General features: G+C 39.0%; 46 protein-coding genes (1 of these 46 cut by a window edge). 11 read left to right on the top strand and 35 right to left on the bottom strand.

What is annotated here, in order from left to right; genetic code table 11:
• The 8 genes from ligA to ffh all read right to left on the bottom strand — a co-directional run.
• Positions 1 to 1,956, bottom strand: partial view of an NAD-dependent DNA ligase LigA gene (ligA, locus tag WSC_RS0110545; RefSeq protein ID WP_016955888.1) — the 5' portion only. The gene continues 78 nt to the left of window position 1, outside the view; the window shows 1,956 of its 2,034 coding nt (coding positions 1-1,956); the start codon lies at positions 1,954 to 1,956; the stop codon falls past the left edge of the window.
• Between the two features lie 306 nt (positions 1,957 to 2,262).
• Complete coding sequence (fadD, locus tag WSC_RS0110535) at positions 2,263 to 3,924, bottom strand: long-chain-fatty-acid--CoA ligase FadD (protein ID WP_016955886.1); 1,662 nt, start codon at positions 3,922 to 3,924, stop codon at positions 2,263 to 2,265.
• Between the two features lie 111 nt (positions 3,925 to 4,035).
• Positions 4,036 to 4,650 (bottom strand): DNA-J related domain-containing protein, encoded by a 615-nt coding sequence (locus WSC_RS0110530; protein WP_016955885.1) that lies wholly within the window; start codon positions 4,648 to 4,650, stop codon positions 4,036 to 4,038.
• 83 nt (positions 4,651 to 4,733) lie between these two features.
• Positions 4,734 to 5,087, bottom strand: coding sequence for a 50S ribosomal protein L19 (gene rplS, locus WSC_RS0110525; protein WP_016955884.1), 354 nt, complete (start codon positions 5,085 to 5,087; stop codon positions 4,734 to 4,736).
• Between the two features lie 28 nt (positions 5,088 to 5,115).
• Complete coding sequence (gene trmD / locus WSC_RS0110520) at positions 5,116 to 5,826, bottom strand: tRNA (guanosine(37)-N1)-methyltransferase TrmD (protein ID WP_040394310.1); 711 nt, start codon at positions 5,824 to 5,826, stop codon at positions 5,116 to 5,118.
• A 47-nt stretch (positions 5,827 to 5,873) separates the two neighbouring features.
• Positions 5,874 to 6,404, bottom strand: a complete 531-nt coding sequence (gene rimM, locus WSC_RS0110515) for a ribosome maturation factor RimM (RefSeq protein ID WP_016955882.1) — start codon at positions 6,402 to 6,404, stop codon at positions 5,874 to 5,876.
• Between the two features lie 26 nt (positions 6,405 to 6,430).
• Entirely contained in the window at positions 6,431 to 6,679 is a 249-nt protein-coding gene (rpsP, locus tag WSC_RS0110510) for a 30S ribosomal protein S16 (protein WP_016955881.1), read from the bottom strand.
• Between the two features lie 178 nt (positions 6,680 to 6,857).
• Positions 6,858 to 8,252 (bottom strand): signal recognition particle protein, encoded by a 1,395-nt coding sequence (gene ffh, locus WSC_RS0110505; RefSeq protein WP_016955880.1) that lies wholly within the window; start codon positions 8,250 to 8,252, stop codon positions 6,858 to 6,860.
• A 166-nt stretch (positions 8,253 to 8,418) separates the two neighbouring features.
• On the opposite strand from ffh, the gene WSC_RS0110500 reads away from it, so the two are divergent.
• Together WSC_RS0110500 and WSC_RS0110495 are read left to right on the top strand one after the other, a co-directional pair.
• Entirely contained in the window at positions 8,419 to 9,213 is a 795-nt protein-coding gene (locus WSC_RS0110500) for a cytochrome C assembly family protein (protein ID WP_016955879.1), read from the top strand.
• Positions 9,214 to 9,278: 65 nt separating this feature from the next.
• Positions 9,279 to 10,565, top strand: coding sequence for an HlyC/CorC family transporter (locus WSC_RS0110495; RefSeq protein WP_026016792.1), 1,287 nt, complete (start codon positions 9,279 to 9,281; stop codon positions 10,563 to 10,565).
• A gap of 73 nt (positions 10,566 to 10,638) precedes the next feature.
• On the opposite strand, the gene csrA is transcribed toward WSC_RS0110495, so the two are convergent.
• The 25 genes from csrA to rpsB all read right to left on the bottom strand — a co-directional run bounded on the left by csrA (position 10,639) and on the right by rpsB (position 44,054).
• On the bottom strand, positions 10,639 to 10,833 hold the full coding sequence (gene csrA, locus WSC_RS0110490; RefSeq protein WP_016955877.1) for a carbon storage regulator CsrA: 195 nt from the start codon (positions 10,831 to 10,833) through the stop codon (positions 10,639 to 10,641).
• A 148-nt stretch (positions 10,834 to 10,981) separates the two neighbouring features.
• Positions 10,982 to 13,579, bottom strand: coding sequence for an alanine--tRNA ligase (alaS, locus tag WSC_RS0110485; protein ID WP_016955876.1), 2,598 nt, complete (start codon positions 13,577 to 13,579; stop codon positions 10,982 to 10,984).
• A gap of 110 nt (positions 13,580 to 13,689) precedes the next feature.
• Positions 13,690 to 14,163 (bottom strand): regulatory protein RecX, encoded by a 474-nt coding sequence (locus WSC_RS0110480; protein WP_016955875.1) that lies wholly within the window; start codon positions 14,161 to 14,163, stop codon positions 13,690 to 13,692.
• The gene (gene recD, locus WSC_RS0110475) at positions 14,156 to 16,081 is read right to left on the bottom strand and encodes an exodeoxyribonuclease V subunit alpha (protein WP_016955874.1); all 1,926 of its coding nucleotides are present in this window, start codon (positions 16,079 to 16,081) and stop codon (positions 14,156 to 14,158) included. The genes WSC_RS0110480 and recD overlap by 8 nt, the downstream gene beginning before the upstream one ends.
• Positions 16,059 to 19,808, bottom strand: a complete 3,750-nt coding sequence (gene recB, locus WSC_RS22480; RefSeq protein WP_016955873.1) for an exodeoxyribonuclease V subunit beta — start codon at positions 19,806 to 19,808, stop codon at positions 16,059 to 16,061. The genes recD and recB overlap by 23 nt, the downstream gene beginning before the upstream one ends.
• Positions 19,805 to 23,290 (bottom strand): exodeoxyribonuclease V subunit gamma, encoded by a 3,486-nt coding sequence (gene recC / locus WSC_RS22475; RefSeq protein WP_157447257.1) that lies wholly within the window; start codon positions 23,288 to 23,290, stop codon positions 19,805 to 19,807. The genes recB and recC overlap by 4 nt, the downstream gene beginning before the upstream one ends.
• Positions 23,291 to 23,321: 31 nt before the next feature.
• The gene (locus WSC_RS24125; protein ID WP_016955871.1) at positions 23,322 to 23,714 is read right to left on the bottom strand and encodes an energy transducer TonB; all 393 of its coding nucleotides are present in this window, start codon (positions 23,712 to 23,714) and stop codon (positions 23,322 to 23,324) included.
• 34 nt (positions 23,715 to 23,748) lie between these two features.
• On the bottom strand, positions 23,749 to 25,092 hold the full coding sequence (tilS, locus tag WSC_RS22465; RefSeq protein WP_016955870.1) for a tRNA lysidine(34) synthetase TilS: 1,344 nt from the start codon (positions 25,090 to 25,092) through the stop codon (positions 23,749 to 23,751).
• 8 nt (positions 25,093 to 25,100) lie between these two features.
• Entirely contained in the window at positions 25,101 to 26,060 is a 960-nt protein-coding gene (accA, locus tag WSC_RS0110450; RefSeq protein ID WP_016955869.1) for an acetyl-CoA carboxylase carboxyl transferase subunit alpha, read from the bottom strand.
• Positions 26,061 to 26,138: 78 nt separating this feature from the next.
• Entirely contained in the window at positions 26,139 to 29,618 is a 3,480-nt protein-coding gene (dnaE, locus tag WSC_RS0110445) for a DNA polymerase III subunit alpha (protein ID WP_016955868.1), read from the bottom strand.
• Positions 29,611 to 30,225, bottom strand: coding sequence for a ribonuclease HII (gene rnhB / locus WSC_RS0110440; RefSeq protein WP_016955867.1), 615 nt, complete (start codon positions 30,223 to 30,225; stop codon positions 29,611 to 29,613). Before rnhB ends, dnaE begins: the two co-directional genes overlap by 8 nt.
• Positions 30,215 to 31,369 (bottom strand): lipid-A-disaccharide synthase, encoded by a 1,155-nt coding sequence (lpxB, locus tag WSC_RS0110435; protein ID WP_016955866.1) that lies wholly within the window; start codon positions 31,367 to 31,369, stop codon positions 30,215 to 30,217. Before lpxB ends, rnhB begins: the two co-directional genes overlap by 11 nt.
• Positions 31,370 to 31,371: 2 nt before the next feature.
• Positions 31,372 to 32,142, bottom strand: a complete 771-nt coding sequence (gene lpxA / locus WSC_RS0110430) for an acyl-ACP--UDP-N-acetylglucosamine O-acyltransferase (protein ID WP_016955865.1) — start codon at positions 32,140 to 32,142, stop codon at positions 31,372 to 31,374.
• Between the two features lie 2 nt (positions 32,143 to 32,144).
• Positions 32,145 to 32,612 carry a 3-hydroxyacyl-ACP dehydratase FabZ gene (gene fabZ / locus WSC_RS0110425; RefSeq protein WP_016955864.1) on the bottom strand — a complete coding sequence of 156 codons (468 nt, stop codon included), beginning with the start codon at positions 32,610 to 32,612 and terminating at the stop codon, positions 32,145 to 32,147.
• 71 nt (positions 32,613 to 32,683) lie between these two features.
• Positions 32,684 to 33,718 (bottom strand): UDP-3-O-(3-hydroxymyristoyl)glucosamine N-acyltransferase, encoded by a 1,035-nt coding sequence (gene lpxD / locus WSC_RS0110420; protein ID WP_016955863.1) that lies wholly within the window; start codon positions 33,716 to 33,718, stop codon positions 32,684 to 32,686.
• Entirely contained in the window at positions 33,718 to 34,236 is a 519-nt protein-coding gene (locus tag WSC_RS0110415) for an OmpH/Skp family outer membrane protein (RefSeq protein WP_016955862.1), read from the bottom strand. Before WSC_RS0110415 ends, lpxD begins: the two co-directional genes overlap by 1 nt.
• A gap of 20 nt (positions 34,237 to 34,256) precedes the next feature.
• The gene (gene bamA, locus WSC_RS0110410) at positions 34,257 to 36,767 is read right to left on the bottom strand and encodes an outer membrane protein assembly factor BamA (protein ID WP_016955861.1); all 2,511 of its coding nucleotides are present in this window, start codon (positions 36,765 to 36,767) and stop codon (positions 34,257 to 34,259) included.
• Positions 36,768 to 36,786: 19 nt separating this feature from the next.
• Positions 36,787 to 38,136 (bottom strand): sigma E protease regulator RseP, encoded by a 1,350-nt coding sequence (rseP, locus tag WSC_RS0110405; protein WP_016955860.1) that lies wholly within the window; start codon positions 38,134 to 38,136, stop codon positions 36,787 to 36,789.
• 3 nt (positions 38,137 to 38,139) lie between these two features.
• Positions 38,140 to 39,330, bottom strand: coding sequence for a 1-deoxy-D-xylulose-5-phosphate reductoisomerase (gene ispC, locus WSC_RS0110400; RefSeq protein WP_016955859.1), 1,191 nt, complete (start codon positions 39,328 to 39,330; stop codon positions 38,140 to 38,142).
• Positions 39,331 to 40,227: a phosphatidate cytidylyltransferase gene (locus WSC_RS0110395; protein WP_016955858.1), complete on the bottom strand. Its 897-nt coding sequence runs from the start codon at positions 40,225 to 40,227 to the stop codon at positions 39,331 to 39,333.
• Complete coding sequence (uppS, locus tag WSC_RS0110390; protein WP_016955857.1) at positions 40,214 to 40,957, bottom strand: polyprenyl diphosphate synthase; 744 nt, start codon at positions 40,955 to 40,957, stop codon at positions 40,214 to 40,216. Before uppS ends, WSC_RS0110395 begins: the two co-directional genes overlap by 14 nt.
• A 37-nt stretch (positions 40,958 to 40,994) precedes the next feature.
• Positions 40,995 to 41,552: a ribosome recycling factor gene (gene frr / locus WSC_RS0110385; protein ID WP_016955856.1), complete on the bottom strand. Its 558-nt coding sequence runs from the start codon at positions 41,550 to 41,552 to the stop codon at positions 40,995 to 40,997.
• Positions 41,553 to 41,579: 27 nt separating this feature from the next.
• Positions 41,580 to 42,329 carry a UMP kinase gene (gene pyrH, locus WSC_RS0110380; RefSeq protein ID WP_026016790.1) on the bottom strand — a complete coding sequence of 250 codons (750 nt, stop codon included), beginning with the start codon at positions 42,327 to 42,329 and terminating at the stop codon, positions 41,580 to 41,582.
• A gap of 51 nt (positions 42,330 to 42,380) precedes the next feature.
• On the bottom strand, positions 42,381 to 43,232 hold the full coding sequence (gene tsf, locus WSC_RS0110375; RefSeq protein WP_016955854.1) for a translation elongation factor Ts: 852 nt from the start codon (positions 43,230 to 43,232) through the stop codon (positions 42,381 to 42,383).
• Between the two features lie 93 nt (positions 43,233 to 43,325).
• Positions 43,326 to 44,054 carry a 30S ribosomal protein S2 gene (gene rpsB, locus WSC_RS0110370; protein ID WP_016955853.1) on the bottom strand — a complete coding sequence of 243 codons (729 nt, stop codon included), beginning with the start codon at positions 44,052 to 44,054 and terminating at the stop codon, positions 43,326 to 43,328.
• A 311-nt stretch (positions 44,055 to 44,365) separates the two neighbouring features.
• On the opposite strand from rpsB, the gene map reads away from it, so the two are divergent.
• From map to WSC_RS22460, 9 genes are all read left to right on the top strand, one after another.
• A complete protein-coding gene (map, locus tag WSC_RS0110365) occupies positions 44,366 to 45,184 on the top strand; it encodes a type I methionyl aminopeptidase (protein WP_016955852.1) in 819 nt (272 codons plus the stop codon).
• A gap of 12 nt (positions 45,185 to 45,196) precedes the next feature.
• Entirely contained in the window at positions 45,197 to 47,830 is a 2,634-nt protein-coding gene (gene glnD / locus WSC_RS0110360) for a [protein-PII] uridylyltransferase (RefSeq protein ID WP_016955851.1), read from the top strand.
• A 3-nt stretch (positions 47,831 to 47,833) separates the two neighbouring features.
• Complete coding sequence (gene dapD / locus WSC_RS0110355; RefSeq protein WP_016955850.1) at positions 47,834 to 48,661, top strand: 2,3,4,5-tetrahydropyridine-2,6-dicarboxylate N-succinyltransferase; 828 nt, start codon at positions 47,834 to 47,836, stop codon at positions 48,659 to 48,661.
• 238 nt (positions 48,662 to 48,899) lie between these two features.
• The gene (locus tag WSC_RS0110350; protein WP_026016789.1) at positions 48,900 to 49,577 is read left to right on the top strand and encodes an RDD family protein; all 678 of its coding nucleotides are present in this window, start codon (positions 48,900 to 48,902) and stop codon (positions 49,575 to 49,577) included.
• Positions 49,574 to 50,515 carry a stage II sporulation protein M gene (locus WSC_RS0110345; RefSeq protein ID WP_016955848.1) on the top strand — a complete coding sequence of 314 codons (942 nt, stop codon included), beginning with the start codon at positions 49,574 to 49,576 and terminating at the stop codon, positions 50,513 to 50,515. Before WSC_RS0110350 ends, WSC_RS0110345 begins: the two co-directional genes overlap by 4 nt.
• Positions 50,505 to 52,058: a hypothetical protein gene (locus WSC_RS0110340; RefSeq protein ID WP_016955847.1), complete on the top strand. Its 1,554-nt coding sequence runs from the start codon at positions 50,505 to 50,507 to the stop codon at positions 52,056 to 52,058. The genes WSC_RS0110345 and WSC_RS0110340 overlap by 11 nt, the downstream gene beginning before the upstream one ends.
• The gene (locus WSC_RS0110335; protein WP_016955846.1) at positions 52,048 to 53,259 is read left to right on the top strand and encodes a hypothetical protein; all 1,212 of its coding nucleotides are present in this window, start codon (positions 52,048 to 52,050) and stop codon (positions 53,257 to 53,259) included. Before WSC_RS0110340 ends, WSC_RS0110335 begins: the two co-directional genes overlap by 11 nt.
• Positions 53,256 to 54,236 carry an AAA family ATPase gene (locus WSC_RS0110330; protein ID WP_016955845.1) on the top strand — a complete coding sequence of 327 codons (981 nt, stop codon included), beginning with the start codon at positions 53,256 to 53,258 and terminating at the stop codon, positions 54,234 to 54,236. The genes WSC_RS0110335 and WSC_RS0110330 overlap by 4 nt, the downstream gene beginning before the upstream one ends.
• Positions 54,236 to 55,567 carry a DUF58 domain-containing protein gene (locus WSC_RS22460; RefSeq protein ID WP_016955844.1) on the top strand — a complete coding sequence of 444 codons (1,332 nt, stop codon included), beginning with the start codon at positions 54,236 to 54,238 and terminating at the stop codon, positions 55,565 to 55,567. Before WSC_RS0110330 ends, WSC_RS22460 begins: the two co-directional genes overlap by 1 nt.
• Before the next feature lie 56 nt (positions 55,568 to 55,623).
• On the opposite strand, the gene WSC_RS0110320 is transcribed toward WSC_RS22460, so the two are convergent.
• Positions 55,624 to 56,136, bottom strand: coding sequence for a DUF4234 domain-containing protein (locus WSC_RS0110320; protein WP_016955843.1), 513 nt, complete (start codon positions 56,134 to 56,136; stop codon positions 55,624 to 55,626).
• Positions 56,137 to 56,524: 388 nt separating this feature from the next.
• Positions 56,525 to 57,601 carry an aldose epimerase family protein gene (locus tag WSC_RS0110315; RefSeq protein WP_016955842.1) on the bottom strand — a complete coding sequence of 359 codons (1,077 nt, stop codon included), beginning with the start codon at positions 57,599 to 57,601 and terminating at the stop codon, positions 56,525 to 56,527.
• Positions 57,602 to 57,671: the final 70 nt, after the last annotated feature.

Here is a 57,671-nt window from a genome sequence, read left to right as displayed (position 1 = left end):
CCCAGCACTTTCACCTGCAACTAAATAATCGGTTTTGGCAGATACACTACCAGTTACTTTAGCCCCCAAAGCTTGCAACTGCGCTTTTGCATCATTACGCCCCATAGTAGTTAATGTACCTGTTAACACAAAAGTTAACCCCGCGAGTGATTGTTCTGCTTGCGAGACTTCCTCAATATCAGGCCAACTTACCCCTAGATTTTGTAAAGCTTCAATTACGGTTAAGTTATGTGGTTCTTTAAAAAAGCTTTCAATGTGTGATGCAACCACTTCACCTATATCATTTACGTCAATTAACTGCTCTTTAGTAGCGTTAATAACGGCAGGTAAAGTTTTAAAATGATTCGCTAGATTATTCGCTGTAGCTTCACCTACTTCACGAATGCCTAACGAATACAAAAATTTAGCTAGGCTTGTTTGTTTGGCTTTTTCAATTGAGTTAACCAGATTTTGCGCTGATTTCTCACCCATACGCTCCATCTTTTCAATTTGTTCAACCGTGAGCTCAAATAAATCAGCAGGTGTTTTTACCCACTTTAAGTCCACTAAAGCTTCAACAATTTTATCGCCTAAACCATCAACATCTAGAGCTTTGCGTGAAGCAAAATGTTTGAGTGATTCTTTAAGTTGCGCCGGACAAATTAACCCACCCGAGCAGCGAGCGACCGCTTCGGATTCAACTTTCTCTACAATTGAATCACACACAGGACAGTTTGTTGGGAATTCAATTGCACGAGCATCTGCTGGACGTTTTTCTAATAGCACAGAAGTAATTTGTGGAATAACATCTCCAGCTCGGCGTATCACAACAGTATCACCAACTTGTACACCTAATCTGTCTATTTCATCTTTATTGTGTAACGTAGCATTAGAAACTGTTACGCCACCGACGAACACAGGCTCTAACCTAGCAACAGGTGTAATCGCCCCTGTGCGACCCACTTGAAACTCAACATCTAACAATTTGGTCAATTCTTCTTGTGCAGGGAATTTGTGTGCTATCGCCCATCTTGGCGCCCTAGCAACAAAACCTAAAGTTTCTTGTAAATCTAAGTCATCAACTTTATAAACTACACCATCAATTTCGTATTTAAGGGCGTTGCGTCGCTCACCTATATCTTGATAAAAATCTAATAAACCTTGAGTGCCTTGCACTTGTTTTACATCACTACAAACTGGCATGCCCCAATCTTTTAACTGCATCATACGGCCATAATGGCTGTTGGCTAACACATCGTTATTATCCTCTACGTAGCCAACGCTGTATGCGTAAAACGCAAGTGGTCGAGTTGCGGTAATTTTAGAGTCGAGTTGACGTAAACTGCCAGCTGCGGCATTTCTTGGGTTGGCAAAAGTCTTTTCGTTTTTTTCAAGCTGTGTTTGATTAAGTTTTTCAAAACCCGCTTTAGGCATAAAAACTTCACCACGAATTTCGATACGCTCTGGGTAGTTGCCGCCACGTAGTTTCAACGGTATGCTTTTGATGGTTTTAATGTTTTCAGTGATGTTTTCGCCAATACGGCCATCACCTCGTGTTGCTGCCCTAACTAATTTACCGTTTTCAAATAACATAGAGACAGCCAAACCATCTAGCTTTGGTTCACAGCAATAACTTAAGCTGCCAGTGCTTTTTAATCTGTCTAATATGCGTTTTTCAAATGCAATTACGTCTTCTTCAGCGAATGCGTTATCTAACGACAACATTGGCATTAAATGTTCAACTTGCTCAAATGCAGCTAATGCTTGCCCACCAACTTTATTGCTTGGACTATCTTCGCTATAAAACTCAGGATACGTTTGTTCTAAATGTTTAAGCTGCTGCATTAAACGGTCGTATTCAGCATCCGGCACATTTGGGTTGTCTAATACGTAATATTGGTAGTTGTATTCTTCTAGTTGAATTCTAAGTTGTTCGATTTGTTGTTGTGGGTTGAGTGTGTCGACATTGCTCTGCATACTGAATTCTACTTTAGATAATAAGGCATCATTTTTGGCTTGGAATTTTAGCCTAATTAACCCAGCAGCAAAACAGCTATAAATAAAAACGCCACATTAAAATGTGGCGTTCGTTAGAATAAGTTTAATAAGTAAACTATCTAGTGGTTTGAGGGCGCAGTATGAATACAAAAGGCAGTAATAATGGCCCTAAAAGTAAACTCATTAATTTATGCGAATAAGTAACTTTCGCATTGCGCTTTTTTGCTATATACCAAGATAACAGTTGGCTTAGCGTCCAAATTAAAACAATTGTAAAAGGTGCCATTAGTTTTGTGGTCTTAACTCTCTGCGTAAAATTTTACCAACATTAGTTTTTGGTAAGCTTTCTCTAAATTCGACAGCTTTGGGCATTTTATAACCAGTTAGATTATCTTTGCAATGATTAATTAGTTCTTGTTCGGTTAAAGATTGATCTTTTTTAACAACGAATATTTTCACCACTTCACCACACTTTTCGTGTGGGATACCAACAGCGGCAACCTCAAGGACTTTTTCGTTCATAGCTACTACTTCTTCAACTTCATTTGGATATACGTTGAAGCCAGAAACTAAAATCATATCTTTTTTGCGATCAACAATTCTAAAGTAACCTTGTTCGTCATATGCAGCTATATCACCCGTGCTAAACCAACCATCTTTCAACACCTCGTCAGTCGCCTCTGGTCGATTAAAATAGCCTTTCATTACTTGTGGGCCTTTAACTTGCAATTCGCCAGCTTCGTTTAAACCCACTTCATTACCTTGGTCATCTACCACACGGCATTCAGTCGATGGAATAGGTAAACCAATGGCGCCATTGTAATCATCCAAGCTTAACGGATTAATGGTTACTGCAGGCGAACATTCAGTTAAACCATACGCTTCTAACAAACGAGTTCCAGTAACTTTTTTCCAGCGCTCTGCTACAGGGCGTTGCACCGCCATACCACCGCCTAACGATAATTTAAGCTGTGAAAAATCAACCTCAGCAAAACCATCTGCGTTTAATAAGCCATTAAATAAAGTATTCACGCCTGTTAAAGCAGTAAATGGACGTTTATTGAGTTCTTTAACAAAACCTGGCATATCACGCGGGTTGGTAATAAGTACGTTTGTTGCACCATATTTCATAAAGTTGAAGCAGTTGGCGAGCAATGCAAATATATGGTAAAGCGGTAATGCAGTAATTACAGTTTCTTTGCCATATTCTAGGCACTGGTCTAACCAAGCACCGGCCTGCATTAAATTCGCCACCATATTTCTATGAGTTAACATAGCGCCTTTTGCAACACCTGTTGTGCCGCCTGTGTACTGTAAAAACGCAATATCTTCGCCAGTAACTTGTGGTTTTACATATTGACTTGATTTAGCAGACGAGAGTACCTGATTAAACTTGATCGGCTTGGGCAATTGGTAAGCTGGTACCATCTTCTTGACATGTTTAACCACTGTATTAACGATGAAACCTTTAACGCAGCCGAGTTGGTCACCTAATTCAGTTAATATAATATTTTTAACTGGCGTTTCACTCACAACTTTTTCAAGTGTTGCGGCAAAATTGGCAACTATCACAATAGTAGTCGCGCCTGAATCATTCAGTTGATGTTTAAGCTCACGAGGTGTGTATAGCGGATTAACATTAGCTATGGTGCAACCTGCTCTTAACGCTCCAAACAAGGCAATTGGATATTGCAATAAGTTAGGCATCATAAGCGCGACTACGTCACCTTTGCCTAAACCTAGGGTATTTTGTAGATATGCAGCAAACTGTTTGCTCTTTTCATCTAACTCTTGATAAGTAATCGACTTATCCATATTGATAAATGCAGTTTTGTCGGAAAATTTGCTGCAAGACTCATCAATCAGTTCAATTAAACTTGCGTAGTGATGTGCATCAATTGTTTCTGGTACGCCCTGTTGGTATTGCTTAAGCCAAATTTTTTCCATGTTTGTTCTCTTCAGTCTGGAGATTATCTTTATTTACTTGGAGTATTGCAGCTTACTAAAAATAATTCAAACAAGCGTTTAACATTTTTTTAATCAAGATTTGAATTGTTTTTATTGCCCTTTGATTACATTCCAAGCCAAGTTAATTTGTTGAATGGTTGATACATCACCACCTTTGTCTGGATGATGTTTAGCACATAACCTTTTATACATTTGTTTTTTGACATGTAAACTACTATCAGGTCTGACCTCTAGAATTTTACATGCTTTAACATATTCATCCGTTTGGCAATAATCGGTAAATTTCTGCCAAAAATTGGTGAGCATTTGTTCGACCTCGTGCTGATTGGTCGAGAATAAATTATCTAAATTTAAGTAATAATCCTGCATAGGATCAGAATTTTTAAGCGCCTTGCTAATGCGCTCCTCGTCACTATATATAGGTGTTACTTGGCACTTTGCTAAACCTATTTGCAGATAAGCTTTATTTTGCTCTAGCCAGCCAACTTGCAGCTTGTACAAACAATGAAAGAGTAGAAAGTGTACTTGAAAAAGCGACAATGAATCTGCTGGATTATAATCTGGGATAAGCGGCGGATTGTGCTCTGATAATTGACGCAATAATTCAATTTCTTGGTATTCACCATAGTCAATTGACAAGTGTTCTTGTAAATACTCAAACAAGTTATCTATTAAGATGGTAATAGGGTTGTGAGCGTCAGACATTTAGATATGTTTTTGCCAAAGTTATGAATTAACTTTAGCTGATAAGAAAAAGGCCCGCAAATGCGAGCCTCTCTACAAGCCAATTATTTTTTAGCAAGCTTCTCTTTGATACGTGCAGCTTTACCAGTTAAGTTACGTAAGTAATATAACTTAGCTTGACGCACGTCACCACGACGCTTAACTTCAACTTTTGCAACTAATGGGCTGTGAGATTGGAAAGTACGCTCAACACCTTCACTACCTGACATTTTACGTACAGTGAAAGCTGAGTTTAAACCACGGTTTCTTTTACCGATCACAACGCCTTCGTAAGCCTGTAAACGCTCACGGTCGCCTTCTTTTACTTTAACGTGAACAACTACTGTGTCACCTGGACCAAAAGAAGGAAGGTCCTGTTTCATTTGCTCTTGTTCGAGCTGTAGAATGATATTACTCATAATAACCTACCTTTCCTAGAGTGCACTGCTATTCTTGCAAATAATCAGTTTGGAATGTTTCCAATAACTGTTTTTGCTCATCAGTCAGAGCTAGGTTTGTTAATAATTCAGGGCGTCTTAACCAAGTTCGACCCAATGCTTGTTGCATTCGCCATTGCTCTATCTTTGCATGGTCACCACTCAATAATATGGGTGGTACTGCTTTGTCGTTTAATACTTCTGGCCTTGTGTAATGAGGGCAATCTAACAAGCCGTTTTGAAACGAGTCTTGCTCGGCAGACAAATTATGTCCTAATACCCCAGGTAACAAACGAGTTACCGCATCTATCAGCGTCATCGCGGGTAGTTCCCCACCACTTAATACAAAGTCACCAACAGACCATTCTTCGTCGATTTCAGACTCAATAAGTCTTTCATCTATGCCTTCATAACGACCACAAACCAAGAGTAATTTTGATTGTTGAGCCATATTATGTGCTGCCACTTGGTCAAATTTTTTACCTTGTGGCGACAAGTAAATGGTTTTAACACCTTCACCCGCCTGCGCTTTTGCAGCTCGTATTGCATCTTGTAGAGGTTGCACCATCATTAACATGCCGGGGCCTCCACCATAAGGGCGGTCATCTACAGTGCGGTGTTTATCTAGAGTAAAATCTCTAGGGTTCCACCTATGCAACTCAAAAATACCTTTTTTAAGTGCTCGTCCTGTTACGCCGTAGTTCGAAACTGAATCAAACATTTCAGGAAAAAGGCTAATCACCCCAATCCAATTCAATGCAGACACAATTAAAAATCCGCGTCCCAGTTTACCGTGATTAGCTGATTATCTTTGTCTACTGACACAATAACCTGCTCATCAATAAATGGTATTAAACGTTCTTGCATTCCAAATGCATCGTTCAGGTTTGCTTTTACTACTAGCACATCATTTGAGCCGGTTTCCATAAGTGCTTTAACAGTACCCATGTTATAGCCGTCGGTATTAACCACAGCTAACCCAACCAATTCACGCCAATAGAACTCACCTTGTTCGAGCTTTGGCAATTGCGTTTCCGGTATTACTATTTCCATACCAGTGAGCAATTGAGCTTTTTCTCGGACATCAATGTTTTCAAATTTAACAATGAGGCCTTTGTTATGTCGACGCCACTCGACAATATTTGTTTCTTGCCACAACTTGTCTCGGCCAATAGTCCAAGGGTTGTACGCAAAAATTGCTTCAGGGTCTTCTGTAAAAGAATTTACTTTTAACCAGCCTTTTACGCCGTACACAGCACCTAAGCGCCCTACTACAACTTTATTCTCTGGTTCAGTCATCTTTTAACTTTCTTAAAACTCTGAAATTAAGCCGCTGCACTAGCGTCTTTAATTAAGCTTTTTACACGATCAGAGGTTTGTGCACCTTGACTGATCCAGTGATTGATGCGTTCTAAATCTAAACGTAAACGCTCTGCTTCACCGCGAGCAACTGGATTGAAGAATCCAACACGCTCAATGAAACGGCCATCGCGAGGGCTACGGCTATCCGCAACTACTACTTGGTAGAAAGGACGCTTTTTAGAACCACCACGAGATAAACGAATTGTTACCATATCGTACCCATAGTTGATTAGTTAATTAATAAAAAATTGGCTGCTTTTTACCAAGGCTGGCAAAAAGCCCGTGAATTGTACACATATTAGGGGGGAATGCAACTTTAGTGGCCTTGATACACCACTAAAGTTACTGATTTTTGAAGGTATCTTGAATTAAAATTATTTTGTCTATAATTTAGCGACCGAACATTCCACCTGGGCCACCAAAACCACCACCGCCACCTGGAGGCATCATGCCTTTCATGCCGCGCATCATTTTAGCCATTCCACCTTTACCCGATACTTTTTTCATCATCTTTTGCATTTGGGTAAATTGTTTTAATAAACGATTAATGTCTTGCACTTGTGTACCAGAGCCCATGGCAATACGCTTTTTTCGTGAGCCTTTAATAAGATCAGGACGCGCGCGCTCTTTTGGTGTCATCGAATTGATAATGGCTTCCATCTGGACAAACTGCTTGTCGTTAACTTTATCTTTTACATTGTCAGGTAACTGGCCCATACCAGGTAACTTGCCCATCAACGACATCATGCCGCCCATGTTACGCATTTGTGCAAGTTGGTCTCTAAAGTCTTCAAGGTCAAAACCTTGACCTTTCTGAACTTTTTTCGCCAATTTCATGGCTTTATCTTTATCGACTTTTTGTTCTACTTCTTCGATTAAAGATAAGATATCGCCCATACCTAAGATACGGGATGCGATACGATCAGGATGGAAAGGCTCTAAAGCATCTGTTTTTTCGCCAGTACCGATAAATTTAATCGGTTTACCAGTAATAGTTCGAATAGATAATGCTGCACCACCACGCGCATCACCGTCTGCTTTAGTTAAGATAACACCGGTTAAAGGTAGTGCTTCATTAAAGGCTTTTGCAGTGTTTGCAGCATCTTGACCTGTCATAGCGTCAACAACAAACAAGGTTTCAATCGGTTTTACTGTCGCGTGTAGGTCTTTAATTTCGTCCATCATGTCGCTGTCAACGTGCAAGCGACCTGCGGTATCAAGAATTACAACATCAAAAAATTGTAGTTTACCGTGCGCAATCGCACCGTTAGCTATGTCTACCGGCTTTTGTTCTACACTACTTGGGAAAAACTCAACACCTATATCTTCTGCTAAAGTTTCTAGCTGCTTAATTGCCGCAGGACGATATACGTCCGCACTGACAACCAAGACTTTTTTCTTTTCGCGCTCTTTTAAATATTTAGCAAGTTTACCAACAGAGGTTGTTTTACCTGCACCTTGTAAACCGGCCATCATAATTACAGCTGGTTTTTGTGTAGCTAGGTTAAGCGATTCATTCGCTTCACCCATAGCAGCAACGAGTTCAGCATTCACTATTTTTAAAAATGCTTGTCCCGGATTTAAACTTTTACTAACTTCTAAACCTAATGACTTAGTTTTTACGTTATTGATAAATTCTTTAATAACAGGCAAAGCAACGTCAGCTTCTAATAAAGCCATGCGCACTTCACGTAACGTCTCTTTGATGTTGTCTTCAGTAAGGCGGCCTTTGCCCGTTATATTCTTTAACGTTTGACTTAGGCGATCGGATAAATTCTCAAACATGTAATGACTGTTCCTGGGTATGTTTCACATCAAATTTTGCTGACATTGTACCCAATGAACTCGGCTTTTAACAACTTTATCTACGAATCACTTGCGTTTACCCCAATAGAATGGAAAATGGCAGACTTATAGGCTTTGAATTAATAATTTTAATAAAGGAAAACAAATGAGTTTGGCTATAGCAGCGGTACTAGCTTATTTAGTCAGCGCGTCAGGTTTATTTTTGCGTTTATTTAATAAGTTGGATAAACAAACCAATCTACTGTTAGGAACAGGTGTGTTGGCCGTTATCTTACATTCAATCTATTTATTCGGCGCATTCGATTTATCTCACCAACACTCGTATTCATTGCTGTTAGTGTGCAATATATTTTCTTTGTTCGGCTCTGTGCTTGTCCTGATTTTTTATTCGATTAGCAAAAACCTCTTTGCTGTACCCATGGTATTATTGTTTACCGCATTTGTTTGTTTAGGTAATTTTGTTTTTGCTGACACTGCTACCAATTCAGCAATGTGGACAGTTGAAACTTTTTTGCATATAAGTTTAGCGCTGGTCAGTTATGGTATTTTGACTTTAGCTACTGTTTTAACCTATCAGTATAGTTTTTTAGCCAACCGCCTTAAACACCACGATTTGTCGGTTTTATCTTTGCCTATGCCTTCCCTTAACTCAATTGAGCATCAAATCGTCGGTTTGTTAAAAGTTGGCAGTTTATGCTTAGCCACCTCTATCGTTACTGGCTTTTTGTTTATGGAAAATTTTTTAGGCTCAGGCCAAGCACACAAAACCATATTAACCATAATTTCATTTGTTATATTTGTGACTGTTATTTTAGGCCATCAAAAACAAGGTTGGCGTGGCAAGATTGTTGTTGGCTTAACAACTTTAGGCGTTGGTTTATTAACCATGGGTTATTTTGGTAGTCGTTTTATACGCGAAGTGATTTTACCCGCTTCTTGATTTTAGCTCGCTAGTACCCATATTGTGGCTAGCTGATTGTTTTTCATTAACATAGGATTTATCTGTTGGACGAAATATCCACTAACACATTATTGATTATTCTAGCTATATTAATTTGCATATCTGCATTCTTCTCTAGCTCAGAAACCGGCATGATGTCACTAAATAAATACAAACTAAGACATCTAGCGCAAAACGGCGATAAATCAGCCAAACGAGTGCAAGATTTATTAGAAAAACCCGACCGACTAATCGGTTTAATTCTAATTGGTAATAATTTAGTTAATATATTTGCAGCTTCTATCGCAACTTTCATTGGTATAAGGCTGTTGGGGCACTTGGGTGAAGCACTCGCAACAACCATTTCAGGTATAGTATTAACCGTAGTTATCTTGATATTTGCTGAAGTCACTCCAAAAACTTTAGCCGCTTATTTTCCAGAAAAAATTGCCTACCCTGCCTCGATAATATTAAGTGCTTTATTATTGCCTTTTTATCCGTTTGTCTGGGGATTGAATCAAGTTACTAATGGTGTATTAAAGTTATTTAGAATTAATTTAGATAATCGTGAAGATTCATTAACCCACGAAGAGTTAAAAACCGTCGTTAACGAAGCTGGTGCACTAATACCACGACGACACCAAGATATGCTGTTAAGTGTGTTAGATCTTGAGAATGTTACTGTTGACGACATTATGATCCCACGCAGCGAAATTGTCGGCATAGATATAAATGATGACTGGAAAGATATCGTCAAACAGTTAACTCATGGTACGCACACGCGTATTTTGTTGTATAGAGATACTATTGATGATGCGGTTGGTTTTGTTCACTCTCGCGATGTGTTAAGGCTGTTATCAAAAACTCAGTTTTCTAAGGAAACTTTGCTGCGGGCAGTCCGTGAAATTTATTTTGTCCCTGAAGGTACACCACTGAATGTTCAGTTATTAAAATTTCAGCGCAATAAAATTCGCATCGGTTTAGTGGTTGATGAATACGGTGATATTCAAGGTTTAATCACGCTTGAAGATATCTTAGAAGAGATTGTTGGTGACTTTACCACCACAATGGATTTACCAACATCTAATACAGTTAAACAAAGTGATGGTAGCTTTTTAGTCGACGCCAGTAGCAATATCCGCGATTTAAACAAACAGTTTAAGTGGAAGTTACCAGAAGATGGCCCACGTACTTTAAACGGATTGATTCTAGAGCATTTAGAAGATATTCCGAATCAGAATATTTGTTTCCGCCTGTCGGGTTACCCAATGGAAGTATTAGAAGTAAAAGACAATATGGTTAAACAAGTTAAAGTTATGGCTGCACAATACCGCAAGCCGAGAAAAGCTTAACAATGTAATACAAACAACAGATACAAAAAAACCGGCTTAGGCCGGTTTTTTATGCTTAACTAACTGAGATTTATCAATAATCAGTATTGCCCGATGATTGATTCTTTTCAGCTTGAATACGCATATAAATTTCTTCACGGTGTACAGAGATCTCTTTTGGTGCGTTTACACCAATTCGAACTTGATTACCTTTAACACCCAATACAGTAACAGTAACTTCATCACCGATCATAAGTGTTTCACCAACACGTCTTGTTAATATTAACATTTGCAGCTCCTATCCTATTCCTATACCGTCAACAGCGGTTGCACCTATTGCTAAAGTTAGCTCAAAAATCATTAATAACCAAAATTTTTTTACAAATCAGTTAAAAAATAATAATAGTGTGCAACCAAAGACCAGATATATTACTTGTTTACAATTTTGTTGCAAGCCAAGATTCAACACTTTGCAGTGCAGAAGCCAAGTTTTCTGGCTGACTACCACCTGCCTGTGCCATATCAGCACGGCCGCCACCTTTTCCACCGACTTGAGATGCTACCATAGCAACCAACTCGCCCGCCTTAACTTTATTGGTTAAGTCGTCTGTTACACCGACAATCAAATTAACTTTTTGATCGCCTTTTAAACCTAAAACAATAACGCCTGAACCAATTTTTTGTTTTAATTGGTCAAGGGTTGTACGTAGTGCTTTAGGTTCAACTCCTGCAATTTCAGATGCTAATAATTTAACCCCTGAAACTTCTGTTGCTGATGCTAATAAATCACTGCCCGCTTGGCTAGATAATTTATCCTGTAATTTTTGTAACTCTTTTTCTAAAGACTTAGAACGCTCTAATACTTGCGCCACTTTATCTAATATATTGTTACTGTCAGTTTTAAACAAAGCGGCAACCTTGTTTAACTTAGCTTGAGTTTCAACAACATACTGACACGCAGCTTGACCAGTAATGGCTTCAATACGGCGCACACCTGCGGCAATACCAGCTTCAGAGGTTAATTTAAATAAACCAATGTCACCTGTGCGCTCAACATGCGTACCACCACATAATTCAATTGAGAAATCACCCATAGAAACAACACGTACTTCATCGTCGTATTTTTCACCAAACAATGCCATAGCGCCAGCTTGTTTTGCTTCATCAATCGCCATTAAGCGTGTAACTAGCGGATTGTTTTGACGAATTTGTTGGTTAACTATGTCTTCAACTTGTTGAATTTCTTCGGCTGTCATAGCTTCAAAATGAGCGAAGTCGAAACGCAATTTATCCGATAAAACCAATGAACCTTTTTGGCTTACATGCTCACCCAATACTTGACGTAATGCAGCATGTAACAAGTGAGTTGCCGAGTGGTTTAATTTAATCGCTTGACGACGACTTGCATCTATCTTTGCTTGAACCTTCTCACCAACAGCTAACGGCGCCAAGGTAATACCTTGGTGACCAAAAGCTTTAGAGATTTTGACTGTGTCTTGTACATCAAATACCGCACCACCTTGCAACAATTGACCTGTATCACCCACTTGGCCACCAGATTCAGCATAGAATGGCGTATCTTTTAATACGATAATGGCTTTTTGTTCAGCATCAACACTTTCAACCGCTTGGCCATCAACAATAATTTCAACGATTTCAGATTCGCCGGCTTCATTGTCATAACCGGTAAAGTCAGTTACTTGCTCTGACTTTACATCAGCGTTGTAATCTTTTCCAAAGTTGCTTGCCTGTTGTGCGCGTTTACGCTGTGCAGCCATTTCTTTGTCAAAACCAGCTTCATCGATTTTGATATTGCGCTCTCGAGCAACATCGTTAGTTAAATCAACTGGGAAGCCATAGGTATCATATAATTTAAATACCACTTCACCCGGGATGGTATCGCCTTTTAATTCAGCTAATGCGTCATTTAAAATGGCTAAACCACGATCTAGGGTTTTTAAGAATTGCTCTTCTTCTAAACGTAAAACTTTTTCAACTATAGTTTGTTGAGTTTTAAGCTCGGGATAAGCCTCACCCATTTGATTAATCAAAGACTGGTAAACTTTCCAAAAGAATACGTCAGTTGCACCTAATTGATTTCCATGGCGAATTGCACGACGAATAATACGACGTAATACATAACCACGGCCTTCATTTGATGGCATAACACCGTCTGCGATTAAGAAACCACAAGAACGAATATGATCAGCAATTACGCGTAAAGATTTAGCAGATAAATCTTCAACATTAAGTAACTTAGCAACGTCTGCAATTAAGTTTTGGAAAATATCAATTTCGTAGTTGCTGTGAACGCCTTGTAGGATAGCTGCAATACGCTCTAATCCCATACCTGTATCTACAGAAGGTTTTGGTAAAGGCTCCATAGTGCCATCGGCATGGCGGTTAAACTGCATAAATACTAGGTTCCAGATTTCGATATATCTGTCACCGTCTTCTTCTGGGGTACCTGGAGGACCACCCCAAATATGCTCACCGTGATCGTAGAAAATTTCAGTACATGGACCACAAGGGCCAGTATCACCCATAGACCAGAAGTTATCTTTAGCACCAATGCGAGATAAACGCTCTGGGTTTACGCCAATTTTATTGATCCAAATATCGGCTGCTTCGTCGTCTTCGGTAAATACAGTTACCCATAATTTTTCTTTTGGTAACTTCACAACTTCAGTTAAAAACTGCCAAGCAAAGGTAATAGCGTCTTCTTTAAAATAATCACCAAAACTAAAGTTACCCAACATTTCAAAGAAAGTATGATGACGTGCCGTATAACCCACATTTTCTAAATCGTTATGTTTACCACCAGCACGTACACAACGCTGTGATGAGGTTGCACGTGTATAGGCTCTTTGGTCAGATCCTAAAAAACAGTCTTTAAACTGATTCATACCCGCGTTGGTAAACAATAAAGTTGGGTCATTGGCTGGGACTAATGAGCTACTATCAACAATTTGATGTTGTTTGCTGGCAAAAAAGTCTAAAAAAGCCTGCCTAAGTTCAGCAGTAGTCATTTTCATTGTTCTTTCCTGTAATCTGTGGCTGGGAACTTCCCCTTTGTCACACTGACAAAAGTAGATGAATTATTCTAAAAAATGGTTGCGAAATGTAACATAAACCAAGAGTTTAGTTAATATCCTTCGCTAATAATTTCCAATGCTAATTGAATATCTGAGCCTGAAAAGCCACGCGAATAACAATAACGCAAACATTTTTGTTTTTGCTGATAATCTGACAAATCTTTATTGGCATATTTCTTTTCAATTAAATGGACTAAGTTTTCAGCCCAATTAATCTCAACCTGTTCAATCACATCTTCAAAACGCACAGTTAATTTGTGTTGGTAAAACAATTGCTGAATATATTTAGCGCCATAACCACTGTGTGCTTTGCTGCGAATTAAACTAATGGCAAACCTTTCATCGCTTTGCCAATCAAGCTCAGCTAACTCATCCAATAGTTGATTAGCTGCTTCAGCGGGATAATTTCTACCGACTAACTTGCTATACAACTGGCTGCGCGCATATTCTTTACGCGCAAGTAAATAGGTTATGTATTGTTTTGCTTGGCTTGCATCCTCTAAGTCTGGTAAAGCTTTAAGCATGCTGATATAGCCTATTTGCCAGCTTAGAATGACGAGTTTGTCGATTAGTTAACGCGAACTGCCAAATATCACCTTTCGCTACTATGGTTACAGCTTTTTTCGCACGCGTAATACCTGTATAGATAAGCTCTGGCGTTAATAGCTGGTTTTGGCTTTCCGGCAAAATGAGTCCAACGTGTTTAAATTCTGAACCTTGAGTTTTATGAATTGTCATCGCATATACAGCATCATGTTGTGGCAATTTAGCTAAACTGATAGGCCGCACACCATTGTCACTTTCAAAATAACACACCAAACGTCCATTTTTATCCGGCCAAACTAAACCTATGTCGCCATTAAACAGTTTATGCTGATAGTCATTTTGCGTCACCATAATAGGTCGACCTTTGTAATGACTAACATTGCTCGCTACACGCTGCTGTTGTTTAATTTTATCTTCAATATATTGATTAATGCTTTCAACGCCAAATTGGCCTTTGCGCATTGCGGTTAAAATTCTAAATTCAGCCAATAATTCAAACGCATGTTGCACATCATCAGCTTTGTTTAACACTGCATAATAATGCGCGATCGCTTGATTTATCCAAGTTTGATAATAATTGAATTCAACTAAAGCTAATTCTTGTGCTTGATGATCAACAAACTGATTCTGTTTATTATCTTGTAACCTCAACCAGCTTTGTTGGCCCTGGGCGTTAATCACCTCTTTGGCAATAGCACCAATTTCACCACTAAACCTATGCGTTTTTTGTAAAAAAGTTAAATGTGCGTATTGGCTAGTTTCATCAACTTCAACCTGCTGTTTGCTTAATTGATAAATTAACTCAGCAGCTTGCGATGGATAATGAGTTGCATGTTTTGGTGCAATATCTGCCAATAAATTACCTGTTTCAACGGAAGGCAATTGGTCTGCATCTCCCAACATGACTAAAGTACAATGTGCGGGTAATGCGCGTAATATATGACACATCATTGCCAGATCTATCATAGACACTTCGTCGATTAACAATAAGTCGCAATTAAGCGGTTTGTTTTGATTGTAGGTAAAACCTAATTTGTACGGGTGGTAACCAAGTAGTCTATGTAGAGTAACGGCTGATTCTGGGATCGACTGTAAGATATTTTCATCTATGCCCTGTTGCAACATTTGTGTTTTTGCTGCAACTAACGACTCAGTTAACCTTTGCGCCGCTTTACCTGTTGGGGCTGCCATCATAATTTTTAATGGCTGAGTATCAGACTTTTCTAGCTTATGTTTAAGGGCTTGTACTGCCAATAAACGCGCAACTGTGTAAGTTTTACCTGTACCTGGACCACCACAAATTATGTTCAAACGACCTGTTACTGAACTTGCCACTGCCACTTGTTGCCAGTCTATTTCGCCTTCATTGTGCTTGGCGGACACAAAGAGTTGTTGGATTAACTCAGCTATATCGGCTAACTGGTTTGTTGGTATTTGTGACGACTGGTTGCCTGATTGCGGTGCCATTAATTTAGACAGGCGCTCAGCCACTTCAACTTCGTAATACCAATAACGTTTGATATATAAAGACTGAAAATCCCCCCAAAACAGACAAGCTTGCGATTGACTGATGTTGTGTTTTTTATCAAAAGTTTCATACAAGTTTTCACATATAATTGGCTCAAACACAAAACCTAGATGCTCGTCATCGGCAAACCATGTTTGCCCTGCAACTTCTTCTAGCGGCAAACACACATGGCCATTGCGCAATGAATAATGGCAAGCAAGTAGCAAGATAAATAAATGCTTTAATTCAAGCTCACTATAGCCAGTTAAGTCTGCAGTTTTAGTTAATTGTTTGATGGCATTTTGCGCAAAATAAAAGTCTATCGCTTGAATATCCGCCAGTTGTTGGGCGCATTCTTGATAGCTGTTAAAACAGGCTAATTTGTCCACTCTTGTCACCTTTTTCTCTGCCTGTAGTTGAGCGTGTTTCAGTATTTTCAGTTACTGTGTGTGTGCCCTTGTCAGCCATTAAGTTATCAAGTGCGTCGAGCACTGACTTTTTAATCACATTAAAATATACACCTGGGTATTTGTGTATGCGATTGTGCGAGTCGGAGCTTTCAGTGTCGCTTAAGTCTTTATCTGTCATACCGCGCAAATATAAATAATAAACCCCACCAAAATGTTTAGCATAGTCGTAATCTGGCAAGCGATTTTGTAAATATCTGTGTAAAGCAACCGCATAAATTAAATACTGTAAATCATAAAAATGACTTTGATTATTTTGCTGCAAGTTTACAAAGTTATAATCAGCAAAATCATTGCCCAAGTGAGTCGATTTATAATCGGCAACATAATACTTGCCATCAAATTCAAATATTAAATCGATAAAACCATGCATCATGCCTTTAATCGCTGAGGTTTGCGCTAGCTTGCTCGACTGGCTATCTTGCCTATGTTCAGCAAGAATTTTATTCAGCTTAAATACATTTAAATATTCTAATGGAAAATAAAACTCTGCTTCGCGCAAGGTTTGTGGGTATTCAAGATCAGCTAAACAAAAGTCCACGCCTGTTGTTTTACCTTGCTCATCCATAATCGGCAAAGGCGCTCTGGCAACTTCATCTAACCATGAATATAACTGCGAATGTTGTTCTTCTGGCAACTGAGCAAAACGGGCTAATGGCGCTTCTGCGACCTGAGACCAATTCTGCTGACTAAAATCAGCATGCTCTAAAATATCGTGCAATAAGTTACCCGCATCCGCGCCTTTTTTCAGGGTGAATCTCAATTCATCCGCATAAAGCGCCTCTGTACTGTTTTGGTTAATAGACCTAACCACTGGGCTTTGTTCAAATTCATCATGGCGTTCAATTTGCCTGATTTGACTATGAGAGTTGCGCGTTAACGCCGAAAACGAGCTCAAATGCCAGTTATCTTCTATTTCACCGTTAAAGTCACGAATAGGCAGTGAATTATCATCTTGCTGCTGTGCTTGATATATTTGTGTATCCTGTTGAGTCAATGCTTTATCAAGCAGTTGGCAATGAATTAGCCCCTGCATTGCAGTTTCACTTTCAACTGATTTGAGCTGGTTAAACCAAAGTGCATTATCACTTTGCTGTAAATCTAAACATTTAGCTATGGCCGATTTATTCGCTTGTTTATGCATTGGCATACCTAAGTACAACCTATGCTCGGCACGGGTAACAGCAACATAAAATAACCTTACAGCTTCTGCATCCCCTTCAATCATACAGGCTTTCAGCGCAGCTGAATCTAACCCAATTTGCAATTCACTTTGTTGGTTTTGTTGATTGAAGTATCGCAGCAGATATTTAGATTTAACCCCAGCTTTGGTTGGGTCAGAGTATTCGGTGGCAAACGGAATAAATACTATTGGGTATTCTAACCCCTTAGATTTATGTTGAGTGACAATTTGCACTAGGTTACTGTCACTCTCTAAACGCAATTCAGCTTCACTTTGCGATTGCGGCAAACTGACTTGTTCTTTAAACCATTTCATCAACTGCTGCGGGTGTTTCAGCTGAATAGATTTCTTTTGCAATACTTCAGCAAGGTGCAGCATATTGGTTAAACCACGCTCATGCAGCTCAGGTGCTGGTTGATAATTATTCTGAATAAGCTGCAGCAGTACAGACATTATGCCTTTGTGCTGCCACTGAGCTCTTAAATCCGCAAATTGTTCAATTACTTGGTCAAAATCAGCTTGGTTTTGTTCTAAATGCAGATCAAATATTTGCTGAGCGGAAAAGCCAAATAAATCACTAGCTAAAGCGCGATTGATTAAACGGCTATTTTCAGGCTCAAGCAAAGCTTCTAAGACAAATAAAATATGTTTTGCTTGGTTAGATTCAAATACATTGGAGCTTTCGCTTAAATACACAGAAGCAATATTCGCTTGCTGCAAAGCACTTTTTATAATCGCAGCTTCAGTACCTGTGCGTACCAGAATTGCTATATCTTGCGGCAACACTGCTCGCTGATTTAACTCAACACTTTCTAACAAACGAACAACTTCGTTAGCAAGCCAAATGGCTAGGCCTGTTTTTAAATCAGCTTTGTTGGTAACCGCTTTGTCATTAGCGTCAGCTGGCTGATAAAGTAAATAATTTATCGCGGCAAAATCACTATTATCAGTAAAAACTTGCTCATCACTTTTTTTACCCGCTTTCACTTGCTGGTAATCAATGTCAAAGCCAAAAACATCACGGGCATCTTGCTCAAGTGGTGCACCATGAAATAACCTATTATAAGCTTGGATCACAGCTAAACTTGAACGCCAGTTAGTATCCATTACCCAAATATAATCAGCTTGGTCACGCGCCGCTAAATAGGTAAATATATCGCCGCCCCTAAAACCATAAATTGCTTGTTTAGGATCACCAATCATAAACAAAGCTTGCGTCTGCGGCGCATCGCCATAGAGCTTTTGCAAAATTTGATACTGATTAATATCTGTATCTTGAAATTCGTCTATCAAAGCAACTGGAAACTGCTGACGCAACTGAGGAATAAGTTGTTGCTGAGCTTGAGGTTTAGCCAATGCTTGTGCTAGTAGGTAAATTAAGTCGTCAAAATCTAGTACCTTTTTCAGACTTTTATTTTGCTGAAAAGCTAAACGAATATCCTCTATCGCCTGTGCAACTATTTGATTAACTTCAACGGCTTGTAAACACTTATCAAGTTCCACTTGTAAAGCAGCAAGTTCTTTTTTGAAGGCTTCACGAAACAGTTTAATCGGTGCAAAAATATCAATTAGACTTTGGTTTTTGCGATATCTATTACCATTAATAAAATCACCCAGCTCTTTTGGTGATTCATCCGCTGTAGGATTCTCTAACCAAGCCAGTGCAGCTTGCCACTCATCTTGGCGTTTTTGTTGTTCAGCACCTTTTTTGCTTAAAACAAGCGCATCGAAGATTTCTGCTTGGTGCTGTAGCAGATGTTGTTTTAGCTGCTGCTTAGTTTCATTTTGCCTTATTAACCAATCTTCAAGTGCTTGATTATGTGCTTGGTTAATTTTATCTGCAGTGGCAACTAAACAAGGCTGCTGAATTTTTATCGCAGTGGCGAATTCTCGAATAAATCTATCAGGTGTGTGCCACCCATGTTCTAACAAACAGTTTATTAGCGTTTTATCTTGAGCATTTTTACGAAACCAGTCTTGTGTAGCTTGCAATAATAATTCACTGGTATCAGCTTCCATATTCATTTGCATGGGTAATTGGCTAGCAAATGCTTGTTGGCTTAATACGGTTTTACAAAAACCATGGATAGTAAAAATGCTTGCTTCATCTAACTCTAACAATGCTTTTTTCAATAACAGCTGAGCTTCATCTTCTGCTACAGCTTGGTACAAATGAACAAAAAATTTATCTTTGCTAACTGCCAATTTTGACCAGTCATTGAGCGTTTCACGCAATACTTTTTCAATACGTCCTTTAAGCTCTTCAGTTGCCGCTTTAGTAAAAGTCATTAATAGAATTTGTTTTACGTTAAGCTGCTTTTCTAGCAGTAAACGCAGATAAATTCGGGTGATATTAAAGGTTTTACCCGTGCCAGCACTTGCTTCAATTAAGTGACGACCCAACAATTGCATTTGTTCAACAGCCAGTAATTGAGGACCTTTAGTTAATGGGTTTTGCATACTCATACAGTCACCTCGTTAACTAACTGCGCATATATTGGCTGAAATAACTCAACACTTGTGTGATAGTCGTATTCCAATTGTTCAGTTAACTGATTAAAGTCTGGATATAACCACTGAAAATGTTCATTGCTTGACCAAAGCTCCTCAACACTTTCGCACCATTTTTTGAACAAGGTGACATCTTGCTTAATCGCTTCAATATCAGTGATATTTAGTTTTTTACTTTTAGCGACACTGGCAAATATAGGCTGCATTAACTCAATACTGATGATTCTAGTTTGCTCAAACTGACTTTGATAAACAGCTAAATAATGAGCTAGTAGTTGCTTGGCTTGCACTAAACCAAATGAAGCATTGTGCAAATACCCGCTAATTTGAATGGTTAAATCTTCGCCTTTTCCTTGGGTAAATACTGCATAAGTATTTTGCATTTGCTGCTGATAACAACTGACTAATAAATAACTTAACCAATGCAAAATATCGTCTTTAGCCTTTTTACTAGTTGGGCGTGATAATAGATAACCAGACAAATTTGTGCTGTTAGATTGAACCACAGCGGCTGTTAGTTCTATATTTTGCAGCCCAAGGTTAATACCGACTTGTTCAAGTGGTAAAAAAGCAGCTAACGCTTGATGTAAAGCGCGAGCTTTAACACAGGTTTGTTCAATTTGCTGCTCGCTCACCATACTTTCAGGCAAGGCACCTTGCAGCCTGTATTCTTTTACAACCTTGCAGGTGATTAACTCTGCGGCACTACCTGTATTGCTAGAATCTTTGCTATTTTTATCAAGCACTTTGGTCTCATTAATTAAGCTTGAGTTAATTGAATCGGTTAGCTGATAATCCAATAAAGTGTTGAGTTCAAACGGCTCTACATCTAAATCATCAACTGTATTTAAATTAAGCTCTAACCCAAGTTTACAACGACAATAAAAACTAAAAGGGTCAACAAACATGTTCACCAGTTGGCGCAAATCTATACTAGCTTGTTGCGAACTATCGCTAGTCACATCACTATCGCTTTTGCTATTACTGACCCAGGTATTTTTGCTAGCCTGCTGTTTATTGGCAAAAGCCAGACGTTGCCACTGTTTAGCAAAACTTTTAAACGTCTTAAAATTATCTGGGCTAAAGGCATGTAAGGGCATTTGTCTAAGCTGGCTATTTGCAGCAGTGAAGTCCCAAGCATAACCTAGAGCTAAGTAGTTCATTAACTCTTTTAAAATTAAACTAGGTTCACGCACCGAGTTATTTTTTACATCACGCCCTTGGTAACTTAAATAGAGTTTGTCTCTGGCTGAAATCAGTGCTTCTAAAAATAAATATCTATCATCAGAGCGACGTGATCTATCGCCTAATCTGTATTCAGAATACTGAGTGAGATCAAAACTAATTGGTGTTTGTTGCCTTGGATAAACACCATCGTTCAAACCTAAAATGGCTATCACTTTAAATGGAATGCTGCGCATTGGCACCATAGAACAAAAAGTGATTTGCCCAGTTAAAAACTGACTTGAAGTGTCAGCTTGGGAAAATTGATGTTGCAAATAAAAGCGGATTACTTCTAAGCTTATGTCTTGCTGATAGTCCGCTTTTGCACTGCGCTCAGTTAAACTATTGATTGCATTTTGAATGATAAGTAACGATTCTTGCTCTTGTGCTTGTTCATCTATTGCAAAAAAGCTCTCAAGCATTTTAGTTAAATAACTATGCCATTCTTCTGCACTGCGCGCTTGATTAAGCTGCTGCGCATGGTATTGCAGTTGGGTTAATAAATCACATAACTGACCTAACACTAGCGCGTTTTGCCCTTCAACATGCGGCATATAGGCTAAATCGTCACTAAAAGTAGGCTCTGACGAATACGCATAACCAGATAACAATCTTTCTATCGCCCATTGCCATGTATAAATTGCATCTGCTGCTTGGTTGCCGGTAATTTGCTGTTTATGTGTTTGGTCGCGCCCCCAATGCACATTCGCTTGTTTTAACCACCACTCTATAATTTCTATTTGTGTTTCATCTAAATTAAATTTGTTTTGCAATGCAGGTAAACGTAAATAATCGAGTATTTTACTTACTTCAAAGCGGCTATCTGGTAACTCTAGTAGTTCTAAAAATGTACTTATGATAGGTTGTGAATCTAATTGATTTCTGTCGGCGATAGTACAAGGTAGTCTAAGTTGTTCGCCTTCAACTTGTGGCTGGCGACTTGAGCGAAATACCGAATGAATGTATGGTGCATAATCTTCAATAGCCGGACACATAACAATAACATCACGCGGCGTTAGCTCTGGATTAGCTTCAAATTCAGCTAATAAAAAATCGTGCAAAGCCTCTATTTCACGCAAAGCATTGTGGCAGCTGACTATATTGATAGAGTCGTCAATTAAACTAGTTTGCTTATCTTGATTGATTTCAGCATTTGCTTGTGTTGCGTCGGTTAACAACAAAATGTCCTGCTGCACTTGTTGCAAACAGCTCAGTGTCATTGAGTTGTTATTAGTTTGCTCTGCGGCTTCCTCTTGCTCTTTAGCCAGATCAAAGGCATTAATTTCAAAACCATTAAGTTTTTGTAAACTAGAAAAAAATCCTTTGCCTTGTTGACCTAAATTAGCCAGCAGTGGCTGACTAATATTCTCTTGTTCAAGCCATTGCTCAAGCGTATTTAACTTCAACTGTTTGAGCTGTTTTTTAACTGTTGTTTTTTCACTTTGCAGATCGCCCCAATAATCAACACAAGGGTTTAAGTGATACAGATGAATATTGACCCAGTTTGAAATAACCTCAAAAAACTCTAAGGTTTTAGGCGGCATAGTATTAATGCCAAATATATGAATGTCTTTGGGAAGTAAGTGATGTTTATGCTCTAATTCTTTGAGCATTTCATTTTGCAGGGCAACTGGGTGGTATGGGCTTTGTTTAAATAAAATCAGCCACAATTGTTGCTGCCAAATTTCATCCGTTTGTTCTGTATTTAATTTGCCGTCTTGCCAATTTTCTAACCAATCTGGTCGATACAGCATATATTGTTCAAATACATCGGCGACAGCTTGTGCTAATTGAAAAGCTTTTAATTGTTGTTGCCCTTGTCTGTTGCCAATTTGTTGTTGGTTTGACCTCTGCTCTTGCCAGTACTGAGTTACTAACTCACTAGCGGCAGAAGTTAGCCACTCATCACTATGAAATATCTGTTCAATTCTAAAGGTGAGAATTTCACGACTATAAGGCGACTGACGTGGAATTTTATCACTGCCTAACACTTTACGCGCTGTATCCCAAATAAAGCGCGATGGCATTGGATAGGTTATGTTCATCGCAATCTTGGTCATTTGCGACAACTGCATATTTAGCCAATGTTGCATACCCTGGCTTTCAACCAAAATAATATCTTGGCTTAGCACAGATGTTTGGCGATATTGCATAACCTTGTTAAGCAGTATAACAAGGTCTTCTAATTTATTTGAAGGATATAGAGTTAACACAGATATTAGGGTTTATTTTGGTGTTAGTTGATTACTGAACAGTATATACAATCAATTCTTGTAACCCAGATAATTTTACTGGTTCTTGCGCTTGTATATGTGGTTTATATTTCCAACGTGCCATAGCAGCTGTTGCTGAATTTTCGAAATAACCTTTTGGACTCGAATCAAGCACCTGAATATCTTCAGTTCCGCCACGTTGGTTAATAGAATAACTAATCAGCACCCAACCCGAAACAGCTTTTCTTAAAGCTGAGCGTGGATATTTAGGTTCTATTCTAATTATCGCATTACGTTTATTATTTGGATGTATATTTGGTTGTGGCTTAACTGAAAGCTTGTGCTTTTTAACCTGTGTATCCATAGTTGATTGACAAGCGAACAACAAAGTACAAGCCAGTGGCAAAACTGCTGCACGTAACATAATGAATCCCTCCCCTGTATCCAACCAACTTAGTTTAATCGTAAACCCAAGTCCAACCTATTTGTGGTTTATCGCTGGAATCTTCTATCAAATAGTTTTTATCAATCCAATAACCTAAAGCGGCTACACAGCTGTCATTATAATATAAATAAGCAACTTTGTGACGAAACCAAGGTTCAATTGATAATTCTTGTAAAATCTTCTTAATTGTACGACTTTGGTGGCGGTAGTCCGGCAAACACTTAGTGGATGATTTAATATTATAGCGAATGCTCACCTGCTCTTGTTCGGTCGCTAAACGTATTCGTCTACCTTGTTTAACCTGCTTAATTGTCAATGACTTAGCATCCGCCGCTAGCAGTCGCAGTTGAGGTTTGAGTTCAACCAGAATGTCACTAGGCGTTTGCGCTATCCAATCAAGCTCTGCTTGTTTGAGCAAATAGAGTTTTTTGTTGAAGCGTCTAATTTGTGAACAAGCTAATTGCACTATAGGTTGCGCATCATCTTTAGCCAATAAAACCTGTTCAATTTGTTGCATTTGTTTAGAGCTGGGCAATAACACTCGCTGACTCTGCAGCCAATAGCGAATTAAGTTATTTTGCCTTTGTTGAGAAAGACTTAAACAAGCTTCGACTAATAATCTATTGTTGGGATCTATGGCTGCTTTAGCATCAATAAAAGCGAGTTCATCGGCGAGTAATTGGTATTCACTACACAGCTGTGCACTGCGGCTGACCATAGCAGAAAACTGCGGCCACTTTTCACTAAGTTGTGGAATTATCTGCTTACGTAAAAAATTACGTTCAAACACTTGATTTTGATTACTTTCATCTTCAATCCAGCGCAAGGAGTGTTGGTTTGCAAAGCTCTCAATTTCAGCTCGAGTAACATGCAATAAAGGACGGTACAATAAACGGTTTTCAGTAAGATTACGTAATGGACGCATACAGGCTAAACCATTAGGCCCGCTGCCGCGTTTAAGCCTCAGCAAAAAAGTTTCGGTTTGGTCGTCTTGATGTTGCCCTGCAAAAATTACCGACTTGTCAGCTGAATGTTGAATTAGCGCTTGATACCTTGCTTCGCGCGCGAGCTGCTCGATTGATTGTCGGTTAGTCTGCTGAATATTCACTTTAACCGCTTTGAATTGAACACCTATTTGCTCAGCAACTTGTTGGCAGTGTTGTTGCCAGTTGTCCGCATTGGCACTTAAGCCATGATTTACATAAATGGCGGTAACTGGAATATTTAAAGCTTGGCTGTGTTGTTGGACTAGATAAAGCAAAACGGTGGAGTCGACTCCACCGCTGAAAGCGACAACAAATTGATACCCCTGTTGATGATACTTATCTAATTCGATAATTTGTTCAGGGATAAACATATTGTCTGTTAGCAGTACCCGTAGGTCATTAATTTTTCATAACGACCATCTAACAATTGCTCTGGACCTTTATTTTCAAGCTCAGCCAATTGTTTTTTCAAGGTATCTTTTAAGTTATGCGCCATTAACGCCATATCACGGTGCGCGCCACCTAAAGGCTCGTCAACAATGTTATCAACCAAACCTAACTCTTTGATACGATCAGCTGTGATACCCATAGCTTCTGCCGCCATTTCAGCTTTTTCTGCAGATTTCCATAATATAGATGCACAGCCTTCAGGTGAAATAACTGAATAAGTGCTGTATTGCAACATGTTAACTTTGTCGCCAACACCAATTGCTAAAGCGCCACCAGAACCACCTTCACCAATTACAGTACAGATAACTGGAACTTTTAAACGCGCCATAACTTTTAAGTTTTGGGCAATTGCTTCACTTTGACCACGCTCTTCGGCACCAACACCTGGATATGCGCCTGGGGTGTCGATAAAAGTGATAATAGGTAAACCAAAACGTTCAGCAAATTCCATTACACGTAAAGCTTTGCGATAACCTTCAGGACGCGGCATACCAAAGTTGCGTTTAATTTTTTCAGCAGTATCACGACCCTTTTGATGACCAATAACAACAACAGGTTGACCATCTAAACGTGCAGTACCACAAATAATTGCCGGGTCATTTGCGTAGTGGCGATCGCCTGCCATTTCGTCAAAATCTGTGAATACTCGATCGATATAATCTTGCGTATACGGGCGTTGCGGATGACGGGCTAATTGAGCAACCTGCCAAGCACCTAAATCAGCGAAGATTTTTTTCGATAAATCTTTGCTTTTTTGCTTTAACTTATTAATTTCTTCTTCTAAGTCTAAATTAAGCTCACCACTGTTTTTAGCGACGCTCTTTAGCTCTTCAATTTTTGATTCTAGCTCAGCAATTGGCTGTTCAAATTCAAGAAAACTTAAGCTCATGGATCTGTTTCTGCCCTATTAATTTAATTTCCTAACGGGTATCCCGCATTTAATTCGGTAGATTTTAACTAATTTTCATTAAAATCGTAGTGAAATATGCTCTTCACCAACAATATGGCGCAAATCATACAGCAAACTATCGTGTGGTGTCACATACCATTGCACACCAGTTTTAATTTCTGCTTTAGCTCTATTGTTCTGATACTCAAAAACAATAGGTGTAACCCCTTCTTTATGCGGGCTAACTTTCTGGTGAATTTGCTCAATAATGTTTGGCTTTAAATTTTGTTCATTCAATTCAATTGTTAAAGATTTTGCGTATTTTTCACGTAACGAGACTAAATCCATACAGTTTTTAGCCGTCATACAATAGCCACCAGTAAAGTCATCATCTTCGACTGGCCCTGATACTACAATAACTTGGTCTTTAACTAATAATTCTTCATGTTGCTCAAACATATCGGCAAAAAAGCGTACATCAATACGACCGCTTTTATCATCTAGGGTTACAATAGCCCAACGGCGACCGCTGCGCTTATTCACCATACTTTTAACCGCTATGATTAAACCTGATGTTGATACTTCGTCATCACGGCGTGTCGGTGATAATTCGTTAATACGTGAGCGTGCGTAATGTTTTAATTCTTCGCGATAGCGATTAATCGGATGACCGGTTAAATATAAACCTAAAGTTTCGCGCTCACCTTCTAACCAAACTTCTTCTGGCCATTTAGGCACTTTAACAAAAGCTTGCTCAACTTCTTCTGGCTCTGTAGTTAATAAACCAAATAAATCAGATTGCCCAGCCAATGCATCTTTGGCGTGCTGCTCAGCTGCGCCAATTGCATCAGGCAATGTTGCATGGATAGAAGCTCTATGTGGGCCGAGTGCGTCTAACGCCCCTGCTTGAATTAACTTTTCGAGGACACGACGGTTAATGCGTTTTAAATCTACTCGTGCACAAAAATCGAATAAATCTTTAAACTTACCACCTTGTTCACGCGCTTCAATAATTGCGTCAATTGGACCTTCACCAACACCTTTAATTGCACCAATACCATAAACAATCGCACCTTCATCGTTTACCGTAAATTTGTATGAACCTTGATTAACATCGGGTGGAATAAGCGGCATACGCATGCGCTCGCATTCATCCACTAAGGTTACAACTTTGTCAGTGTTATCCATATCGGCCGACATTACCGCAGCCATAAATTCAGCTGGGTAATGGGTTTTCATCCATAAAGTTTGATACGAAACTAATGCGTAAGCGGCTGAATGCGATTTGTTGAAACCATAACCTGCGAATTTTTCTACAAGGTCGAAAATTTTCATCGCAAGTTCTGGATCTATACCATTGTTTTTCGAACCTTCTTCAAAGGTACTACGCTGCTTAGCCATTTCCTCTGGCTTTTTCTTACCCATAGCACGGCGTAATAAGTCAGCGCCACCGAGCGAGTATCCTGCCATTACCTGAGCAATCTGCATAACCTGCTCTTGGTAGAGGATGATGCCGTAAGTCGGGTCGAGAATTTCTTTTAAACATTCGTGCTGATATTGCGCATCTGGATAAGATATTTCTTCACGGCCGCGTTTACGGTCGATAAAGTTATCTACCATACCTGATTGCAACGGGCCTGGTCGGAACAAGGCTACCAAAGCTATCATGTCTTCGAAACAGTCAGGTTGCAGGCGTTTGATCAGGTCTTTCATCCCTCGAGATTCAAGCTGGAATACAGCTGTCGTTTCGTATTTTTTCAGCGTTTCGAAACTTTTTTTATCATCAAGCGGAATGGCATTGATATCAATCAGAGGTTTATTGGCTTTAACGAGTTTTTCATTCGCCATATCAATCGCCCACTGCATTATTGTCAGTGTGCGTAAACCTAAGAAGTCGAACTTTACTAAACCTGCTGTTTCAACGTCATTTTTATCAAATTGGGTAACTGGCTGTTTACCTTCAGAGTCACAATAAAGCGGTGCAAAGTCAGTAATTTTAGTCGGTGAAATAACCACACCGCCGGCATGTTTACCTGCATTACGTGTAGTACCCTCTAAAAAACGCGCCATATCTATTAAAGCACGAACCTCTTCATCGGCTTCATACAACTCGTTTAACCTTGGCTCAACATCAAAAGCTTTTGCCAAAGTCATACCTGGATCGCCAGGGATTAATTTAGAAATTCGGTCAACAAAACCAAATGGATGACCTAATACACGACCAACATCTCGTACTACAGCTTTTGCCGCCATAGTACCGAAAGTGATAATCTGCGATACCGCATCTCGGCCATACAATTGGGCTACGTGATCTATTACTTCATCACGTCTATCCATGCAAAAGTCGACGTCAAAGTCTGGCATAGATACACGTTCTGGGTTTAAGAAACGTTCGAATAGCAAGTCAAATTCTAACGGGTCTAAATCAGTAATTTTAAGCGCATAAGCGACTAAAGAACCCGCACCTGAACCACGACCAGGGCCAACCGGAATATTATTGTCTTTACTCCACTGGATAAATTCCATAACGATAAGGAAGTAACCCGGGAATCCCATTTGGTTAATACATTCTAATTCGATGCGTAAACGCTCGTCATACTCACCGCGTTTTTCAGCGCGCTCTTGCTCATCTGGAAATAAGAATTCGAGACGCTCTTGCAAACCTTCTTCAGAAACTTTAACTAAGTATTCGTCTTCACTCATCCCGCCAGTCGGACAGCTAGGTAAGAAATATTTGCCGAGCAATACTGTAACGTTACAGCGTTTAGCAATTTCAACTGAGTTCTCTAACGCTTCGGGAATATCACTAAACACTTCGCACATTTCTTCTTCTGTACGCAAGTATTGTTGATTTGAGTAACGGCGTGGGCGGTTTTTATCGTCTAGCGTATAACCGTCATAGATAGCTACACGGATTTCGTGCGCATCAAAATCGTCTTCATTCAAAAAGACCACTTCGTTGGTTGCAACTACAGGTAAGTCAACTTCGTCAGCCCATTTTACAGCGTGGTGAAGATAGGTTTCTTCATTGTCACGGCCGGTACGAATTAGCTCAATATAATAGTTGTCTGGAAAATATTCTTTGTAAAAATCAGTGATGCGCTGCGCTTGATTGTAGTTACCTTTTATTAAAGCTTTACCTAGATCACCTTCGCGTGCACCAGATAAGATAATCAAACCTTTGGCGTGCTCTATTAACCAGTCTTGGTCGATTACAGTTTTACCTTGATACTCACCGCGTAAATACCCTTTAGAGATCAGTAAGGTCAGGTTTTTATAGCCATCGTTATCGGCTGCTAATATAACCAAACGAAAGATTTCGTCTTCCATTTCAGTGCTGCGAACCCAGAAATCAGCACCTATAATAGGTTTAATGCCCGCGCCATTGGCACCACTATAAAAACGCACCAAGCCACATAAGTTCATTTGATCAGTAATGGCAACCGCGGGCATATTATACTCAGCGATTTTGCCTATGATAGGTTTTACTTTGGCAAGGCCATCGACCATAGAAAAGTCAGAATGGACACGCAAATGAACAAATTTAGGATCAGCCATGAGACACTTGCTCCAATATTTTCTGCACTGGTTTAAAACTCTTGCGGTACTCTGGTAACACGCCAAGTTTCTGAATAATACTTAGATGCGCAGCCGTTGGGTAGCCTTTGTGTTTATCAAATTGATAGTCTGGATAGAGTTTAGCCAAGTCGTACATTTCTTGGTCTCTAGCTTGTTTAGCCAAGATAGATGCAGCACTAATTGCAGGCACTAAATCATCACCTTTAACGATAGCCTCAGCAGGCATAGTTAATTTAGGTAACTTATTACCATCAACATAACAAAACTCAGGCTGTGTTTTTAAACCTTCAACAGCACGTTGCATAGCTAAAAAGCTCGCTTGTAAGATATTGATTTGGTCTATTTCTTCGGGTGTTGCTACCGCGACACACCAGCTGATGGCTTTTTGTTTGATTTGTTGCTCAAGCAGTATCCTTTTTTTCTCTGAAAGTTTTTTCGAATCACGTAAACCTTCAATTGGATTGTTTGGGTCTAAAATAACCGCAGCAGCGACTACATTGCCAACGAGTGGGCCACGCCCTACTTCATCAACACCTGCGACTAATTGATAATTTTTACTAGCGGAAAAATCTAACTCAACTTGCATATAACAATTTCTTGATAGTTTGTGCAGCTATTACACCTGCATCTTGTTTTAGTTGTTGGTGAATAGAATGAAAATCTTCAAGCTGCTGTTGGTTTTCGTCAAACATCACCTTGTTTAGCTCTGCTACAATATTTTCAGCTGTGACTTGGTCTTGTAATAACTCAGCAACTACTGGCTTATCCATAATTAAATTAGGCAGTGAAAAGTATTTAACTTTAACCAATCGTTTGAAGATTTGATACGACAAAGCTTTAAAACGATAACACACCACCATAGGCCGTTTAATTAGTGCTGCTTCCAAGGTCGCTGTACCTGAGGCGATTAAGATAGCGTTGGCAGCGCCCATAACCTCACGGCTTTTACCAATAATCACATGTATATCTAGTTCGGGTGCGATTTGGCCAAAGATATCTTGTATATATTGCTGCTTCTCTACGTTGACGGCTGCTGCGATAAATTTCAATTTAGGATTTTGCTGATTAAGCAATTGGCATGTTTTGGCAAAATCTTCAGTTAACATAGAAACTTCACTACTACGGCTACCCGGTAATACAGCGATGAAGTCGTCTTCAAGATTTAAACCAAGTGCTTGTTTAGCGCTTTGTTTGTCTGTTTGCAGCGGAATTTGGTCAGCTAGAGTATGACCAACAAATTGGCAAGGCACATCAAACTTGTGATAAAACTTATTCTCAAACGGCAATAAAGTTAAAACCATGTCAACGGCACGTTTAACCTTAAACACGCGTTTTTGTCGCCATGCCCAAATAGATGGGCTAACGTAATGAACAGTTTTAATGCCGGATTGTTTGAGCTTTTCTTCTAAGGTTAAATTAAAATCTGGTGCATCTATCCCCATAAACAAATCAGGTGGGTTATCACGCCAGTGTTTAATTAAGTTTCTGCGAATTTTTAATAAGCGAGGTAATCGACCTAACACTTCAACAAGACCCATTACCGCAAGCTCTTCCATATCATAGAAGCTTTGCATGCCCTGCTCTAACATTAAAGGTCCTGCAATACCCTCAAACTTAATTTCAATATTGCTATCGGCCATCAAGTGTTTAAATGCAGAGATAAAATTGGCAGCGATAATGTCGCCAGAACGCTCTCCAGCGACCAAAGCAATAGTGAGTTGCTTAGGCATAATTAGCGAATTATGCCTCGTGATGAGTCTTGTAAGAAATCAACAATCAATTGAACACTTGGCTCATCTTTAGCCAATTCGGTCAATTCTTGTTGTGCCGCGGCTAAAGTTAGACCTTGGCGATAAATGATTTTATAGGCTTTTTTAAGTGCTGAAATAGCTTCAGCACTATAGCCTTTGCGGCGCAAACCTTCGGTATTCATACCGTGCGGTACTGCATTTTGTCCAGCTGCCATTAGATAAGGGATGACATCTTTAACAACCACAGAGCCAACACCACAAAACGAATAACTGCCAATTTTACAAAATTGATGCACGCCGGTAAAACCACCTAAAATAGCGAAATCACCAACATGTACATGGCCTGCAAGGGTTGCGTTATTTGCAAGTATGTTGTTGTCACCAACCATACAGTCATGTGCTATATGCACATAAGCCATCAACAAGTTACCACTGCCAATTTTGGTTAAACTATTGTCTTGAACAGTACCACGATGAATGGTCACTGATTCGCGAATAATATTGTTATCACCAATTTCTAAACGAGTAGGTTCACCCGCATATTTTTTATCTTGGCATTCTTCACCAATTGAAGAAAATTGAAAAATTTTGTTATTTCGGCCAATTTTAGTTGGCCCTTTGATCACTACATGTGAACCAATGACTGTTCCTTCGCCAATTTCAACATCCGCACCAATATAGCTCCATGGGCCAACAGACACATTAGAGGCTAACTTTGCTTTTGAATCGATAATTGCCGTTTGATGGATCACTGTTACATTACTCGTCTTGCACAGGTTATGTCAGCAGCACAAACAATTTTATTGTCGACTTCGGCTTTACATTCAAATTTCCAAATACCTTTACGCTCTTTGATAAATTGCGCATGTAGGTGAAGTTGATCACCTGGTGTAACTGGTTGTTTGAAACGAACATTGTCGATACCAGCTAAAAGGTATAATTCTTCTTGCTCTGGCTTTTCAGTTTGCACAGCTTGCATAGATTTAAAACCCAATACACCAGTTGCTTGCGCAAGAGCTTCAACAATTAACACGCCTGGAAAGATTGGTTTACCAGGAAAATGACCAGTGAAAATAGGTTCGTTTACTGTGACATTTTTATAACCATGTAAATAATCTAATGGTTTGTAATCAATCACACGATCAATTAATAAAAATGGATATCTGTGTGGTAATAAAGTGAAAATTTCCTGGATATCAATCGCATTTAATTCAGTTGTCAAAACCTAGCTTCCTGTTTAATCTTTATTTTAATGCCCGCATTATATATGACGTTTAGCCCTTATGCGATGTTTTAAATGTCTTCTTTTAACCGAGCAATTTCTTGTTCAAGTAATTTGACTTTATCAAACAAAGTTTCAATCTTGCGCAAACGTGCAGTGTTTTTGCGCCAGTCTTTATTCTCTACAGCTGGAATACCAGAAGAATATACGCCAGCTTGTTTGAAGGATGAAGTTACCATGCTTGTACCGGTAAAATGCACATCATCACCAATTTCAATATGACCGTTTACCGCCACACAACCAGCAAATGTACAACGCTCACCCACTTTGGTACTACCGGCAATTGCTGTACCTGCTGCTAGAGCGCTATTTTTACCAATCTCAACGTTATGGGCTAAATGAATTAGGTTATCTATTTTTACCCCATCAGCAATAACTGTATTGTGTAATGCACCACGATCTATGCTGGTATTCGAGCCTATTTCTACATTGTTGCCAATGATAACTGAGCCAACTTGCGGGATTTTAACCCAGTTAGATTTGTCATTCGCAAAGCCAAAACCATCAGAGCCTATTACCGCGCCAGAATGGATAATACAGTTGTCACCCATTTCGACTGCATGATAAATAGTTGCATTAGGATAAACCTTACAGCCCTTGCCCACTTTTGCATTTTCACCAATATAAACCCCCGCACCTATTTGAGTGCCAGAGCCAACAACAGCACCGGTTTTAACCACAGCACAAGCAGCTATATGAGCGTCAGGTGCAACCATAGCGCCCTGTTCGATGACTGCTTGCGGATGAATACCATTAGCAAGCGCAGGTGTAGTATCTAACAATTGGGCTATCAATGCATAAGTTAAATACGGGTTGCTAGAAATAAGTTTATTGCCAGCAAAATGTTCGGCAAATTCAGCTTTGAGTACAACGACACCAGCATTGGTTGCTTTTAACGATTCAAGATATTTTTTATCGTTAAAAAACGTCGCTTGATTAGCAGATGCATCATCAATGCTCGCTGTTGTTTCAACGCAGTGCTGAGCATCACCGACTAATTCAACCGATAATTGCTCAGCTAGTTGGGCAAGAGTAAAGCTAGCCATTACTTCATTTTGCTCGCTTCTTCGATAACTTTTGCGGTTAAGTTGTCCGCTTCGTCACCTAAATAAGCAACAGCAGAAGATTGTAAAATAATGTCATATTTTTGCGCTGCACCAACTTTATCGATAGATTGTTTAATCAAACCTAATAAGCGGTTGCGCTCTTCACCTTGACGTTGACGTAAATCTTGATCAAGTGGTTTAGCTTTTTCTTGATATTCAGCACCTAGAGTACGAATTTTATCTTCCAACTCTTTTTTCTGTGCTGCGCTCATGGTTGCAGCTTCACGTTGCTGCTTTTCCATATAAAATTTAATATCGGTTTGTAGACGTTGAATTTCTTCAATGCGATCTTTGAACTCGGCATTAATGTTAGATTCAATTGCTGCAGCTTGTGGTAACTGTTGGAAAACAGCTTGTACATCAATTACCCCAATTTTTTCTGCTGCAGATGCGCTAGCGCAAAAAACACCAGAAGCTAAAGTTAAAAGTAGTGCTAAGGCCTTATTATATTTTGTCATTATTAAATTACTCCTCAAAATTAGAAAGTTTGGCCAATATTAAAACTGAAGAATTTAGTATCGTCATCATCGAATTTTTTCAGTGGTTTGGCAAAACTAAATACAATGGGTCCCATAGGTGAAATCCATTGTATAGACATACCAGCTGAAGCACGATAACGCGAAGGATCAGAATAGTCATCTAATTTCGCTAATTCAGCCGCTTTTAAATTACTATATCTATCAATATCAAACTCTGTATCCCAGACATTACCTACATCCAAGAAGAAACTTGGTCGAACTGACGACGAAGGTTCTTCAGTAAATGGTATTGGGAAAATAAGCTCTAATGTCGCTAATGCCTGAGCATTACCACCATTTGAAATAGCATTTGTGCCATTACGAGTATATTTCTGAATAACGTCATTATCAGGTGTATCATTGATTTCCGTAGGTAGACCATCAGGTCCGACTGGGCCTGGCTTAGTTTGGCCTGTTCGGTAAAACAACTTAGGACCCACTACGTTATTTTCAAAGCCGCGCATGGTCGACGAGCCACCAGCACGGAACATTTCCCAAATCGGCAATACATGATCATGCCCTTCGTCAGTGGTACCATAACCATTTGCATAACCAAAAGATGCTTTGGTCATAAACACCCATCTATGGTCACGCGACAACGGGAAATAGCGTCTATCTTCTGCGGTTATTTTAAAGAACTGCGCATCAGACCCTGGCACCGCAATCTTAAAACCTAAATTTTGGCTCGCTCCGGCACTCGGGAACAAACCTCGATTCAAAGTTGATTGCATCCAGTTAATATTAAATTCGAAATTATCAAACACTAGCTGGTTTTGTTTGTTGTCAGGATCTTCGTATATAGCATAAAAATTCGACATCTGCTCAGATGTGCTTTGCGACGAAATATTAGACATCTCGTTATGTAAATAACCTATACCATAACTAATACGACTAATTTCATCCAACGGATAACCCAGAGTTAATCGCGATGAGATACGTGTGAGATCATAATCTTCCGAGTTAGAAAAGCGTCCACCATAATTCAATTCACTATAACTAACTGAACCACCTAAACTAACACCATCAACTGTGAAATAAGGGTCGGTAAAACTTAAGCTAATATTTTTGGAATAGCTGTAAGTATTAACACTTACACCTACACTGTTACCCGTACCTAAGAAGTTTTCTTGTTGGACACCTAGTTGTAAACTTAAACCGGTTAAATCACCATAACCAACACCGGCAGTAAAGGAGCCAGATGGACGTTCTTTAATGGTAAAAATAACATCAACTAAGTCTGATTCGCCCGGTAATTTAACCGTTTCGAATTCAACATTTTCTATATAAGGTAAACGGGCCAAACGGGCTTTTGAACCTTCCAATGCTCGATTGGATAACCAGCTACCTTCAAATTGGCGAAGCTCACGACGTAATACTTCGTCATCAGTAATCGCATTCCCAACAAAACTTATGCGTCTAACGTTAATACGGCTACCTGGTGTCACCGACATAGTTAATGAAACTTCTTTAGTTTCATCGTTAACATCAGGAATGGTTTTTACTTCAGGATAAGCATAACCAAATGCTCCTAAATAATTCGAAATGGTTTCTTCGCTGTAGGTAATAGTTGCCGCGCTGTAATAATCACCTTGGCGAATCGGTACCAACGCTTTGATGACGTTGTCTAGACCAACCATATCACCAATAAAGTTAACTTCGTTAACTTTATACTTTTCACCTTCTTCAAGGTTTAAAGTTACATAAACTTGTTCTTTATCAGGTGTTAACGATACTTGGGTTGAGTCGACGGCAAAACGCACATAACCTTGGTCTTTATAAAAAGATTCAAGTTTTTCGATATCACCAGAAAAAGTTTGTTTTTGATATCTATCATTCGACATGAATTGCCACCATGGCAAATCATATTTAGATTCGAACAAGCTTAATAATTTGGCATCGTCAAATAAGGTGTTACCAACAATATTAATTTGTTTAACTTTAGCCGCTTTACCTTCGGTAAATTCAAAAGTTAATTTAACCCTGTTGCGTGGTAAATGGCTGATTTTTGCAGTAACTGAAGCGTTATATTTACCTATGCTTTGATAAAAATCTTCTAAACCTTTTTCCAACAAAGTCAGTGTCGTTTTGTCTAACGGCTCACCGATGCGAATATTTTGGTCTTGCAAGTTCTCTTGCAACTGCTCTTCTTTAACATCCTTATTACCGTCAAATTCAATTTCTGCAATGGTTGGGCGCTCTGACACTTTAATAATTAAAGTTTTACCTTCTTGGTAAACTTCAATGTTGTCGAAATGGCCAGATGAATATAATGACTTAATAGTTTGAGTTAAACGAAAGTCAGTTAACTTATCGCCAGTTTGCACAGGAATGTAGGTTAACGAAGAACCTAATGAAACACGCTGTAATCCATTAACTTGGATATCTTCAATAACAAACTCATCTAAGGCGTACGCCGGATTTGAAAGTACTAGAGCGACTGCTGACGCTAATATTGATTTTTTTATTCTCATTCGAAAACTCAAGTTATTCTTACCAACGAGATAAGTCGTTTAATATGGCAACGCTCATTAACATAAAAATAATGAATGCCCCTATTCTAAATCCGATCTCTTGTACCCTTTCAGGTACAGGTTTACCGCTCACAAACTCTATAAGGTAATAAACTAAATGGCCTCCATCAAGTACTGGAAGCGGTAACAGATTAATTATTCCTAAATTAACGCTAATTAGCGCTAAAAAGCTTAAAAAGTATACGACTCCAAGCCCTGCAGATTGTCCTGCGCCTTGGGCAATAGAAATAGGTCCACTTAAAGATTTGTATGAAACATCGCCTGTAATTAGCTTTTCAATCATAGAAAAACTAACAGCGATTAACCGCCAGGTTTTGATAACGGCTTGCTGCAAACTCTCAAAAAGGCCAAAACTATGTTCAAATCGTAAATGTTCTGGCCATTGTGCAAGCTCAGGCGCTATGCCTAAATAACCTGTTTGTTCGCCATTGGACTCTCTGACGCCTATGGTTAGGATAAGTTCCTCAATTTGATTATTTCGCTCGATAACCAAATGTAATTGTTCATGTGGATTTTGTTTTATCCAACCTGACAATTTTATCCAATCAAAGGGCTCTATTTGGTTATAGGCAACAATTTGATCTCCCACTTGTAAACCAGCGCGTGCAGCTGGAGTGTCTTTAGCGACATGGGCAATACGAGGTAAAATTTCTGGGGTGAAAGGCACTATACCTAAAGCTTGAATTAAATTGCCTTTTTCTGGATCAAACTGCCAGTTAGCTAAATCAACTGTATGGGTACGAGCATAAGATTGACCTTGTGATTGCACAGACATAGACAGTTGTTTGTCACCAATCGAGTCCATCAACTCTAAATTAATTTGTTGCCAAGTTTCTGTGCTATTGCCATTAATCTCGACAATTTGTTGTTCCGCTTTAATACCCGAGTTGGCGATTGGTGAATCAGCTACTAGATCACCAATAATAGGTTTAACTTCAGGTACACCAACTAAATACATAATCCATAAAGCAAATACAGCAAAAAACAAATTGGCTAAAGGGCCTGCCGCAACCACAGCAATGCGCTTACCAACCGGCTTTTTATCAAACGCCTGCGCTTCATTGTCAGCCGTCACTTCGTCTAAACGGCTGTCCAACATACGCACATAGCCGCCTAACGGGATAGACGCAATAACAAATTCAGTGCCGTCTTTGTTAAACCATGAATAAAGCGGCTTACCAAAACCTATCGAGAAACGTTTAACGTATACCCCCGACATAATCGCCACTTTGTAGTGGCCGTATTCATGTATGGTGACTAAAACGCCAATGGCGACGATAAAAGAGACTAAGTTCCAAATAAAATCCATAGTTTACGCCTCTTGCAACTTCTGCTCGGCTAGACGACGAGCTTGTTGGTCAATAGCTAAAATGCTGTCAATATCATCTACCGCTGCTGGCTGGTAAGATTCTAAGATAATCTGATTAAATTTAGCTATGTCGGTAAAACTAATTTGCTCTTTTAAAAAAGCTTCAACGTGCACTTCATTGGCGGCACTTAATACTGTTGTTGATTCTTGACCTAATTTAAATGCTTGTTTGGCTAAATAAAGGTTTGGAAAACGTTCAAAGTCAGGCGCTTTAAAGTCAAATGAACTACCTGTGATAAAGTCGTAATGCTCACTGCCTGAGACAATACGCTGTGGGAAGGCTAAACAATTAGCTATCGGCGTTTTCATATCTGGTGCACCTAATTGTGCCAATACCGAACCATCTAAATAACGCACCATAGAATGAATAACGGACTGAGGATGAATTAATACTTCAATAAAATCAGGCTGCACCCCAAATAACCAGCAGGCTTCGATTAACTCTAAGCCCTTATTCATCATAGTTGCTGAATCAACTGAAATTTTTTGCCCCATAGACCAATTGGGATGAGCAACAGCTTGAGCTGGCGTTTTGCTGCTAAGTGAAGCCAGTGGCTCGTTTAAAAATGGTCCACCTGAGCCAGTTAAAATAATAGATTTAACCCCAAAGTCACATATATCTTGGTTTAGATAATCTTTTTGATATTCACTGGGTAAACTTTGAAATATAGCGTTGTGTTCACTGTCGACAGGCAATAATTTAGCGCCGTGTTTTTTAACTTCATCAATAAAGATTTGCCCTGACATGACAAGTGATTCTTTATTGGCGAGTAAAATGGTTTTGCTTGCTTGTGCGGCAGCTAAAGTGGATTGTAGACCGGCAGCCCCAACAATTGCAGCGACTAATATATCGTAATCAGCTTTTGCTAGCCCATTTAGTTCGCGTACACCGACTAACACTTGTGTCGTGCAATCAGGGATATTTTGCAAACTTTGTTTGAGCTCGGCTGCTGCTTGAGCGTCTACCAACAGCGCATATTGAGGGTTAAATTCGATACACTGCTGCACCATCAAAGCGACACTTTTAAACGCAGCCAATGCATAAACTTGATATTGATTAGGGTTATTACGAATAACCTCTAATGTGCTCTGACCGATAGAGCCGGTAGAGCCAAAAACGGCGACTTTTTTCATTTAGATTGCGTAATAAAATAAACAAGTAAAAACAGGTAAGGCAGCAGTTAAGCTATCCACTCTGTCTAAGATACCACCATGTCCAGGTAAAATAGTACCACTATCTTTAATACCCGCTTGGCGTTTCAACATACTTTCAAGCAAGTCACCTAATACTGAACTTGCAACTACAATCAACGAAATCCAAACAACGTCTAATCCGTTATAGCCAACAAATAGCGGTGTTTGTAACACAATAAAAATTAATGTGGCACTGGCAACCATGCCGCCCAACATTCCTTCTATGGTTTTGCCTGGGCTGACATTTGGCATGAGTTTGCGTTTGCCAAAAGCTTTGCCGGCAAAATAAGCGCCAATATCTGCTGCCCACACCAAAGCTAATACATACAATAACAACCAAGCACCATTTTGTGGGTTTTCTTGGTATTCAAAACTGCGAATAACATTAATCGCTAACCATGCAGGTAATAAAGTGACTAAACCAAATATACCTTTGATCCAGCGGCCACTGCGCCAAAATCTTGCTGAACGAGGATAGCTAATCACTAAACCTAAGGCGACAACCCACCAAACGACTGAAATCCAAATGGCGTATTCAACGGCTTGATGAAAAACTTCAATTTTGCCACTGTCATACAAACCAGCATAATAAGCAAATGCCAGCATAGAAGAAATTAATAACGCCATTAAACCTAAGCGGCGACGTTTATTGCAAAAACCAATAAATGGTCCCCATTCCCAAGCACCTATAGATAAAACCACACCGGTAAAAAGCGCGAAATAAACTAATGGCAATTCAAAAATAGCAATTAGTGCAAGTGGTAATAAGATCAGCGCAGTCAAAATACGTTTTTTTAACGTACTCGACTTAGATGCTGCATTGTTAAGATTCTTCAACTTGATCCCCTGTCAAACCGAAACGTCTTTGGCGACTTGCAAAACACTGCACAGCTTTAGCAAAACTTTCTTCGCGAAAATCTGGCCATAACTCGTCAGTAAAATAAAATTCCGCATACGCGGCGTGCCAAAGAAGGAAATTACTGATGCGCGTTTCGCCACCAGTTCTAATAATTAAATCAAGCGGAGTAAATTCAGCTAGACTGATGTTTGCTGTGATATCGTCTTCCGTTAATTTGGTATTGCCGGTTTTCTCAATATATTGATTAACCGCATTGGCAATATCCCAACGCCCACCATAGTTGGCCGCCACACAAAGTAACAAACCGTCATTATTTTCTGTTAGAGCTTCTGATTCAGCTATTTTCTTTTGTAATCTGTCATTAAAGCGTGACACATCACCAATAATTTTCAATCTAACTTTATTTTTATGTAGACGCTTTACTTCTTTGGTTAAGACGAACATAAAAAGCTCCATTAATACAGAAACTTCTTGTTCAGGTCTTTTCCAATTTTCGCTTGAAAAAGCAAATAAAGTTAAAACGTCTAACTCATGTTGGATTGCAAAGCGAATAGCCGCCCGTACCGACTCGACACCTGCTTTGTGTCCAAAAGTACGAGCTTTGCCCTGTTGTTTAGCCCATCTACCATTACCGTCCATAATAATGCCGACATGTTTAGGGTAAGCAGCAGGGTTAATTGTTTTTATATTTTCTAGCGCAGTCGTCATGCATTAATTAGAGCCCCATTACTGAGGCTCATCACAATTAAAAGTCCAATAATTCTTTTTCTTTTGCAGCAAAAATAACGTCAACTTGTTTAACGTTCTCATCCGTTACTTTTTGGATGTCATCTTCTGCTTTTTTCGCTTCATCTTCACTGATGTCTTTGTCTTTTAATAATGACTTAATATCACCATTTGCATCACGGCGAATGTTACGAATGGCAACTTTGCCTTGCTCAACTTCGTTTTTAACAATCTTGATTAGGTCACGACGACGCTCTTCCGTTAACGGCGGTAAAGGAATGCGCATAATAGTGCCAGCAGTTGCAGGGTTTAAACCTAAATCTGAGGTTAAAATTGCTTTTTCAACTGCTTGAACGAGTGACTTATCAAATACAGATACAGCTAAAGTACGAGAGTCTTCAACCACTACGTTAGCAAGTTGCTTTAACGGTGTATCAGCACCATAGTATTCAACTGAAATACTATCTAATAAACTTGGATGTGCACGACCAGTACGAATTTTAGCTAATTGATTTTTAAGTGCGTCAATACTTTTGCCCATGCGCTCTTGAGCATCTTGAATAATTTCGTTAATCACGGTAATTCTTCCTAAAATGAATTTAAATTAGTTTACTGAATTTAATTTTTCAGCGTGATCGATTAATGTACCCTCAACTGCGCCCATAATAACATTCTTTAACGCGCCTGGTTTATTCATGTTAAATACACGAATTGGTAAGCTGTGGTCACGCGCTAAAGTAAATGCAGCTAAGTCCATTACTTTTAATTCTTTCTCTAAAACTTCTTGGTAAGACAGTTTATTGTACAAAGTTGCTTCAGGGTTAGTTACAGGATCAGCAGAATAAACACCATCTACTTTAGTTGCTTTTAAAACAACGTCAGCTTCAATTTCAATACCGCGCAAACAGGCAGCTGAATCTGTTGTAAAAAATGGATTACCAGTACCTGCTGCAAAAATAACTACTTTGCCCGCTTTTAATAAGCTAATTGCGTCTGTCCAGTTATAGGTATCACATACGCCTGACAACTCAATTGCAGACATTAGCCTTGCATTCACATAGGCACGATGTAGTGCGTCGCGCATTGCTAAACCATTCATTGTGGTAGCAAGCATACCCATGTGATCACCGACTACTCGATTCATACCTGCTTTAGCTAAACCTGAACCTCTAAATAAATTTCCACCACCAATTACAATGCCAACCTGTACACCAAGTTCTACTAATTCTTTAATTTCTTGGGCCATTCTATCCAAAACTTTAGGGTCTATACCGAAGCCTTCGTCGCCCATCAAAGCTTCACCACTAAGTTTTAAAAGTACACGTCGATATTCTGGTTTAGGATTCATATTCATTTCCATCTAATCACAAAAAGAAGCCGCGATAAACGCGGCTTGGGAGATATTTTATTGACCTTTTGCAGCCGCTACTTGAGCTTGTACTTCTGCAGCAAAATCTTCTTGTTTCTTCTCGATACCTTCGCCAACTTCTAAACGAACGAAAGTAGTTACGCTAGTACCTTTTTCTTTAAGGTATTCGCCAACAGATTTTTTAGGTTCCATGATGAAAGCTTGACCAGTTAAAGAAACTTCACCAGTAAACTTCTTCATACGGCCAGTAACCATTTTCTCAGCGATTTCAGCAGGTTTACCTTCGTTCATCGCGATTTCGATTTGGATAGCTTTTTCTTTTTCAACAACTTCAGCTGGTACGTCTTCAGGGTTTACGTACTCAGGCTTGCTTGCAGCAACGTGCATAGCAACGTGTTTTAAAGTTTCAGCATCACCAGAACCAGCTACAACAACACCGATACGGTCGCCGTGGCGGTAATCAGCAAACTCAGCACCTTCAACGTATTGGATACGACGGATGTTGATGTTTTCACCAATTTTTGCAACTAAAGCAACACGAGTTTCTTCAAATTGCTCTTTTAACGCATCAATAGTTACAACTGAAGCGATTGCAGCGTCAGCTACTTCGTTAGCGAATGCTAAGAAGTTTTTATCTTTTGCTACGAAATCTGTTTGACAGTTAACTTCAACTAGTACCGCAACACCGTCAGCTTGACGTGTTAAAATAGTACCTTCAGCAGCGATGTTACCTGCTTTTTTAGCCGCTTTTGCTTGGCCAGATTTACGCATATTTTCGATTGCTACTTCAATATCACCATCAGTTTCAACTAAAGCTTTTTTACAATCCATCATGCCAGCGCCAGTGCGCTCACGAAGTTCTTTAACTAGAGCAGCAGTAATTGCCATCTTAATTGTCCTCGTTAATAAATTCGATTCGTGCTTATTAAATAGGGGCAATTAGCCCCTATTCAACAATATATACAGCTTGTTACAACAGAATTATTCTGCTTCAACAAAACCGTCTTTTTCAGCTTGAACTTCTAAGTTGCTTTCACGACCTTCGTTAGCCGCGTCAGCTGCTGCATTCAAGTACAATTGAATTGCACGGATAGCATCATCGTTACCTGGGATAACGAAATCAACACCATCTGGCTTAGAGTTAGTATCAACAACAGCAACAACTGGAATACCTAGGTTGTTAGCTTCTTTGATAGCAATGTGCTCGTGGTCTGCATCAATTACGAAAAGGATGTCTGGTAAGCCACCCATGTTTTTGATACCGCCTAAGCTTAACTCTAACTTTTGCATTTCACGAGTTAACATTAAAGCTTCTTTTTTAGTTAACTTGTCAAAAGTACCGTCTTGGCTTTGAGTTTCTAAATCTTTTAAACGTTTGATTGACTGACGTACAGTTTTCCAGTTAGTTAACATACCACCTAACCAACGGTGATTAACATAATACTGGTCTGATTTTAATGCAGCTTCTTTTACTGCTTCGCTAGCAGCACGCTTAGTACCAACAAAAAGAACTTTACCTTTACGTTGTGATACTTTAGATAATTCATTTAAAGCAGCGTTGAATAAAGGAACTGTTTTTTCTAAGTTGATGATATGGATCTTGTTACGCGCACCAAAGATGTACGGCTTCATTTTTGGTTCCCAGTAACGAGTTTGGTGACCAAAGTGAACACCTGCTTTAAGCATGTCGCGCATAGATACGTTAGGCATAATTTTCCTCACTTAATTGGGGTTGAGCCTCCACATACCCGCTGAATCCGACCAATAAAATTGGCACCCCGGACAACGTTGCAGTATGTGTGTGTTATTAATAAATATAAATTCAGGGAGATGCTCCCTTAAGTTCAACAATTCATTTGCGAATTGTCGGCGCGCTTTATACCATACACAGGCTAAAACAACAATTTTTAATTGTGAATTGAATGAAATTGGCCTTAATCAACAATCAGTCGTCACTGCCGACTGTTTTCATAGTATAATCATCGAATAAGGTGCAAATACAGTTAAATTGAGGATAAACCTTGAGTATTAAAATTAAAACTGCAGCAGAAATAGAAAAAATGCGAACCGCAGGCAAAATGGCAGCGGAAGTTTTAGAAATGATCGGCCCACATGTCAAAGCAGGCATTACAACCGATGAATTAAATCAAATTTGTCATGATTATATAGTAAATGAGTTTAAAGCTTACCCTGCACCTTTAAACTATCATGGTTTCCCTAAATCTATCTGTACATCAGTTAACCATGTTGTTTGTCACGGCATTCCAAACGACAAACAGCTTAAAAACGGTGATATTATCAACATAGATGTAACCGTAAGGTTTGATGAAGATTCAGCTGATAACCTACACGTCAATGGTTATCACGGTGACACAAGTAAAATGTTCTTGGTTGGCGAATCAAGTTTAAAAACCACGCTAGCCGAACGTTTAATGAAAGTCACTCAAGAGTGCATGTACATAGGTATAGACATGGTCAAACCCGGTGCGCGTTTAGGTGATATAGGCTACGAAATTGCTAAACATGCACACGCCCACGGCTATTCTGTGGTACGAGAATACTGCGGACACGGTATAGGTAATGAATTCCACGAAGAGCCACAAATTCTCCACTATGGCAAACCAGGTACGGGTGAGATTTTGCGTGAAGGAATGTGTATCACTATCGAGCCTATGATCAACGCTGGCAAACGTGACACCAAATTATTGAAAGATGACTGGACAGTTGTAACAAGAGATCGCAGTTTAAGTGCCCAGTGGGAACACACAATTTTAGTTACCGCAACAGGCCGAGAGATTTTAACTCTGCGCAGTGACGAAAGCATTGAACGCGTAAAATAAATAGGTAGTAGCGTGAGCAGTCAACAGCATTATTTAGATAAAGTTAGTCATATTCACTCTTTGGATAAAATCGCCGAAGTGCGTAAACTCGTTGATAGTTACCACCAATGGTTACAAGAGGCTTATACCCAGCAACCTATCGCGAAAATAGTATTAGGACGCGCCTTTTTTATTGACCACTTAATTCGTAAATTGTGGCGACTACTTGATCTTGAGCAAACCGCCGAATTGACCTTAGCTGCAGTGGGTGGATACGGTCGTGGTCATTTGAATTTACATTCAGATATTGATTTGTTGATTTTATCAAAAAACCAAATAAATGAAGACTGCCAGCAAAAAATCAGTCAATTTGTGACCGCGTTATGGGATTTAGGTTTAGATATAGGCCAGAGTGTTCGCACCTTAAAAGAAACGATTTCTTTAGGCCAAGAAGACATTACTATAGCCACTAACCTCCTCGAATCGCGCTTTTTAATTGGTGATGAAAATTTATATAAAGAGCTGACGAAAAAAGTAAATGGTAAGAGCTTTTGGCCAAGTGTTAAATTCTTTAAAGCTAAAACCGAAGAGCAGCAAGCGCGCCACCGCAAATTTAACGATACCAGTTACAATTTAGAACCTAACATAAAAGAAAATCCTGGCTGTTTACGCGACATTCAAAACATAGGTTGGATTGCCAAAAAACACTACAAAGTATTTGATGGCAGCCAGTTAGTAAAACAAAACTTTATGACCGAAGAAGAATTGCGCGAACTGCAAGATTGTCGCGAGTTTTTATGGCATATGCGTTTTGCTTTGCATTCAGTGGCTGGCCGCAGTGAAAACCGTTTATTGTTTGAGCACCAGCCAGAAGTAGCTAACTTACTTGGTTATGGGCAAAACAAATCTGCCGTTGAAACTATGATGAAGCGCTTTTTTGTTATCACTCGCCGCGTAAGTGAACTCAACCAAGTACTGCTACAGTTTTTTGCCGATGAATTTGTTACCCGCTTCCGCCCATGGAAACGCAAAAAGCTCAATAATGACTTCGAAGTCACCAACGGCTTATTACGCGCTCGTAATGAAGACGTATTTGAAACACCTGCGGGTTTATTAGATATGTTTTTACTTGTAGCTGACTACGACAAAAACGTTACTGGATTACATTCAACAACCCTCAGGTTACTCAGAAATGCTCGGCGTAAATACGAAAAGCTTGAGTTGTGTCAACTTGAAGCCTGTCGTGATCGTTTTATGCAATTGGTAAAACACCCGCAGTTTTTTGGTATCAGCTGGAAAATAATGCATCATCACGGTGTTATGGCCGTTTATAGTCACGATTGGGCGCATATAGTTGGCTTGATGCAATTCGACTTATTCCACAGCTATACGGTTGATGAACACACGCATAGACTCATCCGCAATTTGTATCGCTACACCTTAGCGGAAAATAAAGAAGAGTTTCCGCGTTGCTCAGCAATTTGTACCAACTACCCAAAAATCGAGTTGTTATATATAGCTGCAATTTACCATGACATTTGTAAAGGCAAAGGCGGCGACCATTCAGAGCTTGGTGGTGAGGCTGTTCGAAAATTCTGTCGTTTACACGGTATTTCTGAAACAGATACAGATTTAGTTGCTTGGTTAGTTGAAAATCATTTATTAATGTCAGTGGTAGCGCAACGTAAAGATATTAACGATCCGCAAGTGATCCATGATTTCTGTGAGCGTATTCAAGACGAAACGCATTTAAATTTGTTGTATGCACTGACCTTAGCGGATATTAGAGCAACCAATACAACACTATTAAATGACTGGAAAGCATCTTTGTTGCGCCAATTGTACACGTCAACCCAAAATGCAATGCGCAGTGGTTTAGAAAAACCTGTGGCACGTGATATTCAAGAAAAAGAAAAACGTGATAATGCGTTAGATATTCTCCTTAGCAACAAATATTCCCCTGAAGCGATTGATAGCCTGTGGCAGACGATGCAAGAGGATTATTTTCACAAGTACAATAGCAAACAAATAGCTTGGCATACTCAAACAATCCTAGATGCCAAAGGTAAAGACATTATCTTTGCTATAGATAATAATACCCACCCGGGTGGCACGGCGATTTTTGTTTATACCAAAGACAGAGCATATTTGTTTGCATCTATTTGTTCTGCACTAGATCGCAAAAACTTCAATATACATGATGCGATTATTATGAATACTGAAGACGGCTTTGCACTAGATACTTTGATTGTGCTTGAAGAGGAAGGTAATCAAGCAAGTCGTAAACGCTTTAAAGATATTCAAGATGCATTAGTGGAAGCGATTAACGAAGACGGCGAACCAAGCGTTCCAAACCGAATTCCAAGGCAGATTAAACAATTCCATGTGCCGACAAAAATCACTTGGGTTGAACATAAAAACGACAAACGAAGCATGATGGAGCTAGAAGCACTTGATACCCCAGGTTTGTTGGTTAAAATTGGCCGGGTATTTTTTGCGAACAATATTACAATACATGCAGCTAAAGTGGCGACCATAGGTGAACGAGCGGAAGACTTTTTCGTTTTAACCAATAATTCAGGTGATCCACTATCGGTTGAAGAAAAATCTTCATTAACCGAACAATTATGTGCTGCATTAAAGATTAACCCTTCAAATAAGAGATAAATTATGTCTGATTTAAAATCAATTATTGAAAGTGCGTTTGAACAACGTGCCGACATTACACCAGCAACTGTAACTGCTGAAGTAAAAAGTGCAGTAGAAGAAGCTGTAGCACTTTTAGATAGTGGTAAAGCTCGTGTTGCTGAGAAAATTTCTGGTGAGTGGGTTGTTCACCAATGGTTGAAAAAAGCCGTATTACTTTCTTTCCGTATTCGTGACAACGCACCAATTGACGGCGGCGAAACTCAGTACTACGACAAAGTAGACATGAAATATGCTGATTACACTGCAGAGCAATTTAAAGCGGACGGTGTACGTGTTGTTCCACCAGCAGCTGTACGTAAAGGTTCTTTCGTAGCGAAAAACACTGTATTAATGCCTTCTTATGTAAACATTGGTGCTTACGTTGACGAAGGTACTATGGTTGATACATGGGCAACTGTTGGTTCATGTGCACAAATCGGTAAAAACGTTCACTTATCTGGTGGTGTTGGTATCGGTGGTGTTTTAGAGCCATTACAAGCAAATCCAACCATCATTGAAGACAACTGTTTCATCGGTGCTCGCTCTGAAATCGTTGAAGGTGTTGTTGTTGAAGAAGGCTCAGTAATTTCTATGGGCGTTTACATTGGTCAAAGCACACGTATTTATGATCGTGAAACTGGTGAAATTCACTACGGCCGTGTACCTGCAGGCTCAGTTGTAGTTTCTGGTTCTTTACCTTCTAAAGATGGTTCTTACAGCTTGTACGCAGCAGTAATCGTTAAGAAAGTTGACCAAAAAACTTTATCTAAAGTTGGTATTAACGGTTTATTACGTAGCATTGACGAATAATCTGTAATACTGATTTTTCAGTTTTAGCGGCATAATGGCCGACACAGTAAAAATCCAGTGAAGATAACTCACTGGATTTTTTATATACCCCCCACCGAACAGTGTATAAGCCTAGTCGAAAGCGCTAGTTCCGAAATTCACCTTAGTTAAAACATAAAAACCAATTGATTTTTAAATTAATTTTACGCATCATTAACGTTTAAATTATCTCTATCTAACAAGAATGATTACTCAAGGATTGAACAACAGTTTTGCAAATACACTACCGGAAGGTGTCAGTATTAACTTAACCCCCGCTGGTATTTCTATTAGAACAAAAGCCTACCTATTTGACTTTCTTCTACGCTCAGTTGTTATGCTCGCCTTTGGGTTTATTTTCGGTTTTATGGGCAAAGCTGGTACGGGTTTATTCTTAGTAACCTACTTTTTGGTTACTTGGGGATACTACATTCTATTTGAGTCGTTATCAGGGCAAACGCCAGGTAAAAAACGTTATAAACTAAAAGTTGTGCAAGATAATGGCTTACCATGCAAAATTAACCACATTGTTTTACGCAATTTGATACGCCCTGCAGATTCTTTTCCTTTTGCTTATTTAATTGGTTTAATTGTTATGGCATTAAACTATCAATTTAAACGCTTGGGTGATTGGGCGGCTGGCACTATGGTTGTGTACGTAGAAGATAAAGTTAGTTTTTCGACACAGCAAAATAGCAATATTAGCCCACCTAAAATCCAGTTGTCGACAGAAGAACAATTGTCGTTAATTATGTACGCAGAGCGCTGTCATACACTATCTTCAGCAAGACAAGAAGAGCTTGCCAATATACTGACAGATATCATTACAACCCAAGATAATACAGCAAGTGAAGCGGTAAAAGAAATTGCCCAATATTACTCAGGTCAAGCAACATGAAGCAAAATCAATTTGTGAAGCTGCATAAGCAAAGGTGGACCGAGTTTGAAACAATGTGTACCGAATCACCGGCACCAGCAAATTTCCCACTTGAATATAGAAGAATTTGTAGTGATTTAGCCCTAGCTAAAACCCGCCACTATTCACCAGCTTTGGTCGCAAATTTAAATGATCTGGTAAAATTGGGCCAAAGTGTCCTTTACAGTGGTGAGAGCATCGGCTTCACAAGAATTTGGTCGATATTTAAAAGCGAATTTCCAAAAGCACTTTATACATGCAGAAATTTTATTTGGGCAGCGCTGACTGCTTTCTGGGGATTATCTTTAATTGCCTTTTTCTGGATACAAAATTCACCTGATGCCATTTATCACTTTGTTTCTCCTGATCAACTCAACGACATTGCAGATATGTACAACCCAGCAGGTGCTGTGCAAACTGACAAACGAACTATGGACGCAGATGTTTTAATGTTTGGGGTATATATCTACAACAATATTGGTATTGCTTTTCAGATGTTTGGCGCTGGCGCTTTGTTTTGTATCGGTGCACTCATTCCACTACTGTTTAACAGTTTTTACTTTGGTGCTATCTCAGCCTATATTGTTGAACTTGGTTACAACGAGCCATTTTTCTCATTTGTTATTACCCATGGTTCGTTTGAGTTAACCGCAATTATTATTGCGGGTGCAGCTGGCTGCAAACTCGGGTTTGATCTGCTCTCACCAGGAAAATATAGCCGAGCTTACATAATGAAAAAAACTGGCCTTGAAGTTTTGCCTTTGATAGTCGGCGCTTTTGTAATGTTAGTTGTTGCAGCTTTTATTGAAGCATTTTGGTCACCATTGAATATTCCATCCGTATATAAATATTCCGTCGGTTCAATTCTATGGATATTGATTAGTTACAAACTGTATACAGGGACAAGATATGGAACTTAATAAACTTAGTTTTGAGCCTTGCCCACGAACACCCTCTCAAGTTTTTGATTTAACTTTACTATTTGTAAAAAAGCATTTTGTTGCATTAATCAAAATTTATTTAACGCTTGTGGTTCCGTTGGCAGCAATATTTTACGCACTGCTACCAATAGAATACGTAGGTTTTATAATTTGGTGGTTAAAACCCGTTTTTGAGCGTCCTCTCCTAACCTATTTATCACGCGTAAGCTTTTCATATTCTTGTTCAACATTTGAGGCTATTTCATCGTTAAAGCAGCTTAAAATCATCAATATTATTAGGTTGTTAACCATATATCGGCTATCGACGACACGAGCATACAATGCGCCTATTGAGCAGCTAGAAAAACAATCATCTAAAGCACTAAGCAAACGTAAAGATATCTTAAATAACAGATGTAGTCACAATCAAACTTGGTGGATCTTATTTTGTGTTCACCTAGAAATGTTAATGCTAATGACCCTATTGTTCGTCTATTACGGGTTATTTCCAGACTTTATGCCTATCGATGAACATCTCACATTTGAATATTTCAATTCAAGCGAATTTGTCTCGCTTTATTTAATTACTTATCTTATGTCAATTGCATTAATTGCGCCCTACTTCACCACAGGCGGATTTTTAATGTATTTGAATAGCAGAATTCACATTGAAGGATGGGATATAGAGCAATCTTTTAAACGAATTGTAGCCCGCTTATCTCAAGTGAGTCTTATTGCAATTTTAAGTGTAAATCTATTTTTTCCTCATCCCGTTAGCGCAAATGACAGCATAGAAGACAAAATTGAACAGCTTGAAATCGAACTAAACCAAAAGCCCAAGGAAGTGGAAACTGAAATTTACCAACGCCCTGAAAGTTTAGATAAAATTTATCAAGAAGTAGTCAGCATTTATAAAGATGAAAAACTGGTTGAAACACAAACAACCTATGTGCCCAAAAGCCAAGAAGATCCTAACTTTGATCTAACATGGCTAAAAAAACTGTTCGAAATATTTTCAGGTTTGAGCGAGTTAAGTCCTATTATCGCTTTCGTGTTTTGGGCGCTCGTAATATTGTTGTGTGGCTGGATTGTTTTAAGTCTAATAAAACTATTCAAAAAAACCAAAAGCTGGACTTTATCTAGCAACAAAACAACTGAACAAACAAATAGTGTGCAAGAGTTTCCAAGTTTTATCCGAAATCAAGTTAGCAAAGACTGGCCTGATGATCTAATAGCTGCGAGCCTTGAAGCTTTAGAAAAAGCAAATTTGCGATATGCATTAGCGCTTATATTACGCCATACACTAATACAAGTTCAGCTCAAACATCCTGATATATTCAACAAATCCATGACTGAGCTAGAATGTAAATCAGCATTAATTAAAGTCGCCCCTCAAGCACAACACTCTTTTTACAACAAACTATTTTCTTTATGGATCCAGCAAGCCTGGGCACATAAAGACGTGTCTATTCAAGAAGTACAATTGTTAATCACAGAAGTTTCGAGTTTTACTGCGAGCGTGGAGCGACAAAATGAAAAGTAAAAATTGGATATTGTCGCTTACCCTGATCTTTATTGTCCTAGTTTTAGCTTATGTGTATGCCAGTATTGAATGGGAAGAAAAAACGATTGAAACAGGATTGAGTAGAGTTGCAATAGAACAACCTTTATTAGCCGCTTCCAAATTACTTAAAAGTCGAGAAAAAGCATTAATTCAATTAACGAGTCCAGTAGAACTGATTGTGGATTCAAAAATAAAACTCGCGCAAAGCAATAGTTTAATTTTAGATGAAGCAAGTTTTAAAGAGTATCCACAACTGGACTCAAAAGTACTTAATTGGGTATCACAAGGTGGCCACTTAGTGCTAACGCTATCGCGCCGCCACGACATGCTAAAATCAGCTACACAAAATTTTTATCAAAATACAGGTATAAAAGTAAAAGAAGCGGACGACGTATATCCCAACATACACATCACAAGTAAAGCAGAGGCAAATGCACAAATAAAATACGGTGACGAATTCGCTAAAATTTATTTACCCTTTAATCACACTGTTGAAGATTGTGTCGGTGAAGAGATTAAACTGATTAATAAAAAAACCGACGATGACACAGCTAAAAATGACGAAAAAACTGCAGAAAATAACGAAGCAAGCCAAACGCCAACGCTGATATGTGAAATAGGATTTGGCGAGGGATATATAACCGTAATACCTAGCATACAATCAATATCAAATATGGCACTTAGGCAGCTAGACCATGGCATATTTTTACTTTGGTTAATTGGTAAAAACGACAAACTTTATTACTTGCCAAGTTTAGTTGCGCCCAATTGGCTTGCAGAATTATGGCATTGGTCATGGATATTTGTATTACTGCTTGGTATGAGTTTAATATTTTTGGTTTGGCATTTGGCCGTGCGCGATGGAAACCCAATCACCCCTATCGTATCTAAGCGAACACCATTCGCATCACATATAGAAGCAACCGGCTTTTACATGTTTAACCAACAGCATTCAGATGTATTAAAAAAAGCATTATTAAAAGATATCACCCGAAAAATTGAAGTTAAGATCCCTGCATTTGCAGCTATGACTATCGACAATCAGTGCGCTTCGTTATCGAAAATAACTGAGTTTAGCGAAGAGGAAATTCGATATTTATTAGATTCTGATATTCCAACTTCAACCAACGACAAAATTAAATTTATCAGTTCATTAAAAGCATTAAGGAATTCGCTATGATTCAAGATGAAGCGAGTAAGCTCTCATTAGCCGAAGCAGCTGAAGCTGTAGTTCGTGTCAAATCCAACATTGCTCGAGTTTTGGTTGGCCAAGACCTTATCATCGAAAACGTACTTACCGTTTTATTTGCTGGCGGCCATGTGTTGTTAGAGGGTGTACCTGGATTAGGTAAAACCTTGCTCGTAAGAGCATTAGCAAAAAGTTTAAACATTAAATTTTCCAGAATACAGTTTACTCCTGATTTAATGCCAGCAGATGTACTTGGCCATAGTTTATACGACATGAAGTCAGGTGAATTTGTTATGAAAAAGGGCCCGGCTTTTACCAACATACTATTGGCTGATGAAATTAACCGCGCGCCCGCAAAAACGCAATCTGCATTGTTAGAGGTGATGCAAGAGCAGCAAATAACCATAGATGGAACAACAATGTCGATAGACTCTCCCTTTATCGTACTTGCCACACAAAACCCGCTCGATCAGGAAGGAACCTACCCTTTACCCGAAGCTGAACTTGATCGCTTTATGATGAAAGTTGAACTAGATTACCCAGATCTTGATTCAGAAATAGCCTTGTTAAAATTAAATACAGGCGAAGTTTCCAATGAACACCAAGTGGATGCTTTAGACACTATCTTAGATCAACAAAAAATTATTGAAATTAAACAGCTTGCTTCCAACATACTCGTTGATGAGCAAATTATTAATTACGCCGTAGAGATAGTGCGTAAAACCCGTTCATGGCATGGTGTACTGCATGGCGCAGGAGTTCGAGCAAGCATCAATATAATAAAAGCTGCCAAAGTTACCGCACTTATGCATGGCCGTGATTTTGTTATCCCTGACGACATCAAATTGGTTACACCAAATGTATTAAGACACAGACTGGTACTTTCAGCTGAACTTGAACTTGAGGGTTACAACCAAATTCAAATCATTAACGCTATCTTAGAAAGCATTGAAGCACCTAGAAACTAATGAAACTAGTAGCACTGAAACCATCCCTTTGGTTAGTTAAACTTTTCGCAATTGATACTTGTGTAGCGCTGCTGTTATATTTGGCGTTTGATGCCAACTCACACATAATTGAGCTTTTTATTGCAGCTAACCTAGCACTTTTATGTGTGCTTATATTGGATGCTGCCCGCCAACTTAAGCCTCCGCAAATTTTAATTTCGAGAGATACACCAAGTACACTAAGCTACGATCATAAGCACCTGTTCTCGATAAAGTTAACAAACAATGCTAATAAGAAAATTCATGTAAAAATAACAGACTGTGTGCCAGACGAGTTTGAGTTGACCTCCGCGCAAGAGGAATTCGAGCTAACCCCTAGCCAGCAACTAGCCATAAGTTACAGGTTGAGGCCGCTCAAACGCGGCTCATTTGAGATTGGCCCGATAGAGGTGTCTATATATTCAGCTTTTAAACTTTGGCAGCTTCAGTGGCATGAGCAAAACAAAGTTGATGTTAAAGTTTACCCAAATTTTAATCGAATAAATCATTCAGAAAGCTTAAAAGGTGTAAACAACACGCGAGTTACAGGTTTAAAAAGGCTAAAAAAACGCGGCGACGGTATCGAATTCCACCAGTTAAGAGAATTTAGACAAGGTGATAGCATTCGGCAAATTGATTGGCAGGCAACGAGTAAGCGCCAAAAATTAATTTCAAAAGAATATCAAGAAGAACAAAACCAGCACATAATTGTAATGTTAGACGCTGGTGTAAAAATGAATTTAGAGACAACAAATGGAACGCATTTTGACACTGCGCTAAATGCTTTGTTAATGCTCAGCCACACTGTGCTAAAACAAGGTGATTGTTTTAGTATGCAAAGTTTTAACTTACAGGAAAGGTGGTTACCCGCGGTAAAAGGCGCTCAGAATGTTAGCAGGGTTATGAATCACTTTTATGATTTACATCCTGATGAAAGTTCAAGCGACTATTTAAAAGCGGTAAATAGCCTTTTAAAGAAAAGAAGCAAACGTTCATTGGTGCTACTCGTGACCACTCTAAACGATCAAGATATCAATGACCTCTTGCCTGCCGTTAAAAAATTACAACAGCACCATCTAGTTGCTTTAATTAATATTGAAAACGTCACTATTAAACAAATTCTAAACTCGGAAATCGAGAGTGAAAATGATGCGAATAAGTATTGCGCCGCGATAGAATTAAATAATATTTATCAGCACAATTCAGCTAGATTAGCAAAAGAAGGGGTAATTTGTGTTAACACTCAGTCGGAATATTTACTGCCGTACGTAATTAATACCTACCTAAATATCAAACACTCAGGCTTACTATAGAGGCGCATGCTTGACTAAAAGTAGCTCATATGAGCTACTTTATCATTCATTAGAATTTATTCAGCGCTAGCTTCTTTGATTTCGTCATGCGCTTTATTAATTTTAAATTGGAAATAAATTGCACTAAAGAAGAAAGTCATTCCACCGCTGAGTCCAACAACTTGGTCACCTTGGTTTTTATTGAGCACTTCCCCTAATACTTTACGAATTGAAAAAGCTACAGCAATGTAAAATCCAAAATTAATTAACCCGATAACCAGCGAAACAATTTCCACTTCCAGTTGTTCGGGCATAAACTCTGCCGCAATTGAAACGACTTGAGAAACGATATAAGTTGCAATATACACATACAAATTGGTCATATTAACTTTATTTTCTGTTTCTAACTTGTTTAGCGCTGTACTGCGCGTATACAACCAATATATGAAATAAATCCCTAGAGTAATAAGTGATAAGAAAAACACGCCCCAAGCAGAGAAACGTTTTAAATTTAGAATTTGATCGTTAGTGTTTAAATCGGCCAATTCGGCTTTTGGTGCTTCAAAAGCATTATCTACAGCTGTTGTCATTTTATATCCTTAAAAATTGTTAATAATGTAATCAAAATGATTCATTTGATCATTTGCGATTATACTCAATCGGTCTATTTTTCAAAATTATTTTGTTTCTTGAAATTTTATGCACATATGGCACGTTTTGCTTTTACTGACGACTCAATAGTTTATGGATAGGTGACTTGAATGCTAATGCTCTACAGGTTAACCAGCAGAGAAAGCGGCCGTGGCAAGTATTTTTTTAACAACTCAGTAGTTTATGGATAGATAACTTGAATGCTAATTTTCTAAAACTTCACAAGATAGGGATATCTTGTGTGAGCGACCCAAGGACGGGTTTAAAGCGTTTTTAGAAAATTATGCTTCAAGTTAGCTATTGCACATAGACAAGAGTTCAGAACAATTACTTAACTACTGAAAAAACATAGCGCATTTCGCTGGTATAAGTCTGTTCTGGCGTTAATAAAGTAGATTTAAACATAGGTTTATTTGGTGCATCAGGCACGTGTTGTGGTTCAACACAGAAACCTGCATATTTACCATATTGACGACCTTTACCTGACAAATCATCACCGATAAAGTTACCCGTATACAACTGGAAACCAGGTTCAGTGGTATAAATCGCTAATACACGGCCTGATACTGGTTCAGTCGTTTTAGCAACTAATGATAATTCTCCATCAGCTTTGTCAAAATAATAGTTGTGGTCGTAACCCGCACCAATTTTAAGTTGCTCATCATCAGCATCTATATCCTGACCAATTGTTTTAGCTGTTGTAAAATCAAAAGGCGTACCTGTGATATCGCGGATCTCACCTGTTGGCAACATATTGTCATCAACTGGTGTCAATTTTGAACTTGGGATTTCAAGTAAGTGATCTAAAATCGTCCCCTGCTCTTTTAAGTTAAAATAGCTGTGGTTAGTCAAATTGATGATAGTGGTTTTATCCGTGTTTGCTGTGTACTTAATCACGAGTTCATCATCATTGGTTAAGTGATATTCACACTTAACGGTTAAAGTACCAGGATAACCTTGGTCGCCATCAGGGCTAACTAAAGTTAACACAACACCAGCGCTATTTGCGTCAGACACAGCTTCAGCTTGCCAAACTTTTTTATCAAAACCTTCAGCACCGCCATGTAAATGGTTGGTGCCATTGTTTTGTAAAAAGGTGTAAATTTCGCCATCAATTTCACATTGGCCATTGCCAATACGGTTACCAAAACGACCTATGGTCGCGCCAAAGTAAGTTGGGTTAGTTAAATAAGGCTCTAACTCTTCAAAACCTAAGACGATATCGGCAAAATCACCGTTTTTATCTTGCGTCTTTAAACTTTGTAGAATCGCACCAAAATTAATCACTACAGCTTGGGTGCCGTGGTTATTGGTTAAAGTGTATGCGGAGATAGCATCACCGTTTGGAGTCGTGCCAAATGGTGAAATTGTAACTGTGGGTTGCATAATAATTGTTTGGCTCATATAGCTCTCGTTATGTATTTTGTCGCGCTAATTGTAGCGCGAAAGTAGTTTATACCCAAGCTACTCGAAA

The organism is Catenovulum agarivorans YM01 (assembly GCF_000281085.1).
In the GTDB taxonomy this organism is placed as follows: Bacteria; Pseudomonadota; Gammaproteobacteria; order Enterobacterales; family Alteromonadaceae; genus Catenovulum; species Catenovulum agarivorans.
This window is presented reverse-complemented; position numbering and strand designations above follow the sequence as displayed.

Excerpts from the sequence above, each read along its gene's own strand:
- fadD (WP_016955886.1), bottom strand. The coding sequence starts at position 3,924 with ATGGAAAAAATTTGGCTTAAGCAATACCAACAGGGCGTACCAGAAACA.
- WSC_RS0110530 (WP_016955885.1), bottom strand. The coding sequence starts at position 4,650 with ATGTCTGACGCTCACAACCCTATTACCATCTTAATAGATAACTTGTTT.
- rplS (WP_016955884.1), bottom strand. The coding sequence starts at position 5,087 with ATGAGTAATATCATTCTACAGCTCGAACAAGAGCAAATGAAACAGGAC.
- trmD (WP_040394310.1), bottom strand. The coding sequence starts at position 5,826 with ATGTTTGATTCAGTTTCGAACTACGGCGTAACAGGACGAGCACTTAAA.
- rimM (WP_016955882.1), bottom strand. The coding sequence starts at position 6,404 with ATGACTGAACCAGAGAATAAAGTTGTAGTAGGGCGCTTAGGTGCTGTG.
- rpsP (WP_016955881.1), bottom strand. The coding sequence starts at position 6,679 with ATGGTAACAATTCGTTTATCTCGTGGTGGTTCTAAAAAGCGTCCTTTC.
- ffh (WP_016955880.1), bottom strand. The coding sequence starts at position 8,252 with ATGTTTGAGAATTTATCCGATCGCCTAAGTCAAACGTTAAAGAATATA.
- WSC_RS0110500 (WP_016955879.1), top strand. The coding sequence starts at position 8,419 with ATGAGTTTGGCTATAGCAGCGGTACTAGCTTATTTAGTCAGCGCGTCA.
- csrA (WP_016955877.1), bottom strand. The coding sequence starts at position 10,833 with ATGTTAATATTAACAAGACGTGTTGGTGAAACACTTATGATCGGTGAT.
- alaS (WP_016955876.1), bottom strand. The coding sequence starts at position 13,579 with ATGAAAATGACTACTGCTGAACTTAGGCAGGCTTTTTTAGACTTTTTT.
- WSC_RS0110480 (WP_016955875.1), bottom strand. The coding sequence starts at position 14,163 with ATGCTTAAAGCTTTACCAGACTTAGAGGATGCAAGCCAAGCAAAACAA.
- recB (WP_016955873.1), bottom strand. The coding sequence starts at position 19,808 with ATGAGTATGCAAAACCCATTAACTAAAGGTCCTCAATTACTGGCTGTT.
- WSC_RS24125 (WP_016955871.1), bottom strand. The coding sequence starts at position 23,714 with ATGTTACGTGCAGCAGTTTTGCCACTGGCTTGTACTTTGTTGTTCGCT.
- tilS (WP_016955870.1), bottom strand. The coding sequence starts at position 25,092 with ATGTTTATCCCTGAACAAATTATCGAATTAGATAAGTATCATCAACAG.
- accA (WP_016955869.1), bottom strand. The coding sequence starts at position 26,060 with ATGAGCTTAAGTTTTCTTGAATTTGAACAGCCAATTGCTGAGCTAGAA.
- dnaE (WP_016955868.1), bottom strand. The coding sequence starts at position 29,618 with ATGGCTGATCCTAAATTTGTTCATTTGCGTGTCCATTCTGACTTTTCT.
- rnhB (WP_016955867.1), bottom strand. The coding sequence starts at position 30,225 with ATGCAAGTTGAGTTAGATTTTTCCGCTAGTAAAAATTATCAATTAGTC.
- lpxB (WP_016955866.1), bottom strand. The coding sequence starts at position 31,369 with ATGCCTAAGCAACTCACTATTGCTTTGGTCGCTGGAGAGCGTTCTGGC.
- lpxD (WP_016955863.1), bottom strand. The coding sequence starts at position 33,718 with ATGGCTAGCTTTACTCTTGCCCAACTAGCTGAGCAATTATCGGTTGAA.
- WSC_RS0110415 (WP_016955862.1), bottom strand. The coding sequence starts at position 34,236 with ATGACAAAATATAATAAGGCCTTAGCACTACTTTTAACTTTAGCTTCT.
- bamA (WP_016955861.1), bottom strand. The coding sequence starts at position 36,767 with ATGAGAATAAAAAAATCAATATTAGCGTCAGCAGTCGCTCTAGTACTT.
- rseP (WP_016955860.1), bottom strand. The coding sequence starts at position 38,136 with ATGGATTTTATTTGGAACTTAGTCTCTTTTATCGTCGCCATTGGCGTT.
- ispC (WP_016955859.1), bottom strand. The coding sequence starts at position 39,330 with ATGAAAAAAGTCGCCGTTTTTGGCTCTACCGGCTCTATCGGTCAGAGC.
- uppS (WP_016955857.1), bottom strand. The coding sequence starts at position 40,957 with ATGACGACTGCGCTAGAAAATATAAAAACAATTAACCCTGCTGCTTAC.
- pyrH (WP_026016790.1), bottom strand. The coding sequence starts at position 42,329 with ATGAATATGAATCCTAAACCAGAATATCGACGTGTACTTTTAAAACTT.
- tsf (WP_016955854.1), bottom strand. The coding sequence starts at position 43,232 with ATGGCAATTACTGCTGCTCTAGTTAAAGAACTTCGTGAGCGCACTGGC.
- rpsB (WP_016955853.1), bottom strand. The coding sequence starts at position 44,054 with ATGCCTAACGTATCTATGCGCGACATGCTTAAAGCAGGTGTTCACTTT.
- dapD (WP_016955850.1), top strand. The coding sequence starts at position 47,834 with ATGTCTGATTTAAAATCAATTATTGAAAGTGCGTTTGAACAACGTGCC.
- WSC_RS0110345 (WP_016955848.1), top strand. The coding sequence starts at position 49,574 with ATGAAGCAAAATCAATTTGTGAAGCTGCATAAGCAAAGGTGGACCGAG.
- WSC_RS0110340 (WP_016955847.1), top strand. The coding sequence starts at position 50,505 with ATGGAACTTAATAAACTTAGTTTTGAGCCTTGCCCACGAACACCCTCT.
- WSC_RS0110335 (WP_016955846.1), top strand. The coding sequence starts at position 52,048 with ATGAAAAGTAAAAATTGGATATTGTCGCTTACCCTGATCTTTATTGTC.
- WSC_RS0110330 (WP_016955845.1), top strand. The coding sequence starts at position 53,256 with ATGATTCAAGATGAAGCGAGTAAGCTCTCATTAGCCGAAGCAGCTGAA.
- WSC_RS22460 (WP_016955844.1), top strand. The coding sequence starts at position 54,236 with ATGAAACTAGTAGCACTGAAACCATCCCTTTGGTTAGTTAAACTTTTC.
- WSC_RS0110320 (WP_016955843.1), bottom strand. The coding sequence starts at position 56,136 with ATGACAACAGCTGTAGATAATGCTTTTGAAGCACCAAAAGCCGAATTG.
- WSC_RS0110315 (WP_016955842.1), bottom strand. The coding sequence starts at position 57,601 with ATGAGCCAAACAATTATTATGCAACCCACAGTTACAATTTCACCATTT.